This window comes from Stenotrophomonas sp. RIT309, from assembly GCF_000632045.1.
In the GTDB taxonomy this organism is placed as follows: Bacteria; Pseudomonadota; Gammaproteobacteria; order Xanthomonadales; family Xanthomonadaceae; genus Stenotrophomonas; species Stenotrophomonas indicatrix.
Window position 1 is genome coordinate 55893 of sequence record NZ_JFYS01000012.1, and the last position, 54816, is coordinate 110708.

Sequence of the window (54816 nt, forward strand, 5' to 3'; positions counted from 1 at the left end):
AGTGGCTGCAGACGTGAAGCATGCTTGCCTGAAGGACGATCAGGACAGCGAGGTTACCCATGGAGTTCAGGATGCTGGCGCCGGCGGCGCCGGAGTGCGAACAGCTGGCGCAGTGGTATCACGCGCAGTGGGGAAAGGATGCAGGCTTCACTCTGGAAGATGAGCGTCTGCGGCTGCGCAAGCCCAAGGACGCGCAGGGATTCCCGCATCTGCTGGCGGCAATCGACGATGGGCAGGTGGTCGGTGCCGTGCAGCTCAAGCGCGGTGAGATGCCCGGTTTTCCCGAGTATGAGCACTGGCTGGGAAGCGTGTATGTGGCCGACAGCCAACGCGGGCGAGGGTTGGCCAGCACGCTTGTCGAACACGCAGTGAAGCAGGCCCGGTCGATGGGCATATCGCAGCTCTACCTGCAGACCGAGTCGCTGGACGGTGGTCTGTATGCGCGATTGGGGTGGAAGCCCGTTGTCGAGTCCGACACGCGTGGCTTCCCGGTGCTGGTGATGGTCCGCGGGTTGAGCGCATGAGCACCGCCTCGGCCCGGCATTCCCGTCTTGCCCTGGTCTTCCTGATCGGCGCCATCGTCGCAGCCCTCATCGCCGCGCCATTGCTGAGCGCGGTCGGCATCGTGCAGTGGCCGGTGTTCGTCATCGCCTGGCTGATCAATCTTGGCGCTGCCTGGCACCTGGGCGTTTGGGCAGGGCTGCAGGGCCGTTCGGAGTTTGCCTTCATGTTGCTGGCTGCACTCGGCACCGCGGCGTCGATCGTGATCTACGTGCTGCTGGCGGTGCTGGGACCGAAGGCCGGTTCGCAGGGCCCCGCAGCGTAGCCCAGGGCGTCAACCGGGCAGTACGGCATCCACGCCGCGCATGGATGCATTCCCGTAGATCCACGCCATGCGTGGATGCATCCCCGTAGATCCACGCCATGCGTGGATGCCGTAGGAGGTCGGTGCCGGCCCGAAGGCCGGCACCGCCACTCACATCACATCGTCACGTTGCGCCGGTTGTCTTCGCTCACCCGGTCGATCAGCTTGTTGTACGGATCGAAACCGGCCTCGTCCGGCTTGGCATCCACCGTCACCGTGATCGTCGGCGCTGCCGTGGTGATGTGATGGCGCTGCAGGTACAGCACCTTCTGGTCGCGTTCCTTGCCCGAGGGACCGTTGGCGAACACGCCGATCTCGACCCAGTCGTCCAGCGTGGCCGGCGTTTCCTTGCCCTGGCCATCGGCATGGACCTTGGCGGCGTGCAGCTTCAGGGTGACGTCGTAGCGGCCATCGGCACGCTTGCGCGCGCTGGCGGTCTCCAGGCGGTTGTCGTACAGCGTGATCTTCTCGAACAGATCGGTCAGCAGCTGCTGGCGGTCGGCCGGGGTCTCCGCACGCAGGTAGTCCAGCAGCTCCCGCGAGGTGGTGTACGGCGGCTGCTGGTAGCCCTTGTCCTGCAGGAAGCGCTGCAGGGCGCGGTTCAGCGCCTGTTCGCCGATTTCCTCACGCAGGCGGTAGAACACCAGCGAACCCTTGCGATAGTGGATGTACTGCTGGTTCTCCACCCGTTCCAGCGGCAGTTCCTCGATGCGCTCGCCGCCACGGCCGGCCAGATAGCGGTCCAGTTCGGTCTTCAGGAACTGGCGCATGTGCGCGCGGCCGTACTCCTTTTCCATCACCATCAGCGCCGAGTACTGCGACAGCGATTCGGACAGTACCGTGGCGCCCTGCACGTTGGCACCGATCACCTGGTGCGCCCACCACTGATGTGCGATCTCATGCGCGGTGACGTAGAACACGTAGTCCACCTTGTCCGGGTCACGCAGGTCGGCGATGAAGCCGATCGACTCGGAGTAGGGGATGGTGTTGGCGAAGGACTGGGCAAAGCTCTGGTAGCCCGGGAACTCGATGATGCGCACCTGGCGGTGCTGGTAGGGCGTGAAGTTCGCCTCGTAGTAGGCCAGCGACTTCTGCACCGCTTCGATCATGCGGTCCACGTTGTAGGCATGGGCCGGGTCGAAGTACACCTCGATCGGAATGTCCTTGTACATGCCCTTCTTCACCTGCCAGCGCGCCGACAGATAGGCGTAGAAGTTGAGCATGGGCCGGTCCATCGCATAGCTGAAGCAGCGGCGGCCGTTCACGGTGGTCTCGTGCTGCAGGTAGCCCGGGGCCAGCGCGACCTGGTCCGGTGCGGTGCAGATGGTGGTACGGAAGTCCAGCCAGTCGGCGTCGTCGGAGATGTAGGTGTTGGCACGTGCTGCTTCATCCTCCAGCTTCGGCATGCGGGTCGGCTCACCCAGCCCGCGCTTGCGCCGTTCGTTGCGGTCCTCCAGCTCGCCGCGCGGGTCGTAGCCGAATGACGGCAGCAGGGTGCTGTTGAAGAACGTGCCGTTGTCCACGATGTTGCTGGGTGCCTGGCCGGCGGTGATGCCCTTGGGGCGTTGTTCGACGCGGAAATGCACCTGCCGCTGCTCGCCGGGTTGCAATGGCGTGGCCAGGCGGTAGATGCGGTAACCCAGGTCGACATCATGGAAGGCCAGGGTCTGCCCGCCCAGGTCGACCTTGACCAGATTGCGGTCATCGCCCATCGCGATGTGGATGTCACTGATCGGGGCAGCGTGGGTGTTGCGCACCGTCCAGTCGGCATCGATGACCATCGACTGGGTTTCCGGATGCAGGTCCACTCGGTTGTCGACGGCGATGATGCGCGGTTGCGGCAGGTTCCTGTACTTGGACAGCTCGCGCTCGTAGCGCACCTGCAGGTCGCGCTGCTGGTCGGGAGACAGGAATTCATTGCGGATGTTGGTGCTCCAGTACAACCATCCGCCGAGCGCGACAAAGCCGAGCAGGGATACGGCAAAGCCCGCGCCGGTAGGACCGCGCAGGCGGCGTGCCGCCAGCTTCAGCCGGTCACGCGCACTGGCGCCGACGCCGCGCACCCAGAACGCGGAGGCAAGGAACAGCAGCGCGGCCAGCAGCAGGCCCCAATAGGCCTGGAAGACCAGCTGCCCAGGCAGGAAGTGGCCGTAGCCGTTCATGTCCGAGTACGGGGCGTTGGGCCAGTTGCCGAAGTTGTACAGGTTCTGTGTGTAGTCCAGCAGGCCCAGCGCGACCTGCGCGATCATCACCACGATCAACAGCGCGTAGCCGAAGAACTTGTTGTTGGTCAGGACCTGCAGGACCAGCGCCATGCCGCCCATCAGCACATAGAACACCGAAGCGAGGGCCAGCACCTTCAGGTACAGCAGCGGCTCCAGGTGGGTGTAGCCCTGCACCAGCTGCATGGCCATCGACACCACCGCACCGATGGCCTGGAAGCAGGCGACGATCACCACCAGGGTGGTCAGCCGGGCCAGCAGCGGTACCCAGTTGGGTACGGGCATGGCGTCGTTGACTTCGTTCAAGCGGACCGCGCGCTCCTTCCAGACCAGTTCGCCGGAATAGAACAGCACGATGATCACCAGCAGCCAGCTGTAGGCGCCCTGCAGGGCCGACAGCATTTCGGTGGTGACCGGCCAGATCGGCGTGCCATAGACCGCGCTCTGGTGCAGGGCGGCGGGGATGAAGTTGGCCAGGCCCAGCACCAGCAGCACGATGAACGGCACCCCGCGCAGGACGCCGAGGGTGTCAAAGCGCACCTGGCGCACGAACTGGTGCCAGCCGGTTGCCGCGCTGAAGCGGGGGCGCACGCGCGGCGCGGTGATCGCCGCCGGTCGCGGCGCATCGGCGCTGGCCACGGCCTGGCGACGGCCCCAACGCCTGCGTCCACTGCCGGTACGCTCGGTGCGGAACAGAGCGAAGGTGGCGGTGAACAAGACGGCGGCCACGCCCAGCCACAGGGCACGGTTGGCCAGCAGGTAGCCCGCCACCTCGGGCAGGCGGGTGTTGCTCTGCTCGGCGGCCCAGTAGCGGACCGTGCGGCCGAGCGCGCGCATGCCCAGTGGCTCGGTCAGCGTGGCGACCCAGACGTTGTCGATATCGCTCAGCAGCGAGGCACTCACGCCATACAGCACGAAGTAGCCGACCAGGCCGATGTAGACCCACAGGATCGAGCGCGTCAGCGCCGCCAGCAGCGACAGCAGGGCGGTGGTGAACAACACGTTGGGCAGCACGATCCAGGTGAAGGTCCAGGCATAGCTGGCCAGCGAAACCGGACCGACGCGGGCCTTGTCCACCCAGGGCATGAACGGCCCCAGGAAGATGCCCAGCGCGATGATCAGGTAGACCACCAGGCTGGCGCAGATCGCTGCCAGGATGCGTCCGGCCAGGTAGTCGCGGCGCTTGATCGGGCTTGCGAAGATCAGCTCCGAGGTGCCCAGCTCGAAGTCGCGCAGCAGTGCATTGCTGACGAACAGCGTGGATACCAGCATGCCCATCATGGTGAAGATGCCCATGAAGCGCGCGATGACGATCGGCGCATTGCTGTGCACGTTGTTGACGCCGCCGCCGATCTGTACGGCTTCGGAGGAGGCGGCGGCGAAGGCCAGCGCGGCGAACAGGAACGCCAGCAGCCACAGCAGCGGCGAACGCAGCTGCTCGCGCAGCTCGAAGCGGAAGAAGGTGAGGATCATGGTGTGCTCCGCTCAGGCTGCACGGGCACGCGCCTGCAGGCGCAGGCGCTGGAAGTACACATCCTCGAGATCGGGGGCCACTGCAGTGAAGCCATCACCGGGGTCGCTGGCGCTGTGCACGTGGATCACCGGGCGGCCGCCGACCAGGCGCGAGGACAGCACCGTGTAGCGCGCCTCATGGTCGGCCAGTTCGGAAGGCTCCACCTGCTTGCGCCAGACCTGCTGCTGCAACGCCTCGATCGCATCGGTGGGGCGACCGGTCAGCAGCACCTGGCCCTTGTTCATGATCGCCATGGTGGGGCACAGGTCGGTCACGTCCTCGACGATGTGGGTGGACAGGATCACCGCCACGTTCTCGCCGATGGCAGCCAGCAGGTTGAGGAAGCGGTTGCGCTCTTCCGGATCAAGGCCGGCGGTGGGTTCGTCGACGATCACCAGGCGCGGGTCGCCCAACAGCGCCTGGGCGATGCCGAAGCGCTGGCGCATGCCGCCGGAGTAGGTGCCCAGCTTGCGCTTGCGTGCATCCCACAGGTTCACCTGCTGCAGCAGGCCATCGACCACCTCGCGGCGCTGACCGCGCTGGGTCAAGCCCTTCAGTACGGCAAAGTGTTCCAGCAGGTCCAGTGCGCTGACCTTCGGGTACACCCCGAAATCCTGCGGCAGGTAGCCCAGCCGGCGGCGCACGGCGTCCTTGTCGCGCAGCACGTCGATCGGCGCCTCACCCGGAATGCTCAGGGTGGCACTGCCGCTGTCGGCCTCCTGCAGGGTGGCCAGCGTGCGCATCAGCGAGGATTTCCCCGCGCCGTTGGGCCCGAGCAGGCCGAACATGCCGCGGGGAATATCCAGGGTGACCCCGTTCAACGCGTGTACGCCGTTGGCGTACGTCTTGGACAGCGAATCGATCTTCAGCATGCGACGTACACCTTTCCGTGTGTTGATCTGCTGTTTATCGCGCTGAACGGGGGCGGCGTCATGCCCCTTTGGTCATGGTGCCCCCAGACGATGGCCGTCCCAACGGGTGGGCTGGATATACTCGTTCGCGCCCCGACGCGGAAAAGGACATCCGGTGCGCATCGCATTCTGGTCAAGCTGGTTGCTGTTGATCTCCCTCAGTATCGGTCTGGCGCTGTCGCTGGCCGATTTCCGTACTGCCACGCATTACGCATCCGCACCGCTGCTGCTGGAACCGGGCACGCAGCTGACGCTGGAAACCGAGCGGCTGTTGCCGGGGCGGCCGCAGCTGTCGTTGACGTTCCAGCGTCCCCCGCCGGACTACGATCAGCCGGACCCCGTGCTTGGCAACTGGCAGAACAGTCAGCACGCCGGTTTCCTGCGCTTCCGCACGCCCGGCGAGCCGATCAGGCTGAAAGTCGAGCATGACGGTCGGCACGCGATCTATCGGGCCATGCCGGTCAGTTCGCATGGCTCGGGTGAGGTGACGCGCGAATTTACGCCGGACGAACCCAGCGCATCGCCCACCGATTTCCAGTGGCCGCCACTGGCCTCGCCGCTTACGCTGGGTGCTGGCAACCTGCACGTGAAGATCACCGTTGTGGAGGTCGGGCCTGGCCTGCGCGGAGAAACCGCGACACTGGGCCTGGAACCGGGCCTTCAGATGAAAGTGACTGACGCGGACTACGGTTGGTTGTGGCTGCTGTTTATCGTCAAACCAGCGCTGCAACTGCTGCTGGCACTCTATGCGGTGGTGATGCTGGCGTGGAGCTGGCGCAGGGGGCGCACTTGGTGGCGGGGCAGAGCTGGCGCCGTGAAAGCTTCCTGAATGCGTTAACAGCGGTGCGCTGGATCACACAATGCGTCGACAGGGGCGCCGATAGGCTTTCCCCCTCAAACGTCGACGTCGATGCAGGCACGCATGCGGATCACAACCGGAATTGAAGGACTGGACAGCATCATTGGCGGCGGGTTGCCGCAGGCGCGGCTGTACCTGCTTGAGGGGCCGCCGGGCTCCGGCAAGACCACGCTGTCCCTGCAGTTCCTGCTGGAAGGCCTGCGGCGCGGCGAGCGCTGCCTCTACATCACCCTGTCCGAGACGGCCGAGGAGCTGCGCGAAGTCGCGTTGGCGCACGGCTGGTCGCTGGACGGTCTGCACCTGTTCGAGCTGGGTTCGGCCGAAGGGGCAATGGGCAATGGCCGCCTGCAGTCGGTGCTGCATTCGTGGGAAATGGAGCTGGACGAGACGGTCAACCTGATCATGTCCAAGGTGGACAGCATCGGGCCGACCCGGGTGGTGTTCGATTCATTGTCGGAACTGCGCCTGCTGGCGCAGGATTCGCTGCGCTATCGTCGGCAGATCCTCGCACTCAAGCAGTTCTTCGCGCCCAAGAGTGCGACGGTTTTCCTGGTGGACGACCTGACGTCCACCGGCGATGAGCGCGACGGCCAGCTGCACAGCCTGTGCCACGGCGTGGTCTCGCTGGAACGCCTGACCCTGGACTTCGGCCCTGCCCGGCGCCGCATGCAGGTGCAGAAGCTGCGGGGCGTCGATTTTGTTGCCGGCTACCACGACATGGTGATCCGTCGCGGCGGCGTGCAGATCTTCCCCCGCCTGATCGCCTCGGAGCATCACGGACGGTTCGTCGGAACGCCCATCAGCAGCGGCGTGGCCGAGATCGACCGGCTGCTGGGCGGCGGTCCGCTGCGCGGTACCTCCACCCTGTTGACCGGCCCGGCCGGCAGCGGCAAGACCAACGTGGCGCTGCAGTATGTGTGGGCGGCCTGCGAGCGCGGCGAGCGCAGCTGCATCTTCGAGTTCGACGAGCGCGTGGGCACGCTGCTGGCACGCGCTTCGGCGCTGGATATCGATCTGGACAAGCATCTGCGCTCCGGCCTGCTGGAGATCCTGCAGATCGACCCGGCCGAAGTGTCGCCCGGGGAGTTCTCCTGGAACCTGCGCAAGTCCGTGGAGGAGCGCAACTGCCGTGTGCTGGTGATCGACAGCCTCAACGGCTACGTGACCGCCATGCCGCAGGAAAAACAGCTGATGCTGCAGCTGCACGAGATGCTGTCCTACCTCAACCAGAAGGGTGTGGCGACCTTCATGATCAACCCGCAGCATGGGCTGGTCGGCACCATGTCCACCGGCAGCCTCAATGTGTCCTACATCGCTGATGCGGTGGTGCTGTTCCGATTCTTCGAAGCCCAGGGACGCATCCGCAAGGCGATCTCGGTGATCAAGAACCGCGGCGGTGCGCATGAAGACACCATCCGCGAACTGAAGATCGACGGGCGCGGCATCACGGTCAGTGCCGCATTGGCCGATTTCCAGGGCATCCTCACCGGCACGCCGGAGTTCGTCGGCGACAGCGCAGCGCTGCTGGGCCAGTCCGATGTCCGATAGCGATGAGGGCGGCACCGTTGTCCGTATCGTCGCTCCCTTCGGCCGTGATGCCGACAGCATCGCGGCGGTGCTGGCCGGCGCAGGGTTGAGGACAGGCATCGCGCCAAGCCTGGAAGTGCTGGCTGAGCAACTCGATGACTGCACCGGGCTGGTGGTGGTGACCCAGGAAGCGGTGGCACGCGGCAGCGAGGTACTGCTGCAGGCGCTGCAGCAGCAGCCGGCCTGGTCGGACATTCCGTTCATCCTGCTGCGCTCGGCGCGTTCCTACCGGCGTTCCACCCGTGAACCGTTGTTGCCCGGCTCGATCAACGTAGTGGAGATGGACCGGCCATTGGGCAGCATGTCGTTGCTCAGCGCTGTGCAGGGCGCGCTGCGCGCGCGCGGCAAGCAGTTCGTGGTGCGCGACCAGGTCACCGCCTTGGCCGATGGCCGTGCGGCGCTGGCGCGCAGCGAGTCCGAGCTGCGATTGATCGCCGATGCAATGCCGGTGCTGATCGCATTCGTGGACCGCTCGCTGTGCTTCCGCTTCGCCAACAAGGCCTATGAAAACTGGTTCGAACTGGCTACCGGCGAAGTGATCGGCACGCATGTGCGCGAGGTCATCGGCGAGACCGTATGGCAGCAGCGTCGCCCGGCGATGGAAGCCGCGTTGGCCGGTCGCGAGGCCATGTTCGAGATCGTCTGGCCACATCGCGTGTATGGGCGCCGGGACTGCGAAGTGCGTTACTCGCCGCGCCGCAATGGCGAGGGGCGCATCGACGGCTTCCACGTATTCGTCACCGATATCACCGCGGCCAAGCTGGCCCTTGCCAGCAGCCAACAGCACGCGCACGCGCTGGAGGCGATGGTGGCCGAGCGCACCCGTGAACTGGAAGCGCAGATGGCGGCGCGCGAGGCCAGCGACGCTGCATTGCGGCAGTCACAGAAGATGGAGGCGATCGGCCAGTTGACCGGCGGCATCGCCCACGATTTCAACAACATGCTGACCGGCATCCTGTCCGCGTTGGACATCGTCCGGCTGCGCCTGGACATGGGCCGGGTCGACGACCTCGAACGTTTTCTCGACACCGCCACCGCCTCGGCCCAGCGTGCCGCGGCACTGACCCAGCGCCTGCTGGCGTTCTCCCGGCGGCAGTCGCTGGATGCGCGTCCGGTGGAGCTCAACACGCTGCTGGTTTCGGTGCAGCACCTGCTGCACAGCACCCTGGGCGAGGCGGTGCGCATCCACGCCGAACCCTCGCCGCTGCCCCTGCACGCCACGCTGGATGCCAACCAGTTCGAGAGCGCGCTGCTGAACCTGGCCATCAACGCGCGTGATGCGATGCCGGACGGCGGCGATCTGACTCTGCGTGCCTCGTCGGTAAGCGTAAGGGAAGGCCAGTACACGGCCGTGCCTGCCGGTGACTACGCACTGGTGGAGGTGGCCGACACCGGTGCCGGCATGGCGCCGGAAGTGGTCGAGCGCGCCTTCGAGCCCTTCTTCACCACCAAGCCCATCGGCAAGGGAACGGGGCTGGGCATGTCGATGGTGTACGGCTTCATGCAGCAGTCCGGTGGACACATCGCGATCCAGTCCAATGTCGGCGAAGGGACGACGGTGCTGCTGTTCATTCCGTTGTCGGAGGCCGTTGTGGAAGACGTGCCTGCACCTTCGCAGCCGATCCGGCGCGGCGCCGGCCAGTCCATCCTGGTGGTGGAGGATGACGAGCAGGTACGGATGCTGGTGACGGTGGTGCTGGAAGACCTGGGCTACCACGCGCAGGTGGTAGGTGATGCCGATGCGGCGATTCCCATCCTCACTTCGGCGCAGAGCATCGATCTGCTGGTCACCGATGTCGGGCTGCCGGGGCTCAACGGGCGACAGCTGGCGGAGATCGCGCGGCAAACGCGGCCGGCGCTGCCGATCCTGTTCATGACCGGCTATGCGGAAAAGGCACAGGAGCGCGCGGCCTTCCTCGACGAAGGCATGGCGATGATCGCCAAGCCCTTCCTGCTGGATGAATTCAGCATGGCGGTACGCACGGCCATGCCGGGCGGCGCGTAGCGATGCAGGTCCTGTAGAGCCGGGCCATGCCCGGCTGTCGTCGGCCTTGCGTCCCACGCATGCATGCCGGGCATGGCCTGGCGCCACCGAAGGGCTACGCGCGCAGCGACGACTCGCGCACCACCAGCTTCACCGGAATGCTCTGGCCTTCCACCGGCTGCCGGCCGATCAGCGCCAGCAGCTTCTCCACCAGCAGCTGGCCGGCCTGCTTGGTGTCCTGCTGCACGGTGGTCAGCGGCGGCGACACCGAGGCTGCCAGCGGGATGTCATCGAAGCCGGTCACCGCCACGTCCTGCGGCACCCGCAGGCCCTGTTCGCGCAGCGCGCGCACCGCGCCGATGGCGATCAGGTCGCTGGCCGCGCAGACCGCATCGATGGAACGGTCCTGGGCCAGCAGTGACAGGCACGCCTCATGCCCGGACGCCTCGGTGGTGATCGCATCGTGCTGCAGCGCCGGGTCGGCGGTCAGGCCATGCGCACGCAGCGCCTCCACGTGGCCGCGATAGCGCTCCTGGAATTCCGGGTAATGGCTGGAGGCATGGCCGAGGAAGGCGATGCGGCGGCAGCCCTGTTCCAGCAGGTGGGCGGTGATGTCATGCCCGCCCTGGAAGTTGTCGCTGCCGATCGACACCCCCGGCTGGCCGGGCAGGGCCGCGCCCCAGCGCACGAAGTGGGTGCCTTGTTCCACCAGCCGCTGCAGGCGGTCGCGCGACTGGTGGTAGTCGCCATAGCCCAGCAGGATGATGCCATCGGCCTTGTTGCTGTCTTCGTAATCGGCCTGCCAGTCGGTGGACAGCTGCTGGAAGGACACCAGCAGGTCCTGCCCATGCAGCGCGCAGGCGCGGGTGATCGACCCCAGCATCGAGTGGAAGAACGGGTTGATCAGCGAGTCGTCGTTGGTCGGGTCCTCGAAGAACAGCAGGGCCAGCGTGCCGGCATTGCGCAGGCGCAGGCTGGAGGCGTTCTTGTCGACCTTGTAGTTCAGCTCGCGGGCGATGCGCAGGATGCGCTCGCGGGTCTCGGCGTTGACCATCGGGCTGCCGCGCAGGGCCCGCGACACCGTGGGCTGGGAGACCCCGGCCAGGTGGGCGATGTCCAGGGAGGTGGCTTTGCCTTTGATGGTCATGGGGGCCGGCAGGGAAATGATCGGGGAATGATGCCATGGGGCGCTGATGGGCTGGCGTCGCGCGCCGGGGCAGGGTGCGCGCAGTGTCCTGCCCGGGGGCTGCAGGCCGGATTCCGGCCATGGCCGGGGGCTTTCCCGACCCAGGTGTCGGCCGAGGGGATGGTAAGATGACCCGTTCTCGTATTCCCCCAAATTTCCCGGGGGCGACCCCAGCGCTCTGCACCCCCGCCCGGGGACGTGCTATCACTGGCGGCCTGCCCCTGGACAACGGACGAAGGTACCTATGGCGCGCGGCATCAACAAAGTCATCCTGGTCGGCAACCTCGGCAACGACCCGGACGTGAAGTACACCCAGAGCGGCATGGCGATCACCCGCATCAGCCTGGCTACCACCAGCGTCCGCAAGGACAAGGATGGCAACCAGCAGGAACGTACCGAATGGCACCGCGTGGTGTTCTTCGGCAAGCTCGGCGAGATCGCCGGCGAGTACCTGCGCAAGGGCAGCTCGGTGTACGTCGAAGGCAGCCTGCGTTACGACAAGTACACCGGCCAGGACGGCGTGGAGAAGTACTCCACCGACATCGTCGCCGATGAAATGCAGATGCTGGGCGGCCGCGGTGAAGGCGGCGGCGGTGGCGGCGGCGGCGGCGGTGGCAACTTCGCTGGCGGCGAACGCCCGCAGCGCCAGCAGGCCCCGCGCCAGGAATACGGCGGCGGCGGTGGTGGCAACCCGCGTGGCGGCCAGGGCGGTGGTTACAACCAGGGCGGCAACCAGGGCGGCGGCTACGGCCAGCAGCGTCCGCAGCAGCAGCCGCAGCAGTCGGCGCCGCCGATGGATGACTTCGCTGACGACGATATTCCGTTCTGATCGAACGCTCGTTCGCAGCAGAAAAGAAAGCCCCGCTCATGCGGGGCTTTCTTTTTCTGTGATTCCTGCGGAGTTGTGCCTCGCAGCATTGATTTTCGTGCACCGCGACTTGCAAACAGACAATTTCCTCCCCTATGGTGCAATCGATTGCATTGCCGTGAATCGTTGCGTTTGATACCGGTTGGGAGGCCGGCAGGTGGATGTCCATCCATTCGATCAGACCGGCCGCGGGCCTCACGCGGCGCGATGCGCTGCGCATGGCGGCCGCTGCGAGCCTTGGCTTGGGGGCGGCGGGCGTTCTGCCTGCGTTTGCCGCCACTGCGCCGCTCAAGGGCAACCTGAAGCACGCTGTGGCCCGCTGGACCTTCCCGCAACTGTCGGTCGCCCAGCTCTGCGCGACGGTGAAGGACATCGGTTTTGCCGCGATCGACCTGGTCGGCCCGGAAGACTGGCCCACCCTGAAGGCCCATGGCGTATACAGCTCGATGTGCAACGGCGCCGAGCTGGGCCTTACCAAGGGCTTTGCCGCCCGTGAGTTCCACGATGAGCTGGTGGAGCGCTACACGCGGCATATCGACCTGGTGGCCGATGCCGGTTACCGCAACCTCATCTGCTTTTCCGGCAACCGCAACGGGATGGACCCGCAGGAGGGCATGGCCAATGCCGAGGCCGGCCTCAAGCGCATCCTCGGGCATGCCGAGAAACGTGGCGTGGTGCTGGTGATGGAGCTGCTGAACTCCAGGGTCGATCATCGCGACTACCTGTGCGACCACTCCGCCTGGGGCGTGGAGCTGTGCCAGCGGCTCGGCTCGGACAACTTCGGCCTGCTGTACGACATCTATCACATGCAGATCATGGAGGGCGACATCATCGCCACCATCGGCAGGCATCACGCCTGTTTCAAGCATTACCACACCGCGGGCGTGCCGGGCCGGCACGAGATCGGGGACCAGCAGGAACTCAATTACCCCGCCATCTGTCGCGCGATCCGCGACACCGGTTTCGATGGGTATCTGGCGCAGGAATTCATGCCTGCGGCACCGGATCCCGTCGGTTCGCTGCGCGAGGCCATCCGCCTCTGCGACGTCTGAAACGATATCCACCAGGTGAGAGATCCATGGCAGACAATCATTACGACGCCATCGTTGTTGGCTCGGGAATCAGTGGCGGTTGGGCGGCGAAGGAACTGACCGAGAAGGGCCTCAAGGTCCTGATGCTGGAACGCGGACGCAACATCGAGCACGTCAAGGACTACGTCAACGCGATGAAGGAGCCGTGGGATTTCCCGCATCGCAACCGGCCTACACAGGCGATGAAGGCCGCCTTCCCGGTGCTGATGCGCGACTACGCGCTGGCCGAGAACCTGCAGGGCATGTGGGCCGACGAACAGGAATCGCCGTACATCGAGACCAAACGGTTCGACTGGTTCCGCGGCTACCATGTCGGCGGGCGTTCGCTGATGTGGGGGCGACAGAGCTATCGCTTCTCCGACCTGGATTTTGAGGCGAACCTCAAGGACGGCATCGCCACCGACTGGCCGATCCGCTACGCCGACATCGCACCCTGGTACGACCATGTGGAGAAATTCGCCGGCATCGCCGGTACGCGCGAAGGGCTGGACGTGCTGCCGGACGGTGAGTTCCTGCCGCCGATCCCGTTGAACATCGTCGAAAAGGACGTGGCCGCGCGGATCAGGAAGGCCTTCGGCGGAACCCGGCACATGATCCACTCGCGCACGGCGAACATCACCAAGCCGATGCCTGAGCAGGGCCGCGTCAACTGCCAGTACCGCAACAAGTGCATCCTCGGCTGTCCCTTCGGTGCCTATTTCTCCACCCAGGCGGCGACACTGCCAGCGGCGATGAAGACCGGCAACCTGACCTTGCGGCCGTTCTCCATCGTCAAGGAAGTGCTTTACGACAAGGACCGCAAGCGAGCGCGGGGCGTGGAGATCATCGACGCAGAGACCGGCCAGACCTACCAGTACACGGCCAAGGTCATCTTCCTCAACGCCTCCTCCTTCAATTCGACCTGGCTGCTGATGAACTCGGCCACCGATGTCTGGGACGGCGGGCTGGGCTCATCGTCGGGTGAGCTGGGACACAACGTGATGGACCATCATTTCGGCGCGGGTGCCTCCGGCCGGGTCGAAGGCTTCGAGGACAAGTACTACTTCGGCCGTCGTCCCTGCGGCTTCTACATTCCACGCTTCCGCAACGTGGCCGCTGACAAGCGCGGCTACCTGCGCGGCTTCGGCTACCAGGGCGGTGCCAGCCGCACGGGGTGGTCGCGCGAGATCGCCGAGCTGAACATCGGCGCTGACCTGAAGGAGGCGCTGACCGTGCCCGGTGACTGGCGCATCGGCATGACCGGCTTCGGCGAAATGCTGCCGCACCACGACAACACGATCCGCCTGGACCGGGACCGCAAGGACAAGTGGGGTCTGCCGGTGCTGGCGATGGATGTATCCATGCGCGCCAACGAACTGGCCATGCGCAAGGACATGGCCGCCGATGCCGCCGAGATGCTCGAGGCCGCCGGCGTCAAGGACGTGGAGATGCACGACAACGACTACGCCCCGGGCAAGGGCATCCATGAGATGGGGACCGCGCGCATGGGCCGTGACCGCAGGACGTCCGTGCTGAACCAGCACAACCAGGTCTGGGATGCGCCCAACGTCTATGTGACCGACGGTGCCTGCATGACCTCCAGCGCCTGCGTGAACCCGTCGCTGACCTACATGGCGCTGACCGCGCGGGCTGCCGACCACGCCGTGCGCGAACTGAAAGCGGGGAACCTCTGATGGACCGCCGCGAACTGCTGAAGATGATCGTCGCCGCCACCGGCGCGGCGATGATCGGCCTGCCCGCGCTCGGTCAGGCACAGGCTCCCGCCGCAGGGGCGAAGACGCGCTTCTCGGACGCGGATGTCGGCACGCTGGACGAGATCGCCGAGACCATCCTGCCGCGGACGAAAACGCCGGGGGCGAAAGACGCAGGCGCCGGTGCGTTCATGGCGACGTTCGTCAGCGACTGCTACACCGCCCGGCAGCAGGCTACATTCCGTGCTGGCCTGGCCGATATCGACAAACGCGCCGGCGGCCGCTTCGTTTCACTTGCGCCGCAGGCCCGCACTGAACTGCTGCGCGCGCTGGATGCAGAGGCCAGGAAGCACGCGGTCGAGGTGACCGAAACCGGCACCGCCGAGGCAGGAGAACCGATGCCGCATTACTTCACGATGTTCAAGCAGCTCACCATCTTCGGTTTCTTTACCTCCAAGGTTGGCGCGACCGAAGTGCTGCGTTACGTCGCCGTGCCGGGCCGCTACGACGGCGAGCTGGCCTATGTTCCCGGCACGCCCGCATGGGGGACCAGCTGATGGATCACGCCATGAAGATCGCGCCGCTATTGATCGCCGCCGGCGTGCTCGCCGCTGCACCGGCGTTCGCGCAGGCCAACACCGATCCTGCGCGCGACCCGGCGAAGACCGAGGTGTGGACGCCCGCGCCTGCAACCGTGGCCACGCCGCCGGGCAAGGCGCCGTCCGACGCCATCGTGCTGTTCGATGGCAAGGATGCCTCCGCCTGGGAGTCGGAGCAGGGCGGGCGTGTGCCCTGGACCGTCGCCGACGGCGCCATGACCATCGTGCCGGGCAGCAAGGGCATCCGCACCAAGCAGCGCTTCTGCGACATCCAGCTGCATGTCGAGTGGCGCACACCTGTCGAGACCAAGGGTTTCGACGGCCAGAACCGGGGCAACAGCGGCATCTTCCTGCAGGAACTCTATGAGCTGCAGGTGCTGGACAGCTACAACAACCCGACCTATGCCAACGGTCAGGCCGGCTCCATCTACAAGCAGGCCATGCCGCTGGTGAACGCCTCGCGTGCACCGGGGCAGTGGCAGGCCTACGACATCCTCTGGAAGGCGCCGCGCTTCTCGCCGGGCGGCGGGCTCATCTCGCCCGCGCGCATCACCGTGCTGCACAACGGCGTGCTGGTGCAGGACGACACCGTGCTGGCGGGCAGGACCGAGTACATCGGCCCGCCCTCGTATTCACCGCATGCGTGCGCGCCGATCCATCTGCAGGAGCACGACGCCAAAGTCAGCTACCGCAACATCTGGGTGCGCGAGCTGTAACGCTGGCGGCCTATTTCGCCAGATAACTGGTGATGTCGTCGATCTCCTGTTGCGACAGCTGGGAGAACGGCGGCATCAGTCCGCCGCCCTTCCTGATCTTGTCCTTGATCTGCGCGGCATCCAGGCGCTTGCCGATGTCGGTGAGCGCGGGGAATGCGCCCGGCATGCCGGCGCGATCGGCACCATGGCAGGCCGTGCAGTTCGCTGTGTAGAGCTTTGCGCCGGCTGCAGGGTCGTCCTTGGACCATGCCGTGGTTGCCAGCATCGCCGCACAGAGAATCACAGCCACTTTCAGCATCGTTTTCAATCAGGACTCCTTCGCGTACTAGCGCTGCGCGCTGGCTGGCAGGCGGGGGGACAGGTGTTCACGCAGGTAGTCCGCGCCGGTCTGGATGACCTTGGCCGGATCACGTGGCTGGTCGTGCTCGAGGATGTACCAGTGCACGCCGGCCGCTGCGGCGGCTGGCAGGATCGCGCGCCAGTCCAGCACACCCTGGCCGACGGCAGCGAAGCCGCCCTCGTCTTCGGCCTGGCCCTTGGCTGCATTGTCCTTGGCGTGCACCGCGAACAGGCGGCCGCGGAACTTGCCGAGCATCACCGCCGGGTCCAGGCCCGCACGCGCGACCCAGGCCAGGTCCAGCTCGGTCTGCAGGTCCGGCCCGGCCGCTGCGAACAGCAGTTCCAGGCCGGTCCGGCCATTGAAGTCGACCAGTTCGAAGTCATGGTTGTGGTAGGCCAGGCGCATGCCCTTGGCCCGTACCTGCTTGGCGATCGCGCCCAGTTCCTTGCCCAGCGCGGTCCAGCCTGCGGCATCGGTCGGCCGATCCTTCGCGTCCAGGTAAGGCACCACCAGGGTGGTGTTGCCGATCGACCGGTTGAAGGCCACCACGCCGTCCAGGTCCTTGCGCAGCTCGGCCAGTTGCACGTGGGAGGAAATCGCCCTGATCGAATACCGGTCCAGCAACTGCTTGAGTTCGGCCGCGCTGACGCCCTGCGTGCCCACCGTTTCCACCGCATCCACGCCGGCGTCGTGGACGATCTTCAACTGCTGGTCGAGCGGGCCGGCGTTGCGCAGTGAGTACATCTGCACGGCGATGGGCCTGTGCGGGCTGACGGCTTCGTGTGCCAGGACGGGCAGGGCAGCGAACAGCAGCAGGGCGAGGGTGACAGTTCTGCGGGCAGGCGTGTTCATCATGAGATGCTCCCGGGGTTCAACCGATGGCGGTCCAGGCACGGGTCCTGGCCGAGGTGATGACGCGGTCGACGATCAGCGCCGAGCGCACGCCGTCTTCGAAGGTGGGCAGGCCATCCGGTCGCTCGCCTTCGATGGCGCGGTAGGTGTCGGCGACGAATGCCTCGAAACAGTGGCCGTAGCCCTGCGCGTGCCCGGCCGGCAACAGCGACAGCCGGCGCTGTTCGGCACTGCCGGCGCCCGGCCCGCGCACGAATACTTCCTCGCGCTGGTCGGGCTTGCCGATCCACAGCCGCTCGGCATCTTCCTGGTTGAACGCCACGCTGGCCCTGGCGCCATCAATCTCGAACCAGAGACGGTTGTGGCGTCCGGCCGATACCTGGCTGACCGTCAACGATGCCAGCGTCCCGGCGCCGGTACGGAACATCGCCGCGGCCACGTCCTCGCTGGTGACCGCCTGCATCGCGCCACCGGCCGCTGCTGTGGTGAAGCTCTGCCCGGTGTCGGTGCTGCGTTCGGCGATCACCGTGTCGAACGCCGCGCTGACCTCGGTGAAGCGCTCGCCGCTGACCCATTCCACCAGGTCGCACCAGTGCGAGCCGATGTCGGCGAACACGCGCGACGCGCCGCCCAGCGCCGGGTCCACGCGCCAGTTGTTGCTGGCCGGGTCCAGCAGCCAGTCCTGCAGGTAGCTGCCGTGAATCAGGTGCAGCGGCCCCAGTTCGCCATGGGCGATGCGTGCGCGCGCCTCGCGGACCACCGGGTGGTAGCGGTAGACGAAGGGCACCGTGGCGACCAGCGCGTTGGCGGTAGCCAACGCCGCCAGCGCGCGGGCGTCCTCCAGCGTGGTGGCCAGCGGCTTCTCGCAGACCACGTGCTTGCCGGCTTCCAGTGCGGCCTGTGCCATGGGACGGTGCAGGTGGTTGGGCGTGCATACGTGCACGACCTGCACCTGTGGATCGGCGACCACCTCCTCGATGTCCCGATAGGCACGCGGGACACCCCACGCCTGCGCCACGTCGCGTGCGCGCTGCGGAGAAGAGGCGGCCACGCCACGGATGTCGGCACCCGCCAGCAGCGCCGCGCGACGGTGCACGGCACCGATCATTCCCGTGCCTACGATGGCGATTCCAGGCTTTGGCATCAGGTAGGGTCCTCAGGGCGTGGAAGGTGCGGCCGCAACCACTGGCCGGTCGCGGAACAGCAGCAGGAAGGCGATCAGCACGAGCAGCGCGACCCCTGCCGGGAACAGCCAGATCTGCTGCCAGTCCGGACCGGCTGCAGTGGTGAAGTGCTCCACCACCGCGCCGGACAGGAACGTGCCGATCAGCATGCCCACGCCATATGTGGCCAGGGTGATGAATCCCTGCGCGCTGCTGCGCGCGGCCGGGCCGGCATGCGCATCGGTGTAGATCTGGCCGGTGACGAAGAAGAAGTCGTAGCAGATGCCGTGCAGCACGATGCCGATCACCAGCAGCGAGAAGCCGCCGCCCGCATCGCCAAAGGCGAACATGACGTAACGCACGACCCATGCGGCCATGCCCACCGCCAGCATCGTCTTCACCCCCAGCCGCACGAACAGGAACGGCATGGCCAGCATCAGCAGGACTTCGGAGACCTGTCCCAGCGACTGCAGGCCCGCCGCGCCGCGCACGCCCAGATCGTTGAGATACGGGTTGGTGAAGTTGTAGTAGAACGCCAGCGGGATGCAGATCGCGATGGACGCAAGGAAGAACACCAGGTACGAGCGTGACTTCAGCAGGCGCAGCGAATCCAGCCCCAGGATCTGTCCCAGGCCGGCGTCGCGCTGCCGTGCCAGCGGCGGGGTGTGCGGCAGGGTGAACGCGTACAGGCCCAGCGCCAGCGACGCCATCGCCGCCATCCGGAAGGTCAGCTCGAGCCGATGCGCCTGTTCCCAGCCCAGCCAGCCGATCAGCACGCCTGCCACGATCCAGCCGACGCTGCCGGCCACCCGCACCAGCGGGAACTGTTTCTCGGGCGACTGCATGTGCCGCATCGCCACGCTGTTGGCCAGTGCCAGCGTCGGCATGAACAGCAGCATGTAGCCCATGACGCAGGCGGAGAACATGCTGAAGCTGGTTGCGGTGGACGCCAGCCACATCAGTACTGCGCCAGCCAGGTGCAGGACCGCAAGGATGCGCTGCGCCGCGAAGTAGCGGTCAGCGATCAAACCAACCAGGAAAGGCGCGACGATGGCACCGATGGACTGGCTGAGGAAGGCCGTCGCCACCTGGCTTGCGCTGGCCTGCAGCGGGCCCTGCACCAGATAGGTTCCCAGGGTGACGAACCATGCCCCCCAGATGAAGAACTGCAGAAACATCATCGCGCCCAAGCGCGACATGGTGTGCGTCATGGCTTGCCCTCCCAGGCAGTGATGTCTCAGATCCCGAGCATGCGGCGCAGTGATCCGGGATCGGTGCCGCTGTCGGCAAAGTCGTCGAAGGCGCGTCCGGTCACGCGGATGATGTGGTCGCGGATGAAGGTGGCTCCTTCCCGTGCACCGTCTTCCGGGTGCTTCAGGCAGCACTCCCATTCCAGCACTGCCCAGCCGGGGAAGTCGTACTGGGCGAATTTCGAGAAGATCGCCTTGAAGTCGATCTGCCCATCGCCGAGTGATCGGAATCGGCCCGGACGATCGATCCAGTCCTGGTAGCCGCCATACACGCCACTACTGGCACTGGAGTGATATTCCGCGTCCTTGACGTGGAAGATGCTGATGCGATCGTGGTAACGGTCGATGAAGCCGAGGTAGTCCATCTGCTGCAGCAGCAGGTGGCTGGGGTCGTACAGGATTTTCGCGCGGGGATGGTGGTCCACCACGTCGAGGAAGCGCTCGAAGGTCGCGCCGTCATGCAGGTCCTCGCCGGGATGGATCTCGAAGCACAGGTCCACGCCGCAGGCGTCAAAGGCATCCAGGATCGGGCGCCAGCGTCGGCCGAGTTCGGCGAAGGCTTCGTCCACCAGCCCGGGTGGCCGCTGCGGCCAGGGATAGAAGTAAGGCCAGGCCAGTGCGCCGGAGAATGTGGCATGCGCGGTCAGCCCCAGGCGTTGGCTGGCCTTGGCGGCCAGCAGCAGCTGCTCCACCGCCCAGGCCTGGCGGGCGGCCGGATCGCCACGCTTGTCCGGCGGCGCGAATCCGTCGAACAGGCTGTCATAGGCCGGATGGACGGCAACCAGCTGCCCCTGCAGGTGGGTGGACAGCTCGGTGATCTGCAGGCCATGTCCGCCCAGCATGCCGCTGACATCGTCGCAGTACGCCTGGCTGCGCGCCGCCTCGGCCAGATCGAACAGGTGGGGCGCGCTGGTCGGCACTTGTACGCCAGAATAGCCCAGCCCCGCGGCCCATCTGGCCAGCGTGTCCAGCCGATCAAAGGGAGGTGTGTCGCCGATGAACTGCGCCAGGAACAGCGCTGGACCCTTGAGCGTCTTCACGTTGATTCGCCCTCGATGCAATCGATTGCATTATCCTAGCAGGGGCATTCGAAAGACCCGTTGTGCACTGCACAGCGAAAGGAAGAGGTAGCGCCATGGCCACCATCTACGACATCGCAAGGCACGTCGGCGTCTCCGCAGGCACGGTGTCGCGAGCGCTTTCCCGGCCGGACAAAGTGCTGCCGGCTACTCGCGCGCGCATCGAGCAGGCCGCTGCTGCGCTGGGCTACGTGCCCAACACGGTGGCCAGGACACTCAAGACCCAGCGCAGCGGCAAGATCCTGGTCACCGTGCCGGACATCGCCAACCCGTTCTTCGCGCAGATCCTGCAGGGCGCGGAGGATGCGGCGCAGGCCGTTGGCTACGCCGTACTGCTGGGCGACACCCAGAACCTGCCCGAGCGCGAGGAGCGCTACGCGCAGATGCTCCGGCGCAACGAGGCCGATGGTCTGATCGTGCTGGGGCATCGCCTGCCGCCGACGGCGCGCGAAATTGTCCAGCAACGAGGTACCGCTGCACCGGTGGTCAATGGATGCGAATTCGATCCCGCGCTGGGCATCCCCAGCGTCCACATCGACAACGCGGCCGCCGCGCGCGCTGTGATGGAGCACCTGTACGGACTGGGGCACGAGCGGATCGCTGTGGTGGGCGGACCGCCCGACAATCCCCTGCACACGCAACGGCTGGAAGGCGTGCGCGCCGCCGGCAGGGCGCGTGGCCGCCTGCGCCACCTCAGCGTCGTGCCGGGTGACTTTTCCGTGGAGTCCGGCCATGCGGCCGCGATGGCGCTGCTGCCGCCCGCAACCGCACCCACCGCGATCTTCTGCTTCAGCGACCAGATGGCGCTGGGTGCGCTGGCAGCCTGCCGTGACCTGGGCATCCGCGTGCCGGATGACGTCTCCATCGTCGGCTTCGACGACCTGGCGTCATCGCGTTACCTCACGCCTCCGTTGACGACCATCAGGCAACCGATGCGCGAGATCGGTGAGCGCGCGGTCAACCTGCTGCTCGCCATCATCGAACAGGTCGATGTACCGCTTCAGCAGACGCTGGATTTCAGCGTGATGCTGCGGGGTTCGACGGCCCCGCCCAAGGGTCGCTGAGGCAAGGGCAGGGCGGCGGGATGCCGCGCTTTGCCCGGCTCAGGGCTTGCCGCGCCTGGCGTCCACGCTGAAGCGGCCAGGCCCGCTGCAGGCCAGCAGCAGGAAGCCGCCGGCGATGGCCAGATTTTTCAGGAACATGATCTGCTGCACCGGGTCGGCGAGCTGGTGGTGGAAGATGAAGGCCGTGACCAGGCTGAAGGCGGCGAGCACCGCTGCCACTGCCCGGGTCTGGAAACCGAGCAGGATGCACAGGGCCGTGCCGATCTCGAACAGGATGGTGGGCCACAACAGGATGCCGGGAAGACCCATCGCCGCCATGTAGCCCTGTGTTGCCGCCGGGTCGGACAGCTTGCCCAGGCCCGATACCAGGAACAGCAGCATCAGCAATACGCGGGCGGCCAGCTTCGCAAGGGAGTGAAGTGATGTGTCCACGGCAACGTCCTCAGGGTGGGCAGGGCGGGGGATGATCAACAACCATGCAGGGCGGTATGCCCTTGCCCAACCGACCGGGCGCTGCAGCAGGAGCTCCTGTCCGGCCATCGAATCCCATCACGGGTGAAGTGGATGTTGAGAGCGATGGCGCCGGCAGCTTGGGCGACCTGCGCGGTGCGTCCTTGCCTCAGCGCCGCTCGTACCAGCCGCGTGATGCATTGACGATGCGCACCACCGACAGCATCACCGGCACTTCGATCAGCACGCCCACCACGGTCGCCAACGCCGCGCCGGAATGCACGCCGAACAGGCCCACGGCGGTGGCCACGGCCAGTTCGAAGAAGTTGCTGGCGCCGATCAGCGCCGAGGGACCGGCCACGCAGTGGGCAACCCCCAGGCGCCGGTTGAGCAGGTAGGCCAGCCCGGAGTTGAAGTAGACCTGGATCAGGATCGGCACCGCCAGGATGGCGATGACCAGCGGCTGCCGAACGATCTGCTCGCCCTGGAAACCGAACAACAGCACCAGCGTCAGCAGCAGGGCCAGCAGCGAGACCGGGCCCAGCGTGCGCAGCGCGGACTGCAGGCCAGCCTGGCCGCGACGGGCCAGCATCCAGCGCCGCAGCAGTGCGGCCACCAGCACCGGCGCGATGATGTACAGCGACACCGACAGCAGCAGCGTGTCCCATGGCACGCTGATCGCCGACAGGCCCAGCAGCAGCGCCACCACCGGTGCATAGGCCACCACCATGATCGCGTCGTTCAACGCCACCTGGCTGAGGGTGAAATTGGCGTCGCCGCGGCACAGGTTGCTCCACACGAAGACCATCGCGGTGCAGGGCGCTGCTGCCAGCAGGATCAGCCCGGCGATGTAGCTGTCGATCTGCGCGGCGGGCAGCGCGTCGGCGAACACGTGGCGCAAGAAGAACCAGCCCAGCAACGCCATCGAGAAAGGCTTGACTGCCCAGTTGATGAACAGCGTTACGCCGATGCCTTTCCAGTGCTGGCCGAGCTGGCGCATCGCACTGAAATCGACGCGCAGCAGCATCGGGATGATCATCAGCCAGATCAGCACCGCGATGGGCAGGTTGACCTTGGCCACCTCCGCCGACGCCAGCGCAGCGAATGGCTGCGGCAGCGCGTGGCCAAGCAGGGTGCCGGCCACGATGCACAGCGCCACCCACAGGGTCAGGTAACGCTCGAACAATCCCATCGGTGGTGGTGCGCTCACGCCTGGCCGTCCCCGGGCTGCACGAAGCCAATGCGATCCAGCGCGTCCTTCAACGGCCCGCGGTCGGACCATGTAGCTGCGGGCAATGCCAGCAGGGCCAGCAACCGTGCCTTGACGATGGCATGGGCCTGCGCGAATGCAGCCGCCTTGTCCTCCGCGCTGCCATCGACGGCGGCCGGATCAGGCAGGCCCCAGTGCGCGCGCACGAAATCGCCGAACACCACCGGGCATGCCTCGGCGGCCGCGGCATCGCACACCGTGATCACCAGGTCCATCGGCGCGCCGTCGGCGAACTCGTCCCACGATTTGCTGCGCAGGCCCGCCGTTGCAATGCCCTCGGCCTGCAATTGCGCAAGTGCGAACGGATTGACCTCGCCGGTGGGCTGGCTGCCGGCGCTGAAGACCTCGAAGCGATGACCGGCCCACGCCCGCAGCGTGGCTTCGGCAAGGACGCTGCGGGCGGAATTGCCCGTGCACAGGAACAGGACGCGTTGGGTGGTCACGAAGCAGATCTCCGGTCAGCAGGCGCAATCAGGGGAGGTGGGGCTGCAGGCAGGATCGGGCGAGCCTGCGCAGCAGTTGTGGGTGAGGTAGTCGATCAGGCCGGTCATCGCGCTGAAGTTGGCGCGGTAGCAGACATTGCGGCCCTGGCTCTCGCTCTCGACCAGCCCGGCCTGCAGCAGCTCCTTCAGGTGGAAGCTGAGCGTGGCCGGCGGCACCTGCAGGGCGGCGGCGATGTCACCGGCCATGCGTCCGGCCGGGCCGGCTTCGACCAGCAGCCGGAACGCGGCCAGGCGGGTGGCATGGCCGAGGGCGGTAAGGGCGGTGATTGCATTCTTCGTTTCCATATTTCTAGAATAGTCGAATGAATGAATCCATCGCAAGCGCCACCCTTCCGAATCTGGTCGAAGCCTCGCTTCCCCAGCCCGACCCGACCCTGCTGGGCGCCGGCCGCGCACACCCGCCGCGGATCCTGCTGCTGTATGGCTCGCTGCGCCCGCAGTCGTTCAGCCGCAAGCTGGCGCTGGAGGCCGAGCGCCTGCTGCGCCACCTCGGCTGCGAGACCCGGGTGTTCGATCCGCATGGGTTGCCCATGCTCGACAGCGTCGGCGCAGATCACCCTGAAGTGCAGCGCCTGCGCGCGTGGTCGCACTGGTCCGAAGGCCAGGTCTGGATCAGCCCGGAGCGCCACGGCACGGTCACCGGCGTGTTCAAGAACCAGATCGACTGGCTGCCGCTGGAAGACGGCAGCGTGCGCCCGACGCAGGGCAGGGCGCTGGCGGTGATGCAGGTCAGTGGCGGTTCGCAGTCGTTCAACACGGTCAACACGCTGCGCGTGCTGGGGCGGTGGATGCGCATGCTGACCATCCCCAACCAGTCTTCGGTGGCCAAGGCATGGCAGGAGTTCGACGAGAACGGGCGGATGAAACCCTCGGCCTACTACGACCGGGTGGTGGATGTGATGGAGGAACTGGTCAAGTTCACCCTGCTCACGCGGGATCGTGCGGACTACCTGGTGGATCGCTACAGCGAGCGCAAGGGTGATCAGGAGGCGGTCGCATTGGCGCGTGCGGCAGGCGCGGTGGCCGCACGCTGACGGCACGCGACCGCCACAGGAACGCGCATGCGCGGGCGCATCACCTCAATCCACTACCATGGGCCACCCCACCAGGATGTGCCCCGATGTCCCTCGTCATCCCGACCCTGCCCAGGCCTCCCGCCGCACGCATCGCCGCCTGGCTGATGATGCTGCTCGGCATGTGGCTGGCACTGAAGCTTGGCCTGGTGGTGACCCTGCTGTCGGGCCTGCTGGTGTTCCAGCTGACCCATGTGCTGGCCTCCACCGTGGAAGGCAAGCTGCGTCCCGGCCGGGCGCGGGCGATCGCGGTGATCGTGCTCTCGGCGGTGATCATCAGCGTGCTGGTGCTGGCCGGTATCGGCGTGGCCTCGTTCTTCCGCAACGAGACCGGTGGCCCGGACGTGCTGCTGGCGCGGTTGATGGACATCCTCAACACCTCGCGCCACCAGGTGCCGGCCCTGCTGCAGCCCTACATTCCCGAGGATCTGACGGCGCTGCGCGCCGCCGTGAACGAATGGGCCGCCGAGCACCAGCGCCAGCTGGGCGTGGCCGGCACATCGGTGGTGCAGGTGGGCGTGCGGGTGCTGATCGGCATGGTGCTGGGCGCGATGATCGCGCTGTACGACGAACTGCCGCTGCCGAAGATGGGGCCGCTGGCGCAGGAACTGATCGGCCGCACCAGCCGCCTGGCCACCGCGTTCCGCCAGGTGGTGTTCGCGCAGGTGAAGATCTCGCTGCTCAACACCGTGTTCACCGCCATCTTCCTGCTGGGCGTGCTGCCGCTGTTCGGCGTGCACCTGCCGTTGTCGAAGACGCTGGTGCTGATCACCTTCCTGGCGGGCCTGCTGCCGGTGGTGGGCAACATCATCTCCAACACCATCATCGCCATCGTCGCGCTGTCGGTGTCGTTCTACGTGGCCGTGGCTGCGCTGCTGTACCTGGTGGTGATCCACAAGCTGGAGTACTTCCTCAACGCGCGCATCGTCGGCGGCGAGATCCAGGCGCGCGCCTGGGAGCTGCTGCTGGCCATGCTGGTGATGGAGGCGGCCTTCGGCCTGCCCGGGCTGGTAGCCGCGCCGGTGTTCTACGCCTACGTGAAGCGCGAACTGGTGGACCAGCGCTGGATCTGACCCGCCTTCACCCGGGCAGAGCGCTACACTGATCCGCACGCCAGGGGACACATCGATGGGCCGCAGGGCATCGCCAAACGGACTGCAGACCTGGCTCTGGATCCTCGGTGGCCTGTTCGTGCTGTGCACGCTGCCGCTGATGGCCATCGCGCTGGTGCAGGGCACGCAGCGTTACACCGAAGCCGAGGCCAACCTGGTCAGCCTGCAGCAACTGCGGCAGACCTTCGAACTGGCCAATCTGGTGTCGGCCGAGCGTGGACCGGCCAACAGCCTGCTCGGCGCCGACAGCACCGATGTGCAGGAGCAGCGCCGACTGGCCGCGCAGTTGGCGGTCGCACGGCAGCGGGTGGACGCAGCGACGCAGCACCTGCAGAGCGTGTTCCAGAACGACCCGCGGGTGGTGGACGAAACACCGCGCCTGCACGAAGCGCGGCGCCGGTTGCAGACTGCGCGCGCCGCGGTCGACCGGGTGGCCGCGCTGCCAAGAGGCGAGCGCTCGGCAGAGGAGGTGGAGCACGCGATCAACAACATGTTCGCGGTGTACGACCGGCTGCAGGCGCTGACCTCGGTGCAGATCAGCGATCTGGTCGCGGCTGATCGCGAAGCCGCGATTCCTGCCATGCAGGGGCAGATCCTGATCGACCTGCGCGAGCACGGTGGCCGCTTGGCATCCAACGTGATGGCGCCGCTGGCCGTGCCCGGCGCGTGGCGGGAGTCGCAGGTACGCGCCGCGCAGCAGACCGAGGGCCGCCTGCTGGAGCTGTGGCGGTTGGCCGCCAGCCATGAATCGGTGTTCCGCAGCGAGCCGGCGCTGTCCCTGCACTGGGACATGGCGCGCCGGCAGTTCTTCGGCCAGTCGCTGCCGATGGTGGAACAGCTGATCGACGATGGCCGGCGCGGCGTACCGCCACCCTGGACGGCGGCCGAGTTCACCGCGCGCTACGTGCCCACCCTGCAATCGCTGGAAGCGCTGCGTGATGGCTACCTCGGCGTTTCGATCGCGCGCTTCCAGCACACCCGCAACAAGGAAGCGGTACGCCTGGCCGTGCTGGGCGCCACCGTGCTGGGTACGCTGCTGCTGCTTGCGCTGGCACTGCGCATCGCCCACGTGCAGATCCTGCGGCCGTTGCTGCAGGCGCAGGCGCAGGTGATCCAGATCGCCTCGGAAACGCCGGGTGCAGAGCAGCATGCCACCCACCCGATGGCGGAAATGCAGCGCCTGTTCGATGCCATCGAGGTACTGCGGGCGAAGTCGCACCAGCGCTCGGCATTGACCCGTGAGCTGCGCGAGCTGGCCGATACCGATCAGCTGACCGGCCTGTTGAACCGGCGCTCGCTGGAGGAACGGGTACGACAGCGGCGTGCCGCGGGAAGCACGCAGGCGGTGGTGATTCTGCTGGACGTGGACCATTTCAAGGCGATCAACGATGGCCAGGGGCATGCGGCCGGCGACGATGTGCTGGTGCAGGTGGCGCAGTTGCTGCGCAGCCATCTGCGCCGCAACGACAGCATCGCCCGTTACGGCGGCGAGGAATTCCTGGTGCTGCTGGCCGATGGTGATCTGGCCAGTGGCCGGCGGTTGGCCGAGTCGCTGCGGGTGGCATTGCGTGCGCACGACATCGTGCTGGGCAGCCGTGACATCCTGCGGGTCACGGCCAGCTTCGGTGTTGCCCAGGGCGCGCTTGATCCGATCGGCTGGCACGCGCTGGTGCGTGCCGCCGACGCCGCCATGTACGAGGCCAAGGCGCTGGGCCGCGACCGGTTGCAGGTGGCGGGCAGCGGACGCGCCGCGCGCTGAGCGGGTCAGCCATTGTCCGCCTGCGCCCTGCGCAGGATGTGGCCGACCATGTGCCGGGCCACGGTGCTGGGCACCGGCAGGCCGCGCCAGCGCATCGCCCCCACGCGGAACGTGGCGCTGGCCGTGGCCAGCAAGCGGCCGCTGGGCGAGGTCAGGCGCCTGCGGGTGAAGATGATGCTGCCCTTGCTGTGCTCGATCTGCCCCCAGCCGATGATGCGCCCGGGACGGGCGGGACTGACGAAACTGGTCTTTGATTCGACCGTTACCGCCAACCGGTTGGGCGGCAGCGTTGCGTAGATCGCCGGGCCCATGCAGTCATCCAGCATCGCCGACAGGAAGCCGCCCTGGATGTTGCCCATCGGGTTGGTCAGGGCTGTGCTGGCATCGAACTCGACATTGATCTGGTCCTGTGCGGGATCGTGGCTGATGAAACGCCACCCCAGCAGCAGGCCGGCCTTGGACGGAGGAAGGTCGCCGTTGATCACGCTGTACAGCAGGGACTGGGGATTCATGCGGGAAACCTCGGTGTGGGGGAGGTCAGGCAGGTTGCAGCAGCGACAGCAGGGCCAGCAGGAATCCGATGCAGCACAGCGCGACCACGGCCGCACCGGCAGAGACCGGCGTCCTGGCACCCGTGCGCTTTCGCACGCCGGATGCGACCGCGACCGGTGGCAACGTGGCCAGCAGACAGAACAGCTGGAAGGCGACCAGCTGTGGCAGCGCGAAGTGACCACCGAAAAAGATCAGGCAGGCCAGCATCACCCCTGCGCCGGCCAGCGCGATCCAGCCCGCGCCGACCACCTTGATCAATGCCATCAGCAGCACCTGCATGCGCGGTGGGACGCCGCCCCAGGCCAGCCCGACCGCTTCACCGTGGTAGGGCATGAACTCCGAGCGTTTCAGGTAGGCGGCCGCGAACAGCGCGACGATGAAAAAGGCCAGCAGGTAGCTGCCGAACGCGAGCGAGGCGAACAGGTCCATGTGCCATCCATGCCGATGCCGAGAGGGAACCGATGGCCAAGGCAGGCGCTGCATCCCCTGGCTGGCACATGGCCGTGCGATTCTTGAACGGCGCCCTGTTAGCCGCGTGTCGCGCCGATCACGGCCCTTTCTGCATCCGGAATTAACGCGCGCAGCGTGTTGCGTGCTGCATCACAACGGTGTTGTGACCGACGTTGCGGCTTCACGCGTGCTGATGCCTTCCAGCTCCAGCCGCATGTGATCGAAATCGAGGGTCCAGGCTGGGAAGGCGGCCAGTACATCCCAGCCGAGCACACCCTGGTTGCGCACGCTCACCTCGGTTGGATCCTGCAGGGTGACCGCCAGCGACGGCAGCATCGCGCGCTGCCCGCCGATCTGCACCGTCACCTGTGGCCACTGTGCCACTGCGCGTTCGCTGCTGCCGCCGGCGCCGGCCAGGCGCTGGCGCGTTACCGCCAGGTCCTTCAGCACCTGCGGATGTGCGCGGGCGAAATGGGCCGACAGGGACGAGCTGCTGGCGCCGCTGTCCAGGTGCATGGGCACCTCGATGCCGCCGATGCGTGCGTCGACGAACAGATCGCTGCCCGCCAGCGCCAGGTTGCGGGGCAGGTCGGCCGCGCCGGCACCCGGTTGCGGTTGCAGCTGGCCATCGCCGCCGAAGCGGATCCGGCCCATCGCGCGCAGCACCGGGAAGCCGATGATCGCGTCGATGTGGTAGCCGCCGGGCACCGGCATGTCCAGCTGTGCATCGTCCAGCACCAGGAACACCACATTGCGCAGGTCCAGCCCGGCCAACTGCAGGCGGTCGGCGATGGCCACGCGGGTGGCCACGGTGCGCCGGCTCGAACTGCCCACCGCGGCCTCGTCGCCGATCTGCAGGCCGAGCCGTTGCGCAGTGCTGGAGGAGATCACCGATAGATTGGCGCCGGTATCGAGCACCGATTCCTGCGCACGGCCGTTGATGAGCACCGATGCGCGCGGCAGGCCGACCTTGTCGCGCGCGAATGCCGTGGGCGCAGGCGTGAACTGCTGCACGCGCTGCGGCGGCGCGCTTGCCAGTGCAGCGGCCAGTGTCGCCAGGGTCTGGCTTCCCTCCACTGCATCGCGGTCGGCAGGGCAGCGTTCGAACACGTGCAGGGATGCCTGCGCCGCGGCTGCGGCGCGCGCGTAGTCGGCCGCAGCGAAAGCCGCATCGGCGATGACCCGCTGCGCCAGCGCGGTATCGCAGGTGCCACCGCCGCGCTGGGCAATGAAGGCCTCGGCCAGGCTGATCGCCTGCCGCTCATGCAGTTGCGCCGCTGCCTGCCGTGCCTGTGCCAGCAACGGCCACGGCGCGGGCAGCACGGCCGTGGCATCGGCCAACGCAGACAGGTTGCCGTCGGCCGCCTCCCGCAGGCGCTCCCGCGCATCATCGGCGGAGAGCGGGCCCGCCCAGCAGGGCAGGGACAGCAGCAGGCAGAGTGCTGCCACCGACATGGCGCGGGCGCGCGGCAGCTTGGAATGTGCAGTCATCCGAAGTATCCTGTGGATGGGTAAAAACTTTCTGTAAAACAGAAATTACTATGCGCGAATCAGAAAAATCAAGGCGTCTCGTCCAGGCCGCGCGCCGGCTGCGCTGGGTGGCGTGGGCCGGCGTGCTGATGGCGCCGCTGTTGACCGTGGCAGCGCTGGCCAATACGTGGCTGGGCAGCACCGCGCCGGTGCAGGCGGAAATGGATGCGGGTGGGTTGCCGCTGGCCTGGGCCGGTACGCTGGCGCTGGCGCAGGCGGCACTGGTGGCCGCAGCGTTGTGGCAGCTGGCGCAGCTGCTGGGCCAGGTCCGCATCGAGCGCCTCTTCCCCCTGCAGGGCAGCCGCCGCTTCGGCCGTTTTGCCGGTCTGCTGCTGCTGGCGGTGCTGGTCAACGGCGTACTGGCGCCGCTGCTGGGCGCACTGCTGTCGGCCAGCGCGCACGGCCAGCTGCGCCTGTCCATCGACGGTGCCGACCTGCTGGCCGTGCTGGTGACCCTGGTACTGTGGCTGGTGGCCCGCTTCCTCGATGCCGCAGCGCGGTACGAGGACGACCATCATTCGATCATCTGAGGCGCCGATGGGAAGCATCGTCATCCGCCTCGATGTCATGCTGGCGCTGCGCAAGGTGCGCTCGCGCGAGCTGGCGCAGCATGTGGGCATCACCGAATCGAACCTGTCGCTGCTCAAGTCCGGGCGCGTGCGCGGCGTGCGCTTCGACACGCTGGCGCGGATCTGCGAGTACCTGCAGTGTCAGCCCGGAGACCTGCTGGTCTACGACCCGGACGCCGAGGGCGATGCCCCCGGCGATGAAGAATGAGCGCGCGGCGCATGTTCATCGGTGGCGCACGCGCTGCTGCCTAGACTGGCCACTCGCCCGTCCCAGGAGTACGCCATGACCCTGCGTTCCGTTGTGACTGCCACGCTGCTGGCGGGCCTGTTCGCTGGCTGCGCCAGCAGCACACCGCGGCCCGATCCGGGCGCCGATGCGCCACGTCATCCGACGATCGCCGCTGATGCCAGCCCGGTGCCTGCCTTCACCGGCGGCGGCGCCGGCTGGTCCATCGAGATCGCCTCCACCGGCAAGGGCAACCACGATGCCACGCTCACCGTTGCTGGCCGCAGCAGCGCTGGAACGCTGCGCTACTTCGGTCAGCCGGCCGGTGCGCCCAGTTCGTTGACGGTACTCAACGGTGAGCTGGGCAAGCAGCCCACCATCGTCGAGATCAAGCGCGAGCCCTGCCGCAACGCCGAAGGCGTGGATACATCGGCCAGCGTGCAGGTGACTGTCGAGGGCCAACCACAACGCCGCGGTTGCGGCTTCCTGGCCGTGTACTGACTGGCACTCGCATGATCCACATCCCAGTGCTGGAGACACCGCGCCTGCGCCTGCGTGCGCAATGCCTGGATGACTTCCCGGTGTATGCCGCGTTCCTGGCCTCGCCCCGTGCGCGCGGCATGGGCGGGCCGTTCGCTGAGGTCGCCGCGTGGGGGCAGTTCTGCCACGACCTGGCCAGCTGGCATCTGTTCGGCCACGGCGCGTTGATGATCGAGCGCCGCGACACGGGCGAGTGCATCGGCCAGGTCGGCATCAACCATGGCCCGCTGTTTCCGGAACAGGAACTGGGCTGGCTGCTGTATGCCGGGCAGGAAGGGCAGGGTTTCGCCAGCGAGGCGGCGGCGGCGCTGCGTGATTGGGCGTTCGTGGTGCGCGGATTGCCGACGCTGGTGAGCTACATGGCAGCGGACAACCACGCCTCGCAGGCAGTGGCGGTCCGCCTCGGCGGCGTGTTGGATGCGCAGGCGGTGCGCAGCGATCCGGATGACCTGGTGTTCCGCTATCCGCGCTGATGCGTGACGGTCACCACAGCGCGGGGGCGCTGCACGCGGGAATGCCAACTGCGGCCACTGCGTGAAGAAGGCGCCAGCAGCCATCCACGCATCGGTCACCGCGTCGGGCAGACGCTGGACACCCATCTGTTGAAGGAACTGCCCATGACCACGCTCACCCTTCCCGAACTGGCCAAGAAAATGGCCGACATCGATTTCACCATGCTGCAGACCCATGCCGGCGGCCAGATCGCTGGCCGCCCGATGAGCAACAACGGCGATGTGGACTACGAAGGCGACAGCTGGTTCTTCACCATGGAAAACACCGATATGGTGCGCGAGATCAGCGCCGACCCGAACGTGGCGCTGGGCCTGACCGGCAGCAAGTCGCTGCTGGGCAAGCCACCGCTGTTCGTGCACGTGCAGGGCAGGGCAGCGCTGGTCCGCGATCGCGCCACGATGGCCCAGCATTGGGTGAAGGACCTGGAGCGGTGGTTCGAGCAGGGCGTGGATACGCCGGGTCTGGTGCTGATCCACGTACACGCCAGCCGCATCCATTACTGGGATGGTGAGGACGAAGGCGAGATCGTGGTCTGATCGCGGGGGCCGCACAGGGCCCCTGCACAGTGCTGCCGCAGCTCAGGAATGTGCAGGCGTGCCGGACCACGCGGCCAGTTCCGGTGCCAGCGCATGTGCAACGGCGCGGCGCAGCAGTGCCGGGGCCACGTAATGGCGATGGGCGCTGTCGATCATGGCCATGTAGAAGCGGCCAAACGCATTGAGCGTCTGCACGCGCGAGCCCAGGCTGATCTGGACCTGGCCGTCCTCGCAGAACTGCACGCGCACGCTGCTGCGGAAGCGGAGATGGCGGTCGTCTGCGCCGAGCAGCACTTCGGCACACCGGTCTTCCGCATCTACTCGGGCATCCAGCACCGGGAAACGTCCGCCGAACACGCGGCTGCGATCGGTGGACAGCAGCGACGACACCGGGCAGCCCAGCGGCGAGGTGCGCAGACGCAGTGGTGCAACCAGACGATTGCGCAGGGCCATCAAGCGGCCGACGCCCGCCGGCGGGTTGCGCAGGAACCCGTCCAGTACGTCGGCCAGCAGGGCGGAGGCCGATCGATGGCGGGTCTGCCCGCCGTGCAGGGTCAGTGTGGTCGTGTCGTTGTAGTGACCGTGCGGCAGGGCGCTGGCGAGCATTCCCGCTGGAGGCGACGACGCGCTGCTGCAGACCGGGTACGCCGGCGTCGCCCGCTCCACGAATCCGCGCAGTGGCTCCAGGCTGAAGCGACGCAGCGGCCCCAGCAATGTGCGCGTCCGCGCACAGAGGTGTGCGCGCAGGCTGGGCGCCGCCGCCTGCAGTGACAGTTGCAGCAACGGCGTGGCGGCGAGTGTGGTTGCGCTGGGCCAGTGCGCCGCTGGCAGCACGTCGGTCAGGCTGGGAATGTCCGCGGCGTTTGCCTGTGCCAGTGCGCGAGCCTGCGCGCTCATTGCCCCGGCCAGTTCATTGCTGTGGCACGAGAGCGCGAACAGGGCAGGGTGGGCAGGACTGTTCGAGGCGAACTGGTGCCAGGTGCCACCACCAAAGCGCACGGTGAACAGGCAATCGGGCGGGATGCGGACACGACGCAGCGACCGCAGGAAGTGCGAGGGATCGTCCGCCAGCTGCTGATCGGATGCGCTGGCAAACCGCAGCTCGGCACCGGCACTGCCGGCGATGGCAGTGAACATGCGCGGCCCGGCATGGCGGTGGAAGGGATGGCCGCCGGCACCCACCACGAAGCTGTACAGCGATGACGGATCGCCGTGCTGCAGGTGCATGCCACCCAACCGTGCCGAGGGCTCGTCCAGCGCATCGACGAAGGCCGGGTGGTGGCGCTGGCGCTGGCTGGCATCGCTCACCAGCGCATCGCCGGCACCAATGCCGAGCTGCGCGATCAGGGTGACTTCCACCGGGCCACCACCGTCGTGTGCCGGAAGCTGGATACTCGGGAACGAACGGCTGGTGCGGGTCGAACCGGGCATCGCAGTGCTCCTCAGCGGGCGGGTGTCTTGCGGCGTGCGCGCGCTTCGCGCTTCAGCGGGCCGCCGACCGGACAGACTTCGGCAGCCCAGGAAAACAGCGTGTTGGCCAGGCGGTCGGGCACCTGCCGGAAGTACACGAACTGGCCGCGCTTCTCGCGTTCGATCAGGCCGGCGTCTTCCAGAATGCGCAGGTGGCTGGAGAGTGCCGGCTTGCTGAAATCGAAGCGCTCGGCCAGCTCGCCGGCGCTGAGTTCGCCGGCGCTGAGGTAGGCCAGGATCTGCCGGCGTGCGGTGGAGGCCAGGGCTTCGAAGATGCGGTCCATGGTTGTAGTTAACTAATTCGTTAACTGATGTTCCCCCTGGTGGCAGGTGATGTCAAGCGCGGGGGTGCCCGTTGCGTACTGCCTCCCGGCTTTGTCATCCTCCCCGCTGTTTTCCGTTCCGTGGAGTTCCGATGCGCCCTGCGCCCTGGCTGATCGCTGGCCTGCTGCTGCCGATCGTGGTGATGGCCCAGCCTGCGCGTGCGCCGAAGGCACCGGCGCAGGATCCCTTCAGCGAACTGTTCGACACTGCCTGCATGCAGCACATCGGCGCGCCGGCGCGGTTGCAGTCGCTGATGGATGCCAATGGCCTGACGCCGCTGCAGCCGGCCGAGGCCGCCACGCTGCTGCAGGGCCAGCCGGGCATGGCATGGATGGTGCCGTTGGCCAGTGGCCGCTACGCGGTCAGCTGGGCCGACGATGGCACCTGCACCGTGTATGCCGAGAAGGCCGACCCGGCGGTAGTGCAGAAGGGCTTCGCGCGGCTGATGCAGGCCGCACCGAAGCCGCTGCAGATCCGCTCGCTGCCCTCGCGCGGTCCATTGTCCGGCGACCAGGTGGCGATCCAGTACGGTTGGGCAACGCCGGGCGAAAGCAAGCTGCGCGTGCGCTTCCGGCTGGTCACCCGGCAGGCCGCCGAGGCCGGGGTGCAGGCGATGGCCTCGGCCACGCCGGGCGAAGCGATGCGCGAACAGGCCGCGCCGCCTGCACCGGCACCCGCCCGGTAGCGCTGCCGGAGTACACGCGATTCAGCCAACAGCCCGGGGATGTGATATATCGTTTATCGATAAATCCACCCCGGGGCGGCAGGGCCGCTCCACATCGGAGGCTGCTTGACCGCTCGTCCCGCCCGCGCCCTTCCTGCGCGCGGCTTGTTCACCCTGGCCCAGACCGCCGTGCAAGCGGTGCGCGCGATGTGCTGGCTGGGCATCCTGGCCGCGCTGCTGGCGGTGCCGCTGGTGGCCTACGACCGCAGCTGGCTGCTGGACAGCGTGCACGACGCGCAGGCCGCGGCCGTGCACGGTTCGCATCTGTTCCTGCATTTCTGCGTGGGCCTTGCCGCCATCGTCGCACTACTGGTGCTGTGCCTGGTGTTCCTGCGCCACCTGGCGCGGCTGCTGCGTTCTGCGGCCAACGAACGCCCTTTCACCCATGCCAATGCCGTACGCCTGCAACGCATGGCCTGGCTGATGCTGGCGATGGAGGTGCTGTCCATCGTGATCGGTCTGTATGCCAGCTGGATGGGGCCGGACTTTGCGTGGATGGAAGTTGGCGGTGGCATGTCGATCACCGGCCTGGTGGCCGTGCTGATGCTGTTCGTGCTGGCGCGGGTGTTCACCGTTGGCGCAGCGATGCGCGACGATCTGGACGGTGTGATTTGATGAGCATGATCTGATGGCGATCGTCATCACCCTCGACCGCATGCTGCAGCAGCGCGGCATGACCTTGTCCGAGCTGGCCGGGCGCATCGACATCACCCTGGCCAACCTGTCGATCCTGAAGACCGGCAAGGCACGCGCAATCCGCTTTTCCACCCTCGATGCGATCTGCCGCGAACTGCAATGCAGCCCTGGCGACCTGCTCGGGCATGACCCTGCGCAGGCGCAGGATGCGGATTGAGCCTGGCTGCGCCGCACGCCTGCACCGCACCACTTTTCCCCTACTGACGAAACGGACCTGAAATGGAATGGTTGGCTGACCCCTCGATATGGATGGGCCTTGCAACCCTGGTCGTGCTGGAGATCGTTCTCGGCATCGACAACCTGGTGTTCATCGCGATCCTGGCCGACAAGCTGCCGCCGCACCAGCGCGACCGCGCGCGGGTGATCGGCCTGGCATTGGCGCTGCTGATGCGGCTGGTGCTGCTGGCTGCGTTGGCCTGGATCATGAAACTGACCGAACCACTGGTCACGCTGCTGGAGCACAGCTTCTCCGGCCGCGATCTGATCCTGCTCGGCGGCGGCCTGTTCCTGCTGTTCAAGGGCACCATGGAGCTGCACGAGCGGCTTGAAGGCCGCGAGCATCACGAGGACGGCAAGAAGGTCTATGCCAGCTTTGCGATGGTGGTGGCGCAGATCGTGGTGCTCGATGCGGTGTTCTCGCTGGATTCGGTGATCACCGCGGTCGGCATGGTCGACAACCTCGGCGTGATGTATGCGGCGGTGACCATCGCGATGGCGCTGATGCTGCTGGCCAGCAAGCCGCTGACCCGCTTCGTCAACAAGCACCCGACCGTGGTGGTGCTGTGCCTGGGCTTCCTGCTGATGATCGGTTTCAGCCTGGTGGCCGAGGGCCTGGGCTACAGGATTCCGAAGGGGTACCTGTACGCGGCCATCGCGTTCTCGATCCTGGTGGAAGCGTTCAACCAGTGGATACGTTTCAACCGCGAGCGCAACGAGCAGCGCCAGCCGTTCCGCCAGCGTACTGCCGATGCCGTGCTGCGGCTGCTGGGTGCGCGCCAGGCCAATGGCCACGATGAAGATGAAGCCGATGAGCGAGGCAGCACCGAAGAACGCCTGCAGCCCGCCGAGCACGAGATGATCCGCAGTGTGCTGGGCCTGGCCGACCGTCCGGTATCGAGCGTGATGACGGTGCGTGCCGACGTGCAGTGGATCGACATGGCGCGTGGTCACGACGATGTGGTCGCACGCCTGGTGGCGTCGCCGCATACACGGATGCTGGTGGGCGAGGGCGATCTGGACAGCCTGCGAGGCGTGGTGCAGAGCCGCGACCTGCTCGCCGACCTGCTGCAGGGCAAGCCACTGCAACTGGAAGGCAACCTGCGCGAGCCGCAGTACGTGCTGTCCAGCGCCAGTGCGTTGCAGGCGCTGGAGCTGATCCGCCAGCACCCGGTGCCGTTGGCGGTGGCGGTGGACGAGTACGGCAGCGTGGAAGGCCTGGTAACGGCCAACGATCTGCTGGCGGCGATCGCCGGTGATCTGGCCGATACCCAGGACGAGCGCTATGGCGTGGTTGCACAGGGCGAGGACTGCTGGGACGCCGACGGCGCGCTGACCCTGGACGACCTGCAGCGGCTGGCCGGCGTGTCGCTGCCGCGCAGCGCGGACTACATGACCATTTCCGGGCTGGTGCTGGAGCAACTGGGGCGCCTGCCCGACATCGGCGACACGCTGGAGGTGGCCGGTATCCGCATCACCGTGCTGGCGATGGAGAAGCGGCGCATCACGCGGCTGCGGGTGGAACGCCTGCCGGAAGCGTGACGATGTCGGGGCTGGGCCCATGCCCGGCACTATCCATTGCCATCTTCTGCCGTCACCATGGCGGGCCTGTTCGCCGTTCTGGATTGTCGTAGTGCTGAGTACGATTGGTTTTCTGATGGGCCTGTATGTGGCCTGGCGCCTGTTCTGGCCGCTGCGCCTGCCTGTCTGGTCGAAGGTGGTGCTGTCGGTGCTGCTGGTGGGCATTGCCGTGCAGCTGCGCATCGTCGCCAGCTTCTGGGGCACGATGGCCTCCCCGGAAATTCCGAAGATGGTCATTGCCACGCTGGCCACCGGTTCCACCGGCGTGCTGCTGCTGGCTCTGGCGTTGCTGGTGCTGGACGCCGGCCTGTTGGCCGCGCGCCTGCTGCGCGCACCGCGCGTCCTTTCCGTACTGCGCAGCAAGGCGCTGCGCCCTTCTGCCGCGGTGCTGGCGCTGCTGCTCAGTGCCTTCGGTGTCAGCCAGGGCATGGCCGTACCCAAGCCACGGCAGATCGAGGTGGCCATCAGCGGACTGCCGCAGGCCTTCGATGGCTACCGTGTGCTGCAGCTCACCGACATCCACGCCAGCCGCCTGCTGACCGGCGACTGGGTGCGCCAGGTCGTGGCTGCAAGCAACGCACTGCGACCGGATCTGGTGGTGATCACCGGCGACCTGATCGACGGCAGCGTGCAGGCGCGCCGCAACGATTACACGCCACTCGCGGACCTGCGTGCGCCGGACGGGGTGATCGCCATTACCGGCAATCACGAGTACTACGCGCAGTACAGCGAATGGATGCAGGCCTTCCGTGCACTGCACATGCAGGTGCTGGAAAACAGCCACACCCAGGTGCGCCGTGGCGGGGCAGCACTGACCATCGCCGGCGTCACCGACCCGGTCGCCGCACGCTATGGCCTGCCGCTGCCCGACCTGGAGGCCGCCCTGACCGGTGCCGACCCCAACGCACCGGTGATCCTGCTCGACCATCGGCCACGCAATGCACGCGAGGCCGCTGCACGCGGGGTGAAGCTGCAGCTGTCCGGGCACACCCATGGCGGACAGATCATCGGCATGGACCAGCTGGTGAAGCGCGCCAACGGCGGCTTCGTCTCCGGTCGCTACGCGGTGGATGGCATGACGCTGTACGTGAGCAACGGTGCCGGCCTGTGGGCCGGGTTCCCGGCCCGCATCGGCGTACCGTCGGAGATTACGATGATCACCCTGCGCCGGGCGCCGTGATGCGGTGGGGTGTGGGATGGGGGATCGTGCAACGGCTCAGAGGATGAAGCCTCCATCGATGGTCAGGCTGCTGCCTGTCATGTAGCCCGCTTCCGGCCCCGCTACCCAACTGGCCAATGACGCGATCTCGGCAGGCTGGGCAATGCGGCCCAGGGGTACCCGCGCAGCAAGCTTTTCATCCAGCCCGGCGGTGATGTCGGTCGCAGTCGGGCCGGGTTGCAGGTTGTTGATGGTGATGCCGCTGGGGGCCAGCTCCAGCGCCAGCTCGCGCACCAGAGCGGCCACCGCCGCCTTGCTCATCGCATACAGGCTGCTGCCGGGCGAACCACTGCGCACGGCAGTGTTGCTGCCGATGGTGATGATGCGGCCACCGCCGGACAGATGCGGCAGGGCCGCCTGGATGGCCAGCACCACGCCACGTATGTTCACCGCCAGCAGCTGGTCCAACGTAGGCAGATCCACGCTGTCGATCGGTGTATGCCGGTACAGGCCGGCATTGACCACCAGCACATCCAACCCACCGAAGGCCTGCGCAGCGGCGGCCACGGCCCGGCGCAACGCATCGGCATCGCTGCTGTCAGCCTGGAAGGCGAGCGCGCGGCCACCGTGCGCGCGGATGGCATCAAGCGATGCCTGCGCCCCATCGGGGCGCGAGACGTGGGTGATGGCGACGTCATGGCCATCAACGGCCAAGCGTTGCACAATGGCCGCACCGATGCCGCGTGAGCCGCCGATGACCAGTGCACGGCGGCGAGAGGAAGAGACTGTCATGTTCAAACTCCGGTTGGGGATGATCAGGCCGCTGGCAGGGAAGGACGGGCGTGGGCGCTGCGGCGCAGCGACTGAGCACGTTTGCCGATCCAGCGGACCACGAAGGCGGTGAACAGCAGTGCCGAAGGCACCGCATACCAGAAGTTCGTGGGTACACGTTTGAAGTACGAATAGGTGAACACCGCCGCGATGACCCACATGCCGGTGACGTGCAGTCGCCGCCAGGCGGTTGGACCCATGCGCCGGGCGATGCTCCGGTGCGAGGTGATGGCCAGCGCCAGGATGGCCACGTAACCCATCGTTCCGGGAAGATTGGCAAGGGCGGAGCGCGCTGGCCAGAACGCCGGATTGAGGATGCCGAACGCGGTGATGGCGAAGGCATGCAGCAGATGCGAGAACCCAAACGACAGGCCGATGATGCGGCGTTCGCGCATCAGGAAGCGGGTGGTCGGCCCGGGCAGCAGGGTGGCAAATGACGATGCCGTAAACGCGGCCAGGAACAGCAGGAACGACGTGCGGGCAGTGACCCGGATCGCTGCGCGGCTGCCCTCGGCCAGATCCGGTTGCAGAGCGAAGGCTGCCAGCGCAAAGGCGATCAGGACTGCGGCGATGGCCATGAACAGGCGCCAGCCATGCAGCAAGGAAGTGTTGGAAACAGCCATGGTCAGACCTCGAATCAGATAGGGGTAGTGCCGGCCGCTGGCCGGCAATCTCAGAACCCGGTCAGCGCGACCAGCACGCCGGCCGCGCACAGTTCGCCCAGCAAGGGCGCGGCCACCACGCGCAGTGCATCGGTGGCCACGCCATGCGCCTCAGCCAGCGCCTGCCGGGCGTCGTCCACGCGCGCACCCTCGTTGCCAAATGACGACAACAGCGCATATGCAAGCGGTGCCAGTTCCTCGACCTGAAGGCGGTCGTCCGCCAGGCGACGCAGCAGCAGAAGTGTCGGCTCGCTGGCGGGCGCATCGTCCAGTCCGGCGTCCTCATGCACCGGCCACTGGTAGCCCAGTACCCGCACCAGCGGCGACAGCGCCAGCACGTCGCTGCCCGCAGGCATGGAGTGCAACGAATGCCCGGCATCACGCGCTTCGATGTGCAGTGCCTGCTGCGTGCTCTCGTAGTGCGCCAGTTCCGCCGCCCAGCCGGGCAGCGCGAACGTGTCCTGCGCCGCCAGCCAGGCAGCGAACTCGCTGGCGATCTGCGGGAACAGCGGGGTGTGGCAGTCGTGGTACGCGTAGTAGTGCTCGACCAGGCCACGCCAGCGCGCTTCGCCCAGTTGTTGATGCAGGCGCGGCAGGCTGCCGGCCAGCAGGTTGTCCAGGCTGGCGATGCACAGGCGGCGGTAGATCGCCAGCCGCCATGCCGCGATGCCATCGGGTGCGGGCATCGAGGGATCGCGCACATGGTCGGCCCAGCGCCGCTGCAACGTGGCCAGGGACTCAGCCATGGGGCACCTCCGGCAACTCGGCGTCGGCCTGGGCCATGCGGATCTGTTGCACTTCAGCCAGCAGTTCGGCCAGCGGCGGGAAATTGAAGTCGCGCTCCAGCAGAGTGGGGCGCACGCCTACGTGCGCATAGGCCTGGCGTAGCAGGGCCCAGACCACACCCTTCACCGGCGCGCCGTGGGTGTCGATCTTGAAGCCGTCGTCCTCGTCGAAGTGGCCAGCCACATGCAGGGAGGCCACGCGGTGGGCCGGCACGCGGCGCAGGAAATCGAAGGCGTCGTAGCCATTGTTGCAGGCGTTGACGAAGACATTGTTGACGTCCAGCAGCAGGTCGCAGTCGGCTTCGGCAAGCACGGCAGTGATGAACTCGATCTCGCTCATGTCGGCAGCGGGCACTGCGTAGTAGGAGATGTTCTCCACCGCGATACGACGCCCCAGGCTGTCCTGCACCTGGGCGATGCGACCGGCAACGTGGCGTACGGCCTCGGCGGTGAACGGCAGCGGCAGCAGGTCATAGAGGTGGCCCCCGGCGGCGCAGTAACTCAGGTGTTCGCTGTACAGCTGTACCTGGTGCAGGTCGAGAAAAGCACGGGTCTGTTGCAGCAGCGTGCGGTCCAGTGGGTCCGGGCCACCCAGCGACAGCGAAAGACCGTGGCAGGTCAGGCGGTGGCGCTCGCTCAGCTGGCGCAGCGCGGCACCGTGTGCACCGCCGACGCCGATCCAGTTGTCCGGCGAGCATTCGAGGAAGTCGATGGCATCGGCCGGCATCGCCAGCAGTTCATCGATCAGGCCTCGGCGCAGGCCGAGGCCCGCACTGGCGGTAGGCAAAGGCAGGGGCATGGTGGGTACTCCGGGATGAGGTGCCGCCACGAGGGCGGCACCGGGTGCGGGCAATCAGTCGGCAACGCGCGAGAACAGGCCCTTCGGCATCGGCTTGCCATTGGCGGTGTAGACGCTGCGCAGGTAGTCGTGCGCTTCCTGCTCGCTGATGTAACCGTCGTGGTCGGTGTCGATGCGGTCGAATTCGGCGGCACGTTTGGCGGCCACGGCATTGAACTCGGCACGCGACACCTTTCCGTCGTGGTCACGGTCGGTCCGGGCAAACGAGGCGTCGCCGCACTTGCCTTCGCCGCACTGGCCCTCGGCTACCTTGGCCTTGCCGGCGGGCTTGCTGGCGGTGGCCTTGTTGGCGCCGCACTTGCCTTCACCGCACTTGCCTTCGGCGGCGGCGCTCATGGCCACGGCACTGATCGCCAGCGGCTGGATCGCGGCAGCCTGGCCGGCCAGCAGCAGGCCGCCGGCCAGGGCAATGCCGATGGCGCCGATGCGCGGCAGACGGGAAGCAGAGGTGTTATTGGTCGAGACAGACATGGTGATGACTCCTTGGGATGTGCACGCATGGCGTGCGGGATGGACGCCGCTGGAAGGCGACGGAACGCGATGCGAGGAAGGGTGGGAAAGGGCGGAAGCGGATCAGGCGCTGCGGCGACGGCGCAGCACATGGGCCAGCAACAACGCGGCGCCGAGCAGGGCACCGCCGAAGCCGACGCCGGGCAGTAGTGCGGCGACCGGCAGCAGCAGCGCGATCAGGCTGCTGCCCCAGCCGAGGCCGTCATCGTCTGCGGCGGCGTGTTGGGGGCCGGCAAGCAGACGGTCCAGGCTGAGTGATCCAGCACCGTTGAGGATCAGCGGAAGCAGCATGGCCAGGAAAAGCAGCGGAAGCTTGAAGTTGCCGTAGCCCTGGTCGGTGATCGCATAGCCCCGCCAGAGTTCATCCAGGCCGTTCCACTGGTCGGGCCAGTGCACGGCGGCGATGGCCACGATGGTGAGCACCCAGAAGATGTACGCCACCGAGCGCGTGGCCAGGCCCAGCAGCAGCATCACCGCGCCCACCAGTTCCAGCCAGGTGGCCAGTTGCCAGTTGAGCGAGGCGGACAGGGTGGAGAAGGGGAACGGGAACCGGCCTTCCAGATCGGCGAACCAGTTCTGGCCGCCCAGCTTCTCGCGGCCGGATTCAAAGAATTCCCAGGCGAGCAGGGCGCGCAGGGCCAGCGGCGAAAGCCAGCGGCCGACGGCATCCAGGCGTGGGGTGTAGAGGGAGGAGGCGGTGCTGATCATGGGTGTGTCCTGCGGGCCGGTGGTCGATGGAGGCCATTTCGGGCCACGCAGGTATCGGCAACGTGTGCCGATGCCCGGGGTTTTGTCAGCGACTGTGGCTGCGGCAGGGGTTTCGTACAGTTGGATACAAAGACGCCGCATCGGGGGCGCATCGGCGCGTTGCGCGCCCGCGTGCGGGGAACGATATCCACCCGATGGCGCCGGGGCATGCCCAGCGGCCGAATGTATCCCACTGTAGGAACCCGCCGCCGCCCTACAGTCCGGTACAACTCGGCATCACAGCGAAACAGCAGCGATACACCGGCACGCGGAAATGGCCACTCCCAACACCGGAGTGCCACCCATGATCCGCACCACCCTGCTTGCCGCTGCCCTGGCCCTGGCCGGCGCCGCCACCCCCGCCTTCGCCGTGCAGGCCGATGCCGGCGCGCCGCCCACCATCATCCTGGTGCATGGCGCCTTCGCCGATGGCTCCAGCTGGAACAAGGTCATCGGCACCCTGCATGCCTGGAAGCTGCCGGCGGTGGCGGTACAGAATCCGCTCACCTCGCTGGCCGATGACGTTGCCGCTACCCGTCGCGCGATCGCTGCCGCGCCCGGCAAGGTGGTGCTGGTCGGCCACAGCTGGGGCGGCACGGTCATCACCGAAGCGGGCGACGATCCCAAGGTGCAGGCGCTGGTCTACGTGGCCGCGTTCGCACCGGATGTCGGCCAGTCCTCCGCGCAGCAGGGCGAAGGCTTCCCGGTCGGCCCCGGGCTGACCCGCCTGCAGGAGAAAGACGGTTACCTGACCCTGCCGGCCGATGCCATCGCCCAGGATTTCGCACCCGACGTGATGAAGAAGGCCGCCGCCCTGCTGTACAGCACGCAGGTGCCGTTGAAGGCCAGTGCGCTGGGTGAGGCCGTGACCACGGCGGCATGGCGCAGCAAGCCGAGCTGGTACGTGGTCAGCCGCGATGACCGCATGCTCTCGCCGCAGCTGCAGGTCGCCACCGCGCAGCGCATTGGCGCGCAGCTGCAGTCGATCGGCAGCAGCCATGTCTCGCTGCTCTCGCACCCCGCGCAGGTGGCCGACAGCATCCTGGAAGCTGCCGGTGTGAAGCCGGCCGAGCTGCCGCTGGCCGAGCAGGGGGGCTGAGCAATGGCCACGCTTCGTGCGTATACCGTGCCGCTGCTGCTGTCCCTGCTCGGCGCCGTTGCGCTGCTGCTTGCGTGGCCAAGCCCCGAAGCCGGTGCACAGACTGCCGAGGCCGCACCCGCTGCGGGATTCAGCGGCGGTGGGCCATGGCACAACAGCCCGCCGCTGACCCTGCAGCAGCTGCGCGGGCAGGTGGTGCTGGTCGAATTCTGGACCTACACCTGCAGCAACTGCCTCAACGTGGCGCCGTACGTTCACCAGTGGCATCGCCGATACGCGGAACAGGGCCTGCACGTGATCGGCGTGCACACCCCCGAATTCGCGTATGAAGGGCTGCCGGGGAACCTGCGCCGTGCGATCCACCGGCTGGATATCACCTGGCCGGTGGTGCAGGACAACCAGTACCGGATCTGGAACGCGTGGGGTAACCGTTTCTGGCCCGCGCTGTACCTGATCGACCGGCAGGGGCGGGTGGTCTACCGGCACTACGGTGAAGGCGACTATGCGCGTACCGAAAGCGAGATCCAGCGCCTGCTGGCCAGCCCCTGAGCCGCGCTACCATGGCCGCGTTGCGCGGCTTCGCCCCTGCCTCGATCGAGAATACGATGAACCACGTACCGCACATCCTTGTCGTCGACGATGACAGCGACATCCGCCAGATGCTGGCCGACTACCTGCAGCGCAACGGCCTGCGCGTCAGCCAGGCCGATGGTGGCCGCGCGATGCGCGCGCTGATGGACACCCATGCAGTGGACCTGGTGGTGCTGGATGTGATGATGCCCGGCGAGGATGGCTTGAGCCTGTGCCGCAACCTGCGGGCCGGCAAGCACCGCGCCGTGCCGGTGGTGCTGCTGACCGCCCGCGATGATGAGACCGACCGCATCATCGGCCTGGAAATGGGCGCCGATGATTACGTGACCAAACCGTTCTCCTCGCGCGAACTGCTGGCACGCATCAACGCGGTGATCCGCCGCACGCAGATGCTGCCGCCGAACCTGCAGGTGAGCGAAGCCGGCCGCCAGCTGGCCTTCGGCGAATGGCGCCTGGATACCACCGCCCGCCACCTGCTGGACGCGCAGGACACCGCCTATCCGCTCAGCGGCGCCGAGTTCCGGCTGCTGCGCGTGTTCCTTGACCACGCCAACCGTGTGCTCAGCCGCGACCAGCTGCTCAGCCTCACCCAGGGCCGCGATGCGGAGCTGTTCGACCGCTCGATCGACCTGCTGGTCAGCCGCGTGCGCCAGCGCCTGGGCGACGATGCGCGTGAGCCGACCTACATCAAGACCGTGCGCAGCGAAGGCTATGTGTTCAGCGTGCCGGTGCAGTTGCTGGGGCCGGAGGAATGAACGCCGCGGCGCGCCGCCTGCCGTGGCCGCGCACGCTGTCGGCGCGGCTGCTGCTGTTGCTGCTGGGTGGGCTGACTCTGGCCCATGCGCTGTCGTTCGGCCTGCTGTTCTACGAGCGCTACCAGTCCACCCGCAGCATGATGCTGCGCAACCTCGACGAGGACGTGGCCGTAAGCGTGGCCTTGCTGGAGCGCTTGCCCGCCAGCGAGCGCGAAGCGTGGGTGCCGCGTCTGGAACGGCGAACCTACCGCTATCTGTTGCGCCCGGCCGCGGCCGGCCCTGCGCCGGAGACTGATCGTGCGCGACAGGTCACCAGCATCATCGATGACAGTCTGCGGCGTCGATATCCGCTGCAGGCGCGGCAGGTCTCGCGTATGCCCGAGCGCTTCGAAGTGGAGCTGCGCCTGCACGACGGCACGCCGCTGACCATCGAGGTCACACCGTCCGGCCTGCCACTGGCACGCTGGTTACCGCTGGTGCTGATGGCGCAGCTGGCGCTGCTGCTGCTGTGCGCATGGTTGGCGGTACGGCTGGCGATGCGGCCGTTGGCACAGCTGTCGCACGCGATGGAGCACCTGCAGCCCGGCCAGGACGGGCCGGCGCTGCCTGAAGACGGTCCAGCGGAGGTAGGCACCGCAGCAACGGCACTCAACGCACTGCAGGCCCGCATCCGTGGTCATGTCAGTGAACGCCTGCAGATCCTGGCGGCAATCTCGCACGATCTGCAGACGCCGATCACGCGGATGAAGCTGCGGGTGGAAACGCTGCCTGAAGACGCCACCCAGCAACGGCTGCTGGCCGACCTGGACCATCTGGGACAGCTGGTACGCGAAGGCGTGGCGTACGCGCGCAGCAGCCATGTGGCCAGTGGTGAGCCGGTGGCAATGGATCTGGCGGCATTCCTGTCCAGCGTGGTCGGCGATTACCAGGACGTGGGCAAGCCAGTCAGTGGTGGCGCCCCGAGCGGCCTGATCGTGCAGACGTGGCCGCAACCACTGCGGCGGGTGGTCGGCAATCTGGTCGACAACGCTTTGCGCTATGCCGGGAGCGCGGAGATTGATGCCGGTCGCGACGAGGCGGGCAGGGTGTGGATTCGGATTTCCGATCGTGGCCCCGGTATTCCCGAAGAGCAGCTGCAGGCGGTATTGGCGCCCTTCCATCGGCTGGAAAGCTCACGCAACCGGGATACCGGCGGTACCGGGCTCGGTCTGGCCATCGCCGTGCAGTTGGCGCAATCGCTCGGTGGTTCTCTACGGCTGCACAATCGCGAGGGCGGCGGTTTGCAGGCGCTGTTGCAGTTGCCGGCCTGAAGTCTGGCGGGGCAGGCCATCCACGCATGGCGTGGATCTACTGCATCGTCACCGCCTTCATGACACGCTGCGGCCATGAAGGAAAGCACGCAATGACCGCAGGACGGCAGCGCTCGATGTGGGTGGCCGGCCTGTCCACGGTGGTGGAGTGGTACGACTTCACCCTGTACCTGTACTTCGCCACGGTGCTGTCGCGGGTGTTCTTCGGCGGTGGCGAAGAGGCGATGCTGGTCACCCTGGCCGGGTTCGCGGTGTCCTACGTGATGCGTCCGCTCGGTGCGCTGTGCTTCGGCCACCTGGGTGACCGGCTCGGCCGGCGCTGGATGCTGCTGGCTTCGATGGCGTTGATGGCCGCGGCCATGCTGGCCACCGCGTTGCTGCCGACCGCGGCAACTGCCGGTGCGACTGCTGGCGTGCTGTTGCTGATCCTGCGCTGCGTGATGGCCTTCTCCGTGGGCGGCGAATACACCGGCGTGGTCGCCTATCTTCTGGAAAGCGCGCCGGCGCGACGACGTGGCCTGGTCACCTCGCTGGCCTCGGCGGCCAGCGAAGTGGGCGCGTTGCTGGCTGTGGCGATCTCCGCGCTCACCGTGGCCCTGCTGCCTGCGCCGCAGCTGGACAGCTGGGGCTGGCGGATCCCGTTCTTCTTCGGCGCGGCGCTGGCACTGGTGATCCTGATCGCGCGTTCGGGCATGCACGAATCGCCGGAGTTCGAACGGCAGCGGCGCGAAGGCAGCATTCCGGCTACGCCGCTGCGGCACGTGCTGCGCAACCATCCTGGTGCGGTGGCGCGCACGTTCGCGATTTCCGCACTGGGTTCGATCACCTACTACGTGGGCATCACCTATGTGCCAGCATTCCTGCACGCACAGGGGCACGACGAAGGTGATGCGCTGTGGCTGTCGACGATTGCGGCGGTGGCGGTGATCGCGATCACCCCGCTGTGCGGGGCGCTGTCCGATCGCTTCGGGCGGCGTCCGCTGCTGCTGGGGCTGACGGTGCTGGCGGCGCTGCTGCCGCTGTCGATGTTCGGCTGGATGGCCTCTGCTGCGCCGTTGGGCATCGTGCTGGCAGCGGTGAGCCTGGCCTGTGTGGCCGGCGGTATCAGTGCGGTGGCGGCACCGGCCACGGCCGAGCAGTTCCCCGGCGAGGGCCGGGTCAGTGGTCTGGCGCTGGGGGTGACCATGGCCACCGCAGTGTTCGGCGGGGCGACGCCGTGGTTGGCGCAATGGTGGGTGGAACGCAGCGGCTGGGCGGCGGCACCGGGGGCGATGATCGCGCTGGTGGCGGTGCTGGTGCTGCCGGTGCTGTGGACGCTGCCGGAGACCGTGCCGAAGACCCGCCCCGTGTCCCGGGGCGGGCAGTGAGCGCTTAGACCTTCAGGGTCTGCTCGATGTCGGCCAGCACCGCGGCCGCATCCACGCCGATGGCGATGGACTGCAGGACATGGCCGTCCCACACGCTGGGGCCGAAGCCCATGCCTTCCGGCTTGGGAATGGTCATGCCACGGGCGACGCCGTCGGTGGCCACGCGCACGCTGGCGCGCTCGAACTGGAACAGCTCCGGGCGGGTCAGGGCGATGCAGGCGCAGCAGTCGTGCACGACCATGCCCTTGTGGCCGGCCTGCAGATAGAAGTCGACGTAGTCCTGCGACAGGGCGCGCACCAGTTCGGCATCGGCGCCGCCGATCGCGGCCAGCTTGTCCAGGCCGTCGCGATTCATCTCGACGCGGGTGGTCACGTCCAGGCCGATCGCGGTGACCGGCCAGTGGGCGGTGAACACGATGTCGGCCGCTTCCGCGTCGCCCCAGATGTTGGCCTCGGCCGCCGGGGTGATGTTGCCGTTGACGTGGAACGCACCGCCCATCAGTACCACGCCACGCACCAGGCCGGCGATGTCCGGGGCCTGCTGCAGGGCCAGCGCCAGGTTGGTCATGCGGCCGACCGCCACCAGGGTCACTTCGCCCGGATGGGCGCGCACCAGGTCGATGATCAGCTGGTGCGCGGGACGGCTGTCGGCGGTTGCGTCCAGCGCTTCCGGCACCGGGTGGTTGCCCAGGCCGTTGTGGCCATGGATGTGCACCGGCCAGGCTTCCGGGGTGGCTTCGGGCTGCAGCGGGCCGTCGGCGCCGCGCGCGACCGGCGCGGACAGGCCCCAGGCTTGCTTCAGGTACAGCGCGTTGTGGGTGGTCGACTCCACCGAGGCATTGCCGAAGGTGGTGGTGACGCCAATCAGGTCGATCTGCGGGTGCTTGTGCAGGTACAGCAGAGCCAGCGCGTCGTCGACGCCCGGGTCGGTATCGAAAATGACTTTCAGCATGTTGTTGTTCTTCTTCTTCCGTCTGGTGCAGGGGGGCCGGCGGCCCCGAGGGCAGGCCGGCGCGCCCTACATTGTCCCATCTTCATGACAGGCAGGGCGAACCGGCGGCGGTGGTATCGTCTGCGGGCCCGAACCCGTCGCAAGGAGCTGCGCCATGCTGGCTGTGACCCTCGTCCTGATTGCCCTGGTGCTGGGGCTGAACCTGGTGGCCAGCTTCGTGGTGCTGGGGCGCGACGACCTTCCCGTCAGCAGCCGCGCCGGGCAGCTGCTGGTGGTGTGGCTGCTGCCGCTGGTCGGCGCGATCCTGTGCATGGCGATGGCTACCGCCGATGGTTCGCCCGCGCGCGCCGATGGCAGCGGCGGTGGACCGGCCGATTTCTCCGGGGGCTATTCCGGAGACAGCAACAGCCACCACAGCTACAGCAGTTCCGACTGCAGCAGTGGCGACAGCGGTGGGGGCGGAGACGGCGGCAGCTGCGGCGGCGGCGGCGATTGAGGCGAGGTCACGCCCCGGTAGTGCCGGCCGCTGGCCGGCAACCCCATGAACTCAGCTTCCGCCTTCGGTCGGCAACGGCGCAGGCACGTTCAACAATCCGCCGCTGGCCACATACGCAGCCAAGGCCTGGCCCTGGCTGAGCAGGTGGCGTTCCATCGTGCGTTCGGCGGCTGCAGCATCGCGCTGGCGGAAGCAGTCCATCAGTTCGCGGTGTTCGGCCAGCGACTGCGCGGTGCGGCCCGGCGCCAGCAGCTGGCGGCCGCGATGCATCTTCAGGATGCGGTGCAGGTCGTGGGTGATGCGGATCAGCCACGGGTTGCCGGCGTAATGCTGCACCGTCTCGTGGATGAGGTAGTTGTTGCGGTAGTACTCGGCGATGTTGCCCTCGGCGGCGGCCGCTTCCATCGCCGCGTGCAGGTCCTCCAGCTGCTGCACGCCGGCGTCGTCGATGTGCTTGACCGCTTCATGCGCACATCGGCCTTCCAGCATCGCCATCACCGGGAACAGCTGGTTGAGGTCTTCCAGGGTCAGCCGGGTTACCCGTGCGCCGCGGCCGGCATCGATCTGCACCAGGCCTTCGGCGGCGAGCAGCTTCAGCGCTTCGCGCAGGGGCGTACGGCTGATGGCCAGTTCCTCGCACAGCGCCGGTTCGTCGATCCACTCGCCCGGCGGCAGGCGGTAGTCGTAGATCCGCTCGCGCACGTGTTCGGCCACCTCCTCATACAGAGGGGCGCGCTTCTTCGGAGGACGCGGAGCGGGAGCGATGGCCATGCGGAAAGTGTAACGCCAGGTAGTGCCGGCCGCTGGCCGGCAACCCGTGATCGTTCGACGGATCCACGAGGTTGCCGGCCAGCGACCGGCACTACCGCAGGCATTTACATCCAGCCCGGCACCACGAACACCAGCCACGCCAGCAGCGGGCCGAATGCCACCACCAGGCCGCTGTAGACCAGGAAGCGGCGGAACAGCGTTTCGCGTTCTTCCTTCGCGGCCGAGGCCACCACCAGTGCGCCGTTGGTCGAGAACGGACTGACATCGACGATGGTGGAGGACACCGCCAGCGCGCAGATCACGCCTGCGGCACTGAGATGGCCCTGCATCAGGAATGGCACCGCCAGCGGAATGGTGGCACCCAGCACCGCCGCCGACGAGGCGAATGCGGAGACGATGCCGCCCACGTAGCAGACCAGCAGCGCGCCCAGCAGCGGAATGCCGATGCTGGAGACGCCGTGGCCGATGAAGTCCACGGCACCGGCATGTTCCAGCACGCCGATGTAGGTGACCACGCCACAGATCAGCAGCACGGTGGACCAGCTGATGCCATCGACCGCACCCTTCTGGCTCTGCGGCGACAGCAGGGCCAGCACCACCGCAACCGTAATCGAGACCAGGCCGACGTTGAGGTTGTAGATCAGCGCGGCCACACCCAGGCCGAGCAGGCCGATCAGGGTGAACAAGCGCTCGCGGGTCAGGCCCACCGCATCCAGTGCCACCGGATCGTTGGACAGGGTGCCACCACCGGCTGCGACCAGCGCACCGTGGCCTTCGATGGCGAACTGCCGCGACGAAGCCTGCGGGCCACCGGCCATCGCCAGCTCCGCGTTGCCCACCGTGCCCGCCGCAGTGATCGAACCGCGACGCAGCAGCGCGATGCCGCCGAAGGCGAAGAAGCAGATCGTGGCCATCATGAAGTTGAAGCCGAGGCTGGTCAGGAACACCGCCATTTCGGTGACTTCCAGCCCGGCCTTCTGCACCACGCCATTGGTGATGCTGCCGTACACGCTGATCGGCGAGAAGCCACCGGCCTGCGCGCCATGGATCACCAGCAGGCCCATCATCAACGGATTGATGTTGTACTGCTTGGCAAAGCGCAGCGCGACCGGGCCGATGATCGCAACCGCGGCCGGGCCAAGCGCGCCGAAGGCGGTCAGCACGGCGGTGATCACGAACATCACCCACGGGATGGCCACGATATGGCCGCGTACCGCTTTCACCGCCCAGTGCACCAGCAGGTCGATGGTGCCGTTCTTCTGCGCGATCGCGAACAGGTAGGTGATGCCGACCAGGGTCAGGAACAGGTCGCCCGGGAAGCCGGCGAGAACCTCCTTGCCCCCCATGTCGACCCAGAGCCCGCCGACGATGAAGGCCAGTGCGAAGGCAACGGCGCCCATGTTGATCGGCATCGCGGTGGCGACGATGAACATGATCACCAGACCGATGATCGTTGCAATTTGTGGAGTCATGCGCCCTCCCAGACACCTGATTCGCGTGTTGCACGGATGGAAGCCCGCCATCCCGGGGTATGGCCTGTTACGTACTGCGCGTTACGTACTGCTCAAACCTGTTACTGCAGCCGCTGCAGCGCGCTGCGGACCCACGCCGCCGCGCCGTCCAGGCTCTGGAATTCCTCGATCGCGCGTACCTCGCAGCACGGATAGGCCGGCGCGATCATGCGTGCCAGTGCGTTGCCCGGGCCCAGCTGCAGGAACACGCGCGCGCCGCGCTCGAAGGCCTGGCGCATCACCTGTGCCCATTCGATGGTCTGTGCCAGCTGCGCGGACAGCGTGTGCACCACCGCTGCGGTGTCGCGCACCGGCCGTGCGTCGATGCCGGCCAGCAGCGGCAGGCGCGGCGCGTGCAACGTGGTGGCCTGCAGTGCGGCGGCAAACGGTGCGACCGCCGCCGACAGCAGTGGCGTATGCGCCGGCACATGTACCGGCAGCACGCGCACCTCGGCACCCTGTGCGTGCGCGGCAGCGGCCAGCGCACGCAGTGCCGGCAGCGTGCCGCCAACGATGAAATGATCTGTGCCGTTGGCGATCGCCACGTGCGTGCCGTGGATTTCGCACAATGTCTGCACATTCTGTCGGTCCAGCCCCAGCACCGCCTGCATTCCGGCATCGACCGGGCTGACGGCGTCCATGAATCGTGCGCGCTGGGCCGACAGGGACAGGCAGGTGGTCACGTCGAAACTATCGGCGATGGCATGTGCCGCCAGTTCGCCGATGCTGTACCCGGCCACCACGATCGGGTCCGGCACGGCGCCGCGCAGGGCATGCCAGTGCGCGATGCTGGCGGCGCACAGCAGCGGCTGCGCTTGTACGTTGTCGAAGCGGTCGTCGTCGGCCGCGGCCGCGAACACATCGCGCCCCAGCGCGTCGCTCGCCGCATCCAGTACCGCGCGTGCAGCGGCCATGCCGCGCACATGGTCGAACATCGCCGGATGCTGCGCACCCTGTCCGGGGCAGAGCAGGGCCAGGCTCATGCGCCCTCCTGCTGCAGCAGGAACCAGGCGCAGGCCAGCAGATCGGCACTGCCACCCGGGCTGAGCCGACGCCTCACGAACGCATCGCCGATGGACTGCAGGCGCACGCGCCAGTCCGGCGCGAAGGCGCCACCGGCGGAAAGGAATGTGGCCGCTTGTTGTTGCGCCCAGCGCAGGCCCTCGGTACCGCCGCGATGCAGCAGGTTCAGATCGTCCACCTGTGCCACCAGCTGCATCAGCGTCTGGCACAACGCGGCGTCGCGCGGCAGGCCGCTGTCCATCGCATGGCGCAGGGTAGGCAGGGCCAGCTCGCGCAGCACCGGGTAGCCGGCGGCAGCCTGTTCGCGTACGCCGCAGACTCCATGACGCGCACGTGCGCGCTGTCCCGGGCTGTGCGGGTCCAGCGGCGCAGTGATGAGCGCGTCTTTCCACTGCTGAACCGTCAGGCACACCTGCGCGCCCGACACGGCATGGCCATGCATGCGCCTGCGCTCAGCAGCAGCGGCCACCAGCAGGCCAAGGCTGAAGATCGCACCGCGATGGGTGTTGATGCCGCCGGTGGCGGCCAGCATGGCCGCTTCAGCGGCAATACCGTGATCGCGCAGCACTGTGAAGGGGGCGCCCGCGGCACCGGCCCTGGCCACCGCCGTGAAGTAGTGGCGCAGGGCGAAAAGACTGCGCAGGAAAGTTCCGGCATCCATGTCGTCATGGCTGCCGCTGTCGAACGGGGTGACCAGGCCCGGCTTCGGGGCGCACGCCAGTTCGGCGTGCAGGCTGGCAATGGCCAGCCGTCCCAGGCGTGCGCTGTCGACCACCGCGTCGCGGGCCGGCGACGGCTTCGGGGCGGCGATCATGCGATCGCCTCGCGCGTGGCGAACAGTGCATCACGCGCTTCCAAAGCGGCTCCATCAAGGCGTTTCACCAGCACCTGGCGACTGCGGCCGGCAAGTTCGCGCCAGTTCACCGCGCCACCATCGGGCAGGCACAGCTCGCCATCAAGGCGATGCGGATGGCGGGTCTCCCATGCCAGCAACTGCGCGATCAGCGCCTCGGCCTGCGCGGCATCGGTCACCTGCCACAGCAGGTCGATGTCCGAACGCTCATGTATATAGGGCAGGGCGGTCAGCCATTGCCAGGCGAAGGCGCCGAACACACGGGCCGGCGCCAGTGCCTGCAGGTCGTGGAGTGATTCCTGCCACGGCTGTGGAACACCTGCGTCGCCTGCTGCCAGCAGCTCGCTCAACGCCGGCGGAGCGCGCATGTGCGCGACGTCGCACAGCGGTACGCGCAACGACAGGCGCTGCTTGCCTTCGGCCGGTGGCAACGGAACGCCCAATCGCAGGCGCATATCGGCATCATCCGCGGCACGACGCGCCGCCACTGCAGGGAAGCCCTGCGCGAACCAGGCGGCAAGACGCGGCTCGTGCGCGGGCAGGTCGGCCCGCCAATCGGCATCGGCCGACAGCCAGACCAGCGTGTGCCGGGCCGGCCGCT

60 protein-coding genes (2 of these 60 running past the window's edge) are annotated in these 54816 nt (G+C 67.3%); 30 read left to right on the plus strand and 30 right to left on the minus strand.

Annotated features, from left to right (window positions below; translation table 11 throughout):
* Window positions 1-59: 59 nt before the first annotated feature.
* Both BW38_RS12855 and BW38_RS12850 read left to right on the plus strand, forming a co-directional pair.
* Window positions 60-524 carry a GNAT family N-acetyltransferase gene (locus BW38_RS12855; protein WP_032975876.1) on the plus strand — a complete coding sequence of 155 codons (465 nt, stop codon included), beginning with the start codon at window positions 60-62 and terminating at the stop codon, window positions 522-524.
* Entirely contained in the window at window positions 521-826 is a 306-nt protein-coding gene (locus BW38_RS12850; RefSeq protein ID WP_032975878.1) for a hypothetical protein, read from the plus strand. The genes BW38_RS12855 and BW38_RS12850 overlap by 4 nt, the downstream gene beginning before the upstream one ends.
* A 155-nt stretch (window positions 827-981) precedes the next feature.
* On the opposite strand, the gene BW38_RS12845 is transcribed toward BW38_RS12850, so the two are convergent.
* Together BW38_RS12845 and BW38_RS12840 are read right to left on the minus strand one after the other, a co-directional pair.
* Window positions 982-4560: a M1 family aminopeptidase gene (locus BW38_RS12845; protein WP_032975879.1), complete on the minus strand. Its 3579-nt coding sequence runs from the start codon at window positions 4558-4560 to the stop codon at window positions 982-984.
* A gap of 12 nt (window positions 4561-4572) precedes the next feature.
* A complete protein-coding gene (locus BW38_RS12840; protein WP_032975880.1) occupies window positions 4573-5472 on the minus strand; it encodes an ABC transporter ATP-binding protein in 900 nt (299 codons plus the stop codon).
* A gap of 154 nt (window positions 5473-5626) precedes the next feature.
* Here BW38_RS12840 and BW38_RS21200 point away from each other — a divergent pair, with 154 nt between their 5' ends.
* From BW38_RS21200 to BW38_RS12830, 3 genes are all read left to right on the plus strand, one after another.
* The gene (locus BW38_RS21200) at window positions 5627-6340 is read left to right on the plus strand and encodes a hypothetical protein (RefSeq protein WP_051584961.1); all 714 of its coding nucleotides are present in this window, start codon (window positions 5627-5629) and stop codon (window positions 6338-6340) included.
* Between the two features lie 81 nt (window positions 6341-6421).
* Entirely contained in the window at window positions 6422-7918 is a 1497-nt protein-coding gene (locus BW38_RS12835; protein ID WP_032975881.1) for an ATPase domain-containing protein, read from the plus strand.
* On the plus strand, window positions 7908-9962 hold the full coding sequence (locus tag BW38_RS12830; protein WP_032975882.1) for a PAS domain-containing sensor histidine kinase: 2055 nt from the start codon (window positions 7908-7910) through the stop codon (window positions 9960-9962). Before BW38_RS12835 ends, BW38_RS12830 begins: the two co-directional genes overlap by 11 nt.
* Before the next feature lie 94 nt (window positions 9963-10056).
* Here the strand turns inward: BW38_RS12830 and BW38_RS12825 are convergent, their stop codons facing one another.
* Complete coding sequence (locus BW38_RS12825) at window positions 10057-11088, minus strand: LacI family DNA-binding transcriptional regulator (RefSeq protein WP_032975883.1); 1032 nt, start codon at window positions 11086-11088, stop codon at window positions 10057-10059.
* Window positions 11089-11371: 283 nt separating this feature from the next.
* Between BW38_RS12825 and BW38_RS12820 the strand changes: the two genes are divergently transcribed.
* The 5 genes from BW38_RS12820 (at window position 11372) to BW38_RS12800 (ending at window position 16092) form a co-directional block, all read left to right on the plus strand.
* Window positions 11372-11956 (plus strand): single-stranded DNA-binding protein, encoded by a 585-nt coding sequence (locus BW38_RS12820; protein WP_032975885.1) that lies wholly within the window; start codon window positions 11372-11374, stop codon window positions 11954-11956.
* Window positions 11957-12156: 200 nt separating this feature from the next.
* Complete coding sequence (locus BW38_RS12815; protein WP_032975887.1) at window positions 12157-13047, plus strand: TIM barrel protein; 891 nt, start codon at window positions 12157-12159, stop codon at window positions 13045-13047.
* A 26-nt stretch (window positions 13048-13073) separates the two neighbouring features.
* Window positions 13074-14759 carry a GMC family oxidoreductase gene (locus BW38_RS12810; RefSeq protein WP_032975888.1) on the plus strand — a complete coding sequence of 562 codons (1686 nt, stop codon included), beginning with the start codon at window positions 13074-13076 and terminating at the stop codon, window positions 14757-14759.
* Window positions 14759-15334 (plus strand): gluconate 2-dehydrogenase subunit 3 family protein, encoded by a 576-nt coding sequence (locus BW38_RS12805; protein ID WP_032975889.1) that lies wholly within the window; start codon window positions 14759-14761, stop codon window positions 15332-15334. The genes BW38_RS12810 and BW38_RS12805 overlap by 1 nt, the downstream gene beginning before the upstream one ends.
* On the plus strand, window positions 15319-16092 hold the full coding sequence (locus BW38_RS12800) for a DUF1080 domain-containing protein (RefSeq protein ID WP_051584963.1): 774 nt from the start codon (window positions 15319-15321) through the stop codon (window positions 16090-16092). Before BW38_RS12805 ends, BW38_RS12800 begins: the two co-directional genes overlap by 16 nt.
* Window positions 16093-16102: 10 nt before the next feature.
* Here the strand turns inward: BW38_RS12800 and BW38_RS12795 are convergent, their stop codons facing one another.
* From BW38_RS12795 to BW38_RS12775, 5 genes are read right to left on the minus strand one after another with little or no spacing between them, the layout of a single operon-like run.
* Window positions 16103-16399, minus strand: a complete 297-nt coding sequence (locus BW38_RS12795; protein WP_025873939.1) for a cytochrome c — start codon at window positions 16397-16399, stop codon at window positions 16103-16105.
* An 18-nt stretch (window positions 16400-16417) separates the two neighbouring features.
* A complete protein-coding gene (locus BW38_RS12790; protein WP_032976059.1) occupies window positions 16418-17284 on the minus strand; it encodes a sugar phosphate isomerase/epimerase in 867 nt (288 codons plus the stop codon).
* A 19-nt stretch (window positions 17285-17303) separates the two neighbouring features.
* Window positions 17304-18428 (minus strand): Gfo/Idh/MocA family oxidoreductase, encoded by a 1125-nt coding sequence (locus tag BW38_RS12785; protein WP_032975890.1) that lies wholly within the window; start codon window positions 18426-18428, stop codon window positions 17304-17306.
* A 12-nt stretch (window positions 18429-18440) separates the two neighbouring features.
* Entirely contained in the window at window positions 18441-19658 is a 1218-nt protein-coding gene (locus BW38_RS12780; RefSeq protein ID WP_032975891.1) for a nucleoside permease, read from the minus strand.
* A 26-nt stretch (window positions 19659-19684) separates the two neighbouring features.
* Window positions 19685-20737, minus strand: a complete 1053-nt coding sequence (locus tag BW38_RS12775) for a sugar phosphate isomerase/epimerase family protein (RefSeq protein ID WP_032975892.1) — start codon at window positions 20735-20737, stop codon at window positions 19685-19687.
* Between the two features lie 95 nt (window positions 20738-20832).
* Here BW38_RS12775 and BW38_RS12770 point away from each other — a divergent pair, with 95 nt between their 5' ends.
* A complete protein-coding gene (locus BW38_RS12770) occupies window positions 20833-21840 on the plus strand; it encodes a LacI family DNA-binding transcriptional regulator (RefSeq protein ID WP_025873934.1) in 1008 nt (335 codons plus the stop codon).
* Window positions 21841-21879: 39 nt separating this feature from the next.
* On the opposite strand, the gene BW38_RS12765 is transcribed toward BW38_RS12770, so the two are convergent.
* The 4 genes from BW38_RS12765 to BW38_RS12750 all read right to left on the minus strand — a co-directional run bounded on the left by BW38_RS12765 (window position 21880) and on the right by BW38_RS12750 (window position 24348).
* Window positions 21880-22272 carry a DoxX family protein gene (locus BW38_RS12765; RefSeq protein ID WP_025873933.1) on the minus strand — a complete coding sequence of 131 codons (393 nt, stop codon included), beginning with the start codon at window positions 22270-22272 and terminating at the stop codon, window positions 21880-21882.
* Window positions 22273-22459: 187 nt separating this feature from the next.
* Window positions 22460-23482, minus strand: coding sequence for an ACR3 family arsenite efflux transporter (gene arsB / locus BW38_RS12760; protein WP_032951566.1), 1023 nt, complete (start codon window positions 23480-23482; stop codon window positions 22460-22462).
* 14 nt (window positions 23483-23496) lie between these two features.
* Entirely contained in the window at window positions 23497-24003 is a 507-nt protein-coding gene (locus BW38_RS12755) for an arsenate reductase ArsC (RefSeq protein WP_025873932.1), read from the minus strand.
* 15 nt (window positions 24004-24018) lie between these two features.
* Window positions 24019-24348: a metalloregulator ArsR/SmtB family transcription factor gene (locus tag BW38_RS12750; RefSeq protein ID WP_032975893.1), complete on the minus strand. Its 330-nt coding sequence runs from the start codon at window positions 24346-24348 to the stop codon at window positions 24019-24021.
* Between the two features lie 17 nt (window positions 24349-24365).
* Between BW38_RS12750 and arsH the strand changes: the two genes are divergently transcribed.
* The 3 genes from arsH (at window position 24366) to BW38_RS12735 (ending at window position 28007) form a co-directional block, all read left to right on the plus strand.
* Window positions 24366-25097 (plus strand): arsenical resistance protein ArsH, encoded by a 732-nt coding sequence (arsH, locus tag BW38_RS12745; protein WP_032975894.1) that lies wholly within the window; start codon window positions 24366-24368, stop codon window positions 25095-25097.
* Window positions 25098-25183: 86 nt separating this feature from the next.
* Window positions 25184-26209 carry an AI-2E family transporter gene (locus BW38_RS12740; protein WP_032975895.1) on the plus strand — a complete coding sequence of 342 codons (1026 nt, stop codon included), beginning with the start codon at window positions 25184-25186 and terminating at the stop codon, window positions 26207-26209.
* Window positions 26210-26264: 55 nt separating this feature from the next.
* Window positions 26265-28007, plus strand: a complete 1743-nt coding sequence (locus BW38_RS12735; RefSeq protein WP_032975896.1) for a GGDEF domain-containing protein — start codon at window positions 26265-26267, stop codon at window positions 28005-28007.
* Window positions 28008-28012: 5 nt separating this feature from the next.
* On the opposite strand, the gene BW38_RS12730 is transcribed toward BW38_RS12735, so the two are convergent.
* The 3 genes from BW38_RS12730 to BW38_RS12720 all read right to left on the minus strand — a co-directional run bounded on the left by BW38_RS12730 (window position 28013) and on the right by BW38_RS12720 (window position 30500).
* Complete coding sequence (locus tag BW38_RS12730; protein WP_032975897.1) at window positions 28013-28519, minus strand: PaaI family thioesterase; 507 nt, start codon at window positions 28517-28519, stop codon at window positions 28013-28015.
* A gap of 25 nt (window positions 28520-28544) precedes the next feature.
* Complete coding sequence (locus BW38_RS12725) at window positions 28545-28988, minus strand: hypothetical protein (RefSeq protein WP_032975898.1); 444 nt, start codon at window positions 28986-28988, stop codon at window positions 28545-28547.
* Window positions 28989-29159: 171 nt separating this feature from the next.
* A complete protein-coding gene (locus BW38_RS12720) occupies window positions 29160-30500 on the minus strand; it encodes a retropepsin-like aspartic protease (RefSeq protein WP_032975899.1) in 1341 nt (446 codons plus the stop codon).
* 50 nt (window positions 30501-30550) lie between these two features.
* On the opposite strand from BW38_RS12720, the gene BW38_RS12715 reads away from it, so the two are divergent.
* From BW38_RS12715 to BW38_RS12695, 5 genes are all read left to right on the plus strand, one after another.
* Window positions 30551-31069 carry a hypothetical protein gene (locus tag BW38_RS12715; protein ID WP_152543296.1) on the plus strand — a complete coding sequence of 173 codons (519 nt, stop codon included), beginning with the start codon at window positions 30551-30553 and terminating at the stop codon, window positions 31067-31069.
* Window positions 31070-31076: 7 nt separating this feature from the next.
* Window positions 31077-31316, plus strand: coding sequence for a helix-turn-helix transcriptional regulator (locus tag BW38_RS12710; RefSeq protein ID WP_032975902.1), 240 nt, complete (start codon window positions 31077-31079; stop codon window positions 31314-31316).
* 75 nt (window positions 31317-31391) lie between these two features.
* Window positions 31392-31835 (plus strand): hypothetical protein, encoded by a 444-nt coding sequence (locus BW38_RS12705; RefSeq protein WP_032975903.1) that lies wholly within the window; start codon window positions 31392-31394, stop codon window positions 31833-31835.
* An 11-nt stretch (window positions 31836-31846) separates the two neighbouring features.
* On the plus strand, window positions 31847-32347 hold the full coding sequence (locus BW38_RS12700; protein ID WP_032975904.1) for a GNAT family N-acetyltransferase: 501 nt from the start codon (window positions 31847-31849) through the stop codon (window positions 32345-32347).
* 144 nt (window positions 32348-32491) lie between these two features.
* Window positions 32492-32923, plus strand: a complete 432-nt coding sequence (locus BW38_RS12695) for a pyridoxamine 5'-phosphate oxidase family protein (protein WP_032975905.1) — start codon at window positions 32492-32494, stop codon at window positions 32921-32923.
* Between the two features lie 42 nt (window positions 32924-32965).
* On the opposite strand, the gene BW38_RS12690 is transcribed toward BW38_RS12695, so the two are convergent.
* Both BW38_RS12690 and BW38_RS12685 read right to left on the minus strand, forming a co-directional pair.
* Window positions 32966-34354 carry a DUF2867 domain-containing protein gene (locus BW38_RS12690; RefSeq protein WP_032975906.1) on the minus strand — a complete coding sequence of 463 codons (1389 nt, stop codon included), beginning with the start codon at window positions 34352-34354 and terminating at the stop codon, window positions 32966-32968.
* 11 nt (window positions 34355-34365) lie between these two features.
* Window positions 34366-34677: a metalloregulator ArsR/SmtB family transcription factor gene (locus tag BW38_RS12685; RefSeq protein WP_025873922.1), complete on the minus strand. Its 312-nt coding sequence runs from the start codon at window positions 34675-34677 to the stop codon at window positions 34366-34368.
* Between the two features lie 131 nt (window positions 34678-34808).
* Between BW38_RS12685 and BW38_RS12680 the strand changes: the two genes are divergently transcribed.
* The 5 genes from BW38_RS12680 to BW38_RS12660 all read left to right on the plus strand — a co-directional run bounded on the left by BW38_RS12680 (window position 34809) and on the right by BW38_RS12660 (window position 39114).
* A complete protein-coding gene (locus BW38_RS12680) occupies window positions 34809-35402 on the plus strand; it encodes a hypothetical protein (RefSeq protein WP_032975907.1) in 594 nt (197 codons plus the stop codon).
* Window positions 35403-35588: 186 nt separating this feature from the next.
* Complete coding sequence (locus tag BW38_RS12675) at window positions 35589-36056, plus strand: DUF2975 domain-containing protein (RefSeq protein WP_025873920.1); 468 nt, start codon at window positions 35589-35591, stop codon at window positions 36054-36056.
* A gap of 13 nt (window positions 36057-36069) precedes the next feature.
* Entirely contained in the window at window positions 36070-36294 is a 225-nt protein-coding gene (locus BW38_RS12670) for a helix-turn-helix transcriptional regulator (RefSeq protein ID WP_025873919.1), read from the plus strand.
* Window positions 36295-36356: 62 nt separating this feature from the next.
* Window positions 36357-37895: a TerC family protein gene (locus tag BW38_RS12665; protein ID WP_032975909.1), complete on the plus strand. Its 1539-nt coding sequence runs from the start codon at window positions 36357-36359 to the stop codon at window positions 37893-37895.
* Window positions 37896-37977: 82 nt separating this feature from the next.
* A complete protein-coding gene (locus BW38_RS12660) occupies window positions 37978-39114 on the plus strand; it encodes a metallophosphoesterase (protein WP_032976060.1) in 1137 nt (378 codons plus the stop codon).
* A 36-nt stretch (window positions 39115-39150) separates the two neighbouring features.
* On the opposite strand, the gene BW38_RS12655 is transcribed toward BW38_RS12660, so the two are convergent.
* From BW38_RS12655 to BW38_RS12630, 6 genes are all read right to left on the minus strand, one after another.
* A complete protein-coding gene (locus BW38_RS12655; RefSeq protein ID WP_032975910.1) occupies window positions 39151-39885 on the minus strand; it encodes an SDR family oxidoreductase in 735 nt (244 codons plus the stop codon).
* Between the two features lie 23 nt (window positions 39886-39908).
* Window positions 39909-40547, minus strand: a complete 639-nt coding sequence (locus BW38_RS12650) for a ferric reductase-like transmembrane domain-containing protein (RefSeq protein ID WP_032975911.1) — start codon at window positions 40545-40547, stop codon at window positions 39909-39911.
* 50 nt (window positions 40548-40597) lie between these two features.
* Window positions 40598-41332: a putative DNA-binding domain-containing protein gene (locus BW38_RS12645; RefSeq protein WP_032975912.1), complete on the minus strand. Its 735-nt coding sequence runs from the start codon at window positions 41330-41332 to the stop codon at window positions 40598-40600.
* Window positions 41325-42170 (minus strand): DUF692 domain-containing protein, encoded by an 846-nt coding sequence (locus BW38_RS12640; RefSeq protein WP_032975913.1) that lies wholly within the window; start codon window positions 42168-42170, stop codon window positions 41325-41327. The genes BW38_RS12645 and BW38_RS12640 overlap by 8 nt, the downstream gene beginning before the upstream one ends.
* A 54-nt stretch (window positions 42171-42224) precedes the next feature.
* A complete protein-coding gene (locus BW38_RS12635) occupies window positions 42225-42701 on the minus strand; it encodes an EF-hand domain-containing protein (protein ID WP_032975915.1) in 477 nt (158 codons plus the stop codon).
* Window positions 42702-42803: 102 nt separating this feature from the next.
* The gene (locus tag BW38_RS12630; protein WP_032975917.1) at window positions 42804-43448 is read right to left on the minus strand and encodes a DoxX family protein; all 645 of its coding nucleotides are present in this window, start codon (window positions 43446-43448) and stop codon (window positions 42804-42806) included.
* A 343-nt stretch (window positions 43449-43791) separates the two neighbouring features.
* On the opposite strand from BW38_RS12630, the gene BW38_RS12625 reads away from it, so the two are divergent.
* The 5 genes from BW38_RS12625 (at window position 43792) to BW38_RS12605 (ending at window position 48609) form a co-directional block, all read left to right on the plus strand.
* Window positions 43792-44586 carry an alpha/beta hydrolase gene (locus BW38_RS12625; protein WP_032975918.1) on the plus strand — a complete coding sequence of 265 codons (795 nt, stop codon included), beginning with the start codon at window positions 43792-43794 and terminating at the stop codon, window positions 44584-44586.
* A gap of 3 nt (window positions 44587-44589) precedes the next feature.
* Window positions 44590-45135 carry a redoxin family protein gene (locus BW38_RS12620; protein ID WP_032975919.1) on the plus strand — a complete coding sequence of 182 codons (546 nt, stop codon included), beginning with the start codon at window positions 44590-44592 and terminating at the stop codon, window positions 45133-45135.
* Between the two features lie 56 nt (window positions 45136-45191).
* Window positions 45192-45932: a response regulator gene (locus BW38_RS12615; RefSeq protein WP_025873908.1), complete on the plus strand. Its 741-nt coding sequence runs from the start codon at window positions 45192-45194 to the stop codon at window positions 45930-45932.
* Window positions 45929-47242 (plus strand): HAMP domain-containing sensor histidine kinase, encoded by a 1314-nt coding sequence (locus BW38_RS12610; protein WP_032975921.1) that lies wholly within the window; start codon window positions 45929-45931, stop codon window positions 47240-47242. Before BW38_RS12615 ends, BW38_RS12610 begins: the two co-directional genes overlap by 4 nt.
* A 92-nt stretch (window positions 47243-47334) precedes the next feature.
* Window positions 47335-48609 carry an MFS transporter gene (locus BW38_RS12605; RefSeq protein ID WP_032976061.1) on the plus strand — a complete coding sequence of 425 codons (1275 nt, stop codon included), beginning with the start codon at window positions 47335-47337 and terminating at the stop codon, window positions 48607-48609.
* 4 nt (window positions 48610-48613) lie between these two features.
* Here BW38_RS12605 and BW38_RS12600 read toward each other — a convergent pair whose 3' ends face one another.
* Window positions 48614-49561, minus strand: a complete 948-nt coding sequence (locus BW38_RS12600; protein WP_032975923.1) for a nucleoside hydrolase — start codon at window positions 49559-49561, stop codon at window positions 48614-48616.
* 154 nt (window positions 49562-49715) lie between these two features.
* Between BW38_RS12600 and BW38_RS12595 the strand changes: the two genes are divergently transcribed.
* Window positions 49716-50057: a hypothetical protein gene (locus BW38_RS12595; RefSeq protein WP_032975924.1), complete on the plus strand. Its 342-nt coding sequence runs from the start codon at window positions 49716-49718 to the stop codon at window positions 50055-50057.
* Window positions 50058-50108: 51 nt separating this feature from the next.
* Here BW38_RS12595 and BW38_RS12590 read toward each other — a convergent pair whose 3' ends face one another.
* Entirely contained in the window at window positions 50109-50828 is a 720-nt protein-coding gene (locus BW38_RS12590) for a GntR family transcriptional regulator (protein WP_032975925.1), read from the minus strand.
* A 104-nt stretch (window positions 50829-50932) separates the two neighbouring features.
* Complete coding sequence (locus BW38_RS12585; protein WP_032975926.1) at window positions 50933-52300, minus strand: SLC13 family permease; 1368 nt, start codon at window positions 52298-52300, stop codon at window positions 50933-50935.
* A 101-nt stretch (window positions 52301-52401) separates the two neighbouring features.
* Window positions 52402-53322: a malonate decarboxylase subunit epsilon gene (mdcH, locus tag BW38_RS12580; RefSeq protein ID WP_032975927.1), complete on the minus strand. Its 921-nt coding sequence runs from the start codon at window positions 53320-53322 to the stop codon at window positions 52402-52404.
* A complete protein-coding gene (mdcB, locus tag BW38_RS12575; protein WP_032975929.1) occupies window positions 53319-54176 on the minus strand; it encodes a triphosphoribosyl-dephospho-CoA synthase MdcB in 858 nt (285 codons plus the stop codon). The genes mdcH and mdcB overlap by 4 nt, the downstream gene beginning before the upstream one ends.
* Window positions 54173-54816, minus strand: the 3' portion of a protein-coding gene (gene mdcG / locus BW38_RS12570; RefSeq protein ID WP_032975930.1) for a malonate decarboxylase holo-[acyl-carrier-protein] synthase. Its footprint extends 7 nt past the window's final position; 644 of the gene's 651 nt are visible here — the last part of the coding sequence; its start codon lies off the right edge, out of view — the gene reads right to left on this strand; its stop codon occupies window positions 54173-54175. The genes mdcB and mdcG overlap by 4 nt, the downstream gene beginning before the upstream one ends.
* Window position 54816 carries a 1-nt sliver of a biotin-independent malonate decarboxylase subunit gamma gene (mdcE, locus tag BW38_RS12565; protein ID WP_032976063.1) on the minus strand. The gene runs 704 nt beyond the window's last position, so only 1 of the gene's 705 nt is visible here; its start codon lies off the right edge, out of view — the gene reads right to left on this strand; the stop codon is cut by the window's right edge — 1 of its three bases falls inside, at window position 54816. Before mdcE ends, mdcG begins: the two co-directional genes overlap by 8 nt.

Bases quoted from the DNA above. Each gene is read 5' to 3' on its own strand.
- BW38_RS12855 (WP_032975876.1), top strand. From the start codon at position 60: ATGGAGTTCAGGATGCTGGCGCCGGCGGCGCCGGAGTGCGAACAGCTG.
- BW38_RS12850 (WP_032975878.1), top strand. From the start codon at position 521: ATGAGCACCGCCTCGGCCCGGCATTCCCGTCTTGCCCTGGTCTTCCTG.
- BW38_RS12845 (WP_032975879.1), bottom strand. From the start codon at position 4,560: ATGATCCTCACCTTCTTCCGCTTCGAGCTGCGCGAGCAGCTGCGTTCG.
- BW38_RS12840 (WP_032975880.1), bottom strand. From the start codon at position 5,472: ATGCTGAAGATCGATTCGCTGTCCAAGACGTACGCCAACGGCGTACAC.
- BW38_RS12835 (WP_032975881.1), top strand. From the start codon at position 6,422: ATGCAGGCACGCATGCGGATCACAACCGGAATTGAAGGACTGGACAGC.
- BW38_RS12830 (WP_032975882.1), top strand. From the start codon at position 7,908: ATGTCCGATAGCGATGAGGGCGGCACCGTTGTCCGTATCGTCGCTCCC.
- BW38_RS12825 (WP_032975883.1), bottom strand. From the start codon at position 11,088: ATGACCATCAAAGGCAAAGCCACCTCCCTGGACATCGCCCACCTGGCC.
- BW38_RS12820 (WP_032975885.1), top strand. From the start codon at position 11,372: ATGGCGCGCGGCATCAACAAAGTCATCCTGGTCGGCAACCTCGGCAAC.
- BW38_RS12815 (WP_032975887.1), top strand. From the start codon at position 12,157: ATGTCCATCCATTCGATCAGACCGGCCGCGGGCCTCACGCGGCGCGAT.
- BW38_RS12810 (WP_032975888.1), top strand. From the start codon at position 13,074: ATGGCAGACAATCATTACGACGCCATCGTTGTTGGCTCGGGAATCAGT.
- BW38_RS12805 (WP_032975889.1), top strand. From the start codon at position 14,759: ATGGACCGCCGCGAACTGCTGAAGATGATCGTCGCCGCCACCGGCGCG.
- BW38_RS12800 (WP_051584963.1), top strand. From the start codon at position 15,319: ATGGGGGACCAGCTGATGGATCACGCCATGAAGATCGCGCCGCTATTG.
- BW38_RS12790 (WP_032976059.1), bottom strand. From the start codon at position 17,284: ATGAACACGCCTGCCCGCAGAACTGTCACCCTCGCCCTGCTGCTGTTC.
- BW38_RS12785 (WP_032975890.1), bottom strand. From the start codon at position 18,428: ATGCCAAAGCCTGGAATCGCCATCGTAGGCACGGGAATGATCGGTGCC.
- BW38_RS12780 (WP_032975891.1), bottom strand. From the start codon at position 19,658: ATGACGCACACCATGTCGCGCTTGGGCGCGATGATGTTTCTGCAGTTC.
- BW38_RS12770 (WP_025873934.1), top strand. From the start codon at position 20,833: ATGGCCACCATCTACGACATCGCAAGGCACGTCGGCGTCTCCGCAGGC.
- arsB (WP_032951566.1), bottom strand. From the start codon at position 23,482: ATGGGATTGTTCGAGCGTTACCTGACCCTGTGGGTGGCGCTGTGCATC.
- BW38_RS12750 (WP_032975893.1), bottom strand. From the start codon at position 24,348: ATGGAAACGAAGAATGCAATCACCGCCCTTACCGCCCTCGGCCATGCC.
- arsH (WP_032975894.1), top strand. From the start codon at position 24,366: ATGAATGAATCCATCGCAAGCGCCACCCTTCCGAATCTGGTCGAAGCC.
- BW38_RS12740 (WP_032975895.1), top strand. From the start codon at position 25,184: ATGTCCCTCGTCATCCCGACCCTGCCCAGGCCTCCCGCCGCACGCATC.
- BW38_RS12735 (WP_032975896.1), top strand. From the start codon at position 26,265: ATGGGCCGCAGGGCATCGCCAAACGGACTGCAGACCTGGCTCTGGATC.
- BW38_RS12730 (WP_032975897.1), bottom strand. From the start codon at position 28,519: ATGAATCCCCAGTCCCTGCTGTACAGCGTGATCAACGGCGACCTTCCT.
- BW38_RS12725 (WP_032975898.1), bottom strand. From the start codon at position 28,988: ATGGACCTGTTCGCCTCGCTCGCGTTCGGCAGCTACCTGCTGGCCTTT.
- BW38_RS12720 (WP_032975899.1), bottom strand. From the start codon at position 30,500: ATGACTGCACATTCCAAGCTGCCGCGCGCCCGCGCCATGTCGGTGGCA.
- BW38_RS12715 (WP_152543296.1), top strand. From the start codon at position 30,551: ATGCGCGAATCAGAAAAATCAAGGCGTCTCGTCCAGGCCGCGCGCCGG.
- BW38_RS12710 (WP_032975902.1), top strand. From the start codon at position 31,077: ATGGGAAGCATCGTCATCCGCCTCGATGTCATGCTGGCGCTGCGCAAG.
- BW38_RS12705 (WP_032975903.1), top strand. From the start codon at position 31,392: ATGACCCTGCGTTCCGTTGTGACTGCCACGCTGCTGGCGGGCCTGTTC.
- BW38_RS12700 (WP_032975904.1), top strand. From the start codon at position 31,847: ATGATCCACATCCCAGTGCTGGAGACACCGCGCCTGCGCCTGCGTGCG.
- BW38_RS12695 (WP_032975905.1), top strand. From the start codon at position 32,492: ATGACCACGCTCACCCTTCCCGAACTGGCCAAGAAAATGGCCGACATC.
- BW38_RS12690 (WP_032975906.1), bottom strand. From the start codon at position 34,354: ATGCCCGGTTCGACCCGCACCAGCCGTTCGTTCCCGAGTATCCAGCTT.
- BW38_RS12685 (WP_025873922.1), bottom strand. From the start codon at position 34,677: ATGGACCGCATCTTCGAAGCCCTGGCCTCCACCGCACGCCGGCAGATC.
- BW38_RS12680 (WP_032975907.1), top strand. From the start codon at position 34,809: ATGCGCCCTGCGCCCTGGCTGATCGCTGGCCTGCTGCTGCCGATCGTG.
- BW38_RS12675 (WP_025873920.1), top strand. From the start codon at position 35,589: ATGTGCTGGCTGGGCATCCTGGCCGCGCTGCTGGCGGTGCCGCTGGTG.
- BW38_RS12670 (WP_025873919.1), top strand. From the start codon at position 36,070: ATGGCGATCGTCATCACCCTCGACCGCATGCTGCAGCAGCGCGGCATG.
- BW38_RS12665 (WP_032975909.1), top strand. From the start codon at position 36,357: ATGGAATGGTTGGCTGACCCCTCGATATGGATGGGCCTTGCAACCCTG.
- BW38_RS12655 (WP_032975910.1), bottom strand. From the start codon at position 39,885: ATGACAGTCTCTTCCTCTCGCCGCCGTGCACTGGTCATCGGCGGCTCA.
- BW38_RS12650 (WP_032975911.1), bottom strand. From the start codon at position 40,547: ATGGCTGTTTCCAACACTTCCTTGCTGCATGGCTGGCGCCTGTTCATG.
- BW38_RS12645 (WP_032975912.1), bottom strand. From the start codon at position 41,332: ATGGCTGAGTCCCTGGCCACGTTGCAGCGGCGCTGGGCCGACCATGTG.
- BW38_RS12640 (WP_032975913.1), bottom strand. From the start codon at position 42,170: ATGCCCCTGCCTTTGCCTACCGCCAGTGCGGGCCTCGGCCTGCGCCGA.
- BW38_RS12635 (WP_032975915.1), bottom strand. From the start codon at position 42,701: ATGTCTGTCTCGACCAATAACACCTCTGCTTCCCGTCTGCCGCGCATC.
- BW38_RS12630 (WP_032975917.1), bottom strand. From the start codon at position 43,448: ATGATCAGCACCGCCTCCTCCCTCTACACCCCACGCCTGGATGCCGTC.
- BW38_RS12625 (WP_032975918.1), top strand. From the start codon at position 43,792: ATGATCCGCACCACCCTGCTTGCCGCTGCCCTGGCCCTGGCCGGCGCC.
- BW38_RS12620 (WP_032975919.1), top strand. From the start codon at position 44,590: ATGGCCACGCTTCGTGCGTATACCGTGCCGCTGCTGCTGTCCCTGCTC.
- BW38_RS12615 (WP_025873908.1), top strand. From the start codon at position 45,192: ATGAACCACGTACCGCACATCCTTGTCGTCGACGATGACAGCGACATC.
- BW38_RS12610 (WP_032975921.1), top strand. From the start codon at position 45,929: ATGAACGCCGCGGCGCGCCGCCTGCCGTGGCCGCGCACGCTGTCGGCG.
- BW38_RS12605 (WP_032976061.1), top strand. From the start codon at position 47,335: ATGACCGCAGGACGGCAGCGCTCGATGTGGGTGGCCGGCCTGTCCACG.
- BW38_RS12600 (WP_032975923.1), bottom strand. From the start codon at position 49,561: ATGCTGAAAGTCATTTTCGATACCGACCCGGGCGTCGACGACGCGCTG.
- BW38_RS12595 (WP_032975924.1), top strand. From the start codon at position 49,716: ATGCTGGCTGTGACCCTCGTCCTGATTGCCCTGGTGCTGGGGCTGAAC.
- BW38_RS12590 (WP_032975925.1), bottom strand. From the start codon at position 50,828: ATGGCCATCGCTCCCGCTCCGCGTCCTCCGAAGAAGCGCGCCCCTCTG.
- BW38_RS12585 (WP_032975926.1), bottom strand. From the start codon at position 52,300: ATGACTCCACAAATTGCAACGATCATCGGTCTGGTGATCATGTTCATC.
- mdcH (WP_032975927.1), bottom strand. From the start codon at position 53,322: ATGAGCCTGGCCCTGCTCTGCCCCGGACAGGGTGCGCAGCATCCGGCG.
- mdcB (WP_032975929.1), bottom strand. From the start codon at position 54,176: ATGATCGCCGCCCCGAAGCCGTCGCCGGCCCGCGACGCGGTGGTCGAC.